Below are 57,437 nucleotides of genomic sequence, written 5' to 3'. Positions count from 1 at the left end.
ATCGAGGACGGCACCCCACCGGCATAAAAAGCCATCGCATTGCCGGCGAAACTCCGCTGATCCAGGTCATCCCGTTCCATGAACTGCATAATTCCTTCTCATCGGGCATATTATCCATGGAGCAGGAGCCGGAGAATCCGTCACGCTTTCACCGTAGCCATCGCGGATCACATTAAACACCCTAAATCAAATCTGCCGCCCATGCGGGCGAAGTTTCGGTGACCGGGGCCCCATCTGACGATACGGACGGCGTTTCGTGATGTCGGCGCACCGCAGCATTCTCTGCCGCCGAGATCAAATTTATATGCAAGATCGGACAACCCCTTCGGGCGATGGCCGCGCTGATGGCGTGGGTTCACGCACAACTTTTCATTACTTCCGCTGGGCCTATATCGTCACCGCTCTGGGTCTTGTGCTTGGAGCGCTGCTGGGTTGGCAGACCACCGGCATGGTGAGTGGGGTGCTGACCATCTTCTTCATATGTGCGGTACTCGCCGTACTGGAAATCTCGCCTTCCTTCGACAACGCTATCGTCAATGCCAACAAGCTCAAAGATATGCGCCCCGAATGGCAGCGACGCTTCCTGACCTGGGGTATTCTGATCGCAGCGTTTGGGATGCGGATCGTGTTTCCTCTGCTGATCGTGGTCATCGCGGCAAATATCGGCCCGGTGCAGGCCATCGTGCTTGCTGCCGCGAACCCTGGCGAATACGCGCGCATCATGCATGACGCGCATCTGCCCATCGCGGCATTCGGCGGCACCTTCCTGATGATGGTCGGGCTGAGCTTCTTCTTCGACAGCGAAAAGGATGTCCACTGGTTTCACGGGCTCGAACGCCCCATGCAACGCTATGCCGGCATCCGGGGGATCGAGGTCACCATCACCCTTCTGGCGGTGCTGGGTTTCGCGCATCTGCAGGACGGCCCGGACCGGCAGATATTCTTTACCGCCGCGATCTGGGGGCTGCTGACCTTCCTACTGGTCGAGGTCTTGGCGGGGTGCTGGACAGCACGCAGGAAACCCTGAAAACCGCGGCCCGCGGTGGATTGGGGGCGTTCCTGTATCTGGAAGTTCTGGATGCCTCCTTCAGTTTCGACGGGGTCATCGGTGCCTTCGCGCTTACGCAGAGCCTGTTCGTCATCGCCGTCGGCTTGGGGATCGGCGCAATGTATGTGCGCTCGATGACTATCATGCTGGTCGAAAAGGGACGCAGTTGCACTATCGCTATCTCGAACACGGCGCCTTCTATGCGATTATCACGCTTTCCGCGGTGATGTTCGCCCAGTCGCTGATCCATATCCCCGAGGTCATTACCGGGCTGTCCGGAGCGGGTCTGATCGGGTTGTCGCTATGGGCTTCGATTCAGGCGAACAGAGCCGAGGCCTTGCATCAGTCCTGATGCCTCAACGGGTCTCGCTGTATCAGGCCGGATCTTTGAAACCATACGAAAGGGCGGCTATCCACGCCGCCCTTGATGCCTCCTATCCGGGCCCAAACCCAGCGGTCAATCGTCGCATCACCCCATCCGCTCGCTCGAGAAGGATCCGGGCGAGGCGGGGAAAACCACCGTCTTGTTGCCGTTCAGAAACACCCGGTGGTTCGCATGCGCATGGATCGCCCGCGCCAGAACCTGGCTTTCCACGTCGCGCCCAAGGCTCACGTAATCTTCGGGCGATTGACCATGCGTCACCCGGATGATGTCCTGCTCGATGATCGGACCCTCGTCCAGATCCGCCGTCACGTAATGCGAGGTCGCCCCGATCAGTTTCACACCGCGCTCATAGGCCTGTTTATACGGGTTCGCGCCCTTGAAACTCGGCAGGAAGGAATGGTGGATATTGATGATCCGCCCCGACATTTTCGTGCACATCTCGTCCGACAGAACCTGCATGTAGCGCGCCAGAACGATCAGTTCCGCCCCGCTTTCCTCGACAACGCGCATCTGCGCCGCCTCGGCCTCTGGCTTGTTCTCTTTCGTCACCTTGATGTAATGAAACGGAATATCGTGGTTAACCACCACCTTCTGATAGTCCAGATGGTTCGAGATCACCGCCACGATATCGATCGGAAGCGCCCCGATCCGCCAGCGATACAAGAGATCGTTCAGGCAATGCCCGAAGCGCGAGACCATCACCACCACCTTCATCTTGGCCGACTCGTCATGGAACTGATAGCTCATGCCGCCCGATTTCGCCGTCTCGGCAAAGCCCTTGCCCAGCTTGTCCAGCGTGGTCCCCTTTTCCGAGGCGAAGCTGACCCGCATGAAGAACTTCCCGGTCTGCGGGTCGTCATATTGCGAGCTGGCGGTGATATTGCAGCCCTGATCGGCAAGATAGCCGGAAATGGCCGCAACGATCCCCCGGGTGGATTCGCAGGCAACGGTAAGGCAGAATTTCGTCATGAATGTATCCTCTCATGAGCGGGGAGTGAATCATGCCCCGCCAGATCGTCTGTTTTCTCTAGCGCACAGAGGCGCCGCCTTAGGCAGTCAGCCCGTCGGGTTCGGGCAGCCCTGCCGCGCGGCAGCAGGCTGTCAGCGTATTGGCCAGAAGGCAGGCAATGGTCATCGGGCCGACACCGCCCGGTACCGGGGTGATCGCGCCCGCGACCGCTTGGGCCGTGTCGAAATCGACATCCCCGACAAGCCGCGTCTTCCCAGCTTCTTCGATCCGGTTGATGCCCACGTCGATCACCGTCGCACCCGGTTTGATCCAGTCACCCGGGATCATCTTTGGCCTGCCCACCGCAGCGACAAGAATATCCGCGCGGCGGCAGACCTCGCCCAGATCGCGGGTCCGGCTATGGGCAATGGTGACGGTGCAACTGTCGCGCAGCAGCAATTGCGCCATCGGCTTGCCGACGATATTGCTGCGCCCGACGATCACCGCGTTCAACCCGGACAGATCCCCCAGACGGTCGCGCAGCATCATCAGGCAGCCCAGCGGCGTACAGGCCACCATGGCCTTCTGCCCGGTCGCCAGCAAGCCGACATTGAGGATATGGAAACCATCGACATCCTTGGCCGGATCGATCGCATTCAGCACCGCCTCGGAATCCAGATGATCCGGCAGTGGCAACTGCACCAGAATCCCATGCACCGCATCATCGGCATTGAGCTGCTCGACCAATGCCATCAACGCGTCCTGTGTGGTGTCGGCCGGCAGCTTGTGCTCGTAAGAATTCATCCCCGCCTCGCGGGTCTGGATCCCCTTGTTGCGAACATAAACCTCGCTGGCCGGATCCTCGCCGACCAGCACCACGGCAAGCCCCGGCGTGATCCCCTGCGCCTTCAACTGCGCCACATGCGCAGCGACACGCTGCCGGACATTCGCAGAGAATGCCTTTCCGTCGATCAGAGCCTCTTGGTTGACGGGTATATCGCTCATGCCGGTTCTCCCTTCAGACGTCTGGCGGTTTCCTGCAGCACATGCCAAAGATCGCGCGCCATACTGCGCATCGTCATCACTGCAAGCCGGTCCTCGGCGCGGCGGACAAGGAAAACGCTGAGGTGATGCAACCCGGTGCGGGTCGCGCTTCCGGGGCCAAAGCTTCCGGTATCAATATTGACCAGTTTTTCCATCATGGCCCGTATCGGCGCATCGCCGCGATCCGATGTGATCTCGAAAACGGTCCATGCGTCGGTCTGTTCGGTGATCGAGCAACCCGGCGCATGAGAGGCCAGTTCCGCGGCGAAATCCTCGGTGGCGCGGGTTTCGGCCTCGATCATCCATTGATCGGGACCGGTCCAGAAGGCGGCCACCCCTTGCCCCTGGGACCATTTCCCCGGCGCGGGCAGCTCCAGCCCCATCGGCGCTGGCATGTCGGCAGCCCGGCGCAGCGCCAGCGATGCCAGCGCCATATCGGCGTTCTCGGAAATCCGCAGCGGGCCGAAATGCTGATCGGCAGGCGCGGATGCCCCCAAGGCGGTGATCGGTGTCAGGTCAGTCACGCAGGCGTCCTCCGTCCGGGTCCACAAAATGGGGTGAGACGACGCGCAACGCGACCTGCTGTTGGTCCAGCGGGTTCGCTCCGGTTATCACCTCACCCATACGCTCGTCGCCACGGGCCAGAAAGCCCAGCCCGATGGCGGAACCGACATGCGGGGAATAACAGGCCGAGGTGATCCAGCCCTGATCCGTCTCGGTATTCTGCGCGGCGCCCTCGGTGAATAAATGCATCCCGGCCAGTACCGGCTGAGCGGAATCGACCGGCTGCAGCCCGACCAGCCGCCTTGTATCGGCGGCCAGCCCCTCGCGCCGTGACATCACCGCGCCGATACTGTCCTTCTTGGTCGAGACCATCCGGTCCATGCCCAGCATCTGCGGGCTGGTCTGGCCGTTCAGCTCGTTGCCTGCCGCATGGCCCTTTTCGATCCGGAGTGCGCCAAGCGCCTCGGTCCCGTAAGGAGTCGCGCCCAGATCCGCGCCGGTCTCGATCAACCGTTGCATCAACGCATTGCCGTAACGCGTCGGTACCGCGACCTCATAGGCCAGCTCGCCCGAGAATGAGATACGGAACAACCGCGCCCTGAGCCCGCCGCAGATGGTCAGGCTTTTGCAGGCCATGAAGGGGAATGCCTCGTTCGAGATATCGACACCCTCATCCATGATCCGTTCCAGCAGCCGGCGCGCATTCGGACCGGCAACCGAGACCTGCGCCCAGGCATCGGTGGTCGAAATCAACTGCACATCCATTTCGGGCCACAGACATTGCCGGGCGAATTCCATATGCCGATAGACCGGCCCTGCCTGTGCCGTGGTAGTGGTGACGACGTAATGATCCTCGGCCAGACGCGCGCAGGTGCCGTCGTCCCATGCGATACCATCCTCGCGCAGCATCAACCCATAACGGACCATGCCGGTTTTCAGGGTCTTCATGCCATTGCAGTAAAGCCGGTTCAGGAATTCCCCCGCATCGGCGCCCTGCACGTCAACCTTGCCAAGCGTGGTCACGTCGCAGATGCCGACGCCCTCGCGGGTGGCCAGAACCTCGCGGTCGACGGTCTGACGCCAATGGGTTTCGCCCGGACGAGGGAAATATTGCGCGCGCATCCACGGCCCGACCTCGACGAAAACCGCGCCCTGAGCCTCGGCCCAGTGATGGGTCGGCGTCAGGCGGCGGGGGCGGAAATGCTCGGCCGTGTTTCCGCCGCCCAGCACCGACAGCGATACACCGGAATAAGGAGGGCGGAAGATCGTCGTCCCGGTCTCGGGGATCGGTTTGCCGGTCAGTTCCGACATGATCGCAAGGGCGGTGACATTCGCCGTCTTGCCCTGATCGGTCGCCATGCCAAGCGTGGTCCAGCGTTTCAGATGCTCGACCGGGCGCATGTTTTCCTGATGGGCCAGTTTGATATCTTTGACCGTGACATCGTTCTGGAAATCCACCCATGCCCGGCCCCTGCCCGGCACATGCCAAAGCGCATGCGGCTTCGATACCACATCCTCGGCCTGCGGCAGATCGGGCAACGTGGCCGTGATATCCAATTCTCCCAATGCCTGCACGGCGGCCTCTGCACCCGAGCGTAGCGCGGCAGCAGTGCTGCCCTGCCCGTTCGCGGCACCGGCGACGATCAGGCCCGGAGGACCGTCCTTGGCGGGAACGAAGCTTTGCAGCGCCTCGTCCCAGACCGGACGGCCCCGGTGATGCGAGGCCAGATGCAGATTCGGATTCCAGCCGCCCGAAACCCCAAGCGCGCCGCAATCGATCCACTGGCTCCGTCCGTTCTGCGTCACCTCGACCTGCGTCAGGCCAAGCCGGCCCTTGGCATCGCTGACCACGCCGCCGGCGAAGACCGGATAACTTCCCATCGCCGTCACGTTGTCGCGGCTGTCGATGACACCGGCGATATCGACTCCCTTGGCGGCAAGATCGATCGCGGTGCGATGCCCATCGTCATTATTGGTGAAGATGGCCACCCGGGCGGCAGGGCTGACAGCCCAGCGATTGGCGAATGCCCGCATTGCCCCCGCAAGCATAATGCCCGGACGGTCGTTATTGGCGAAGGGAATATGACGCTCGACCGCACCTGCCGCCAATACCGCACGTTTCGCGGTGATCCGCCACAGGGTCTGGCGAGGCTTGTCCCCCGGCTCGGGAAGATGATCCGCGACCCGCTCGACCGCGCCATAGATGCCGTGATCGAAGGCGCCGAAAACCGTGGTGCGGCGCATGATGCGCAGATTGGGCAGGCTTGCCAGTTCCTCTTCCACGCCCGAAACCCAGCCGGTGGCGGGCGCATCATCCAGCAGATGCGTCTCGGCCATCAAGCGGCCGCCCAGACGGAAATCCTCGTCGGCAAGGATCACCCGCGCGCCGGAACGCGCCGCCGCCTGCGCCGCGGCAAGCCCCGCCGCGCCGCCGCCGATCACCAACAGGTCGCAATGCAGGAAACCTTTGTCGTAAGCGTCGGGATCGGCCTGCATCGACAGGCTGCCCAGCCCCGCCGCCCTGCGGATCGCAGGTTCGTAGAGCTTTTCCCAGAACGCCTTCGGCCACATAAAGGTCTTGTAATAGAATCCCGCTGCGAAGAAGGGTGAGAAAAGATCATTCACTGCCAGCAGATCGAACCTCAGCGAACCGATACGGTTCTGGCTGCGGGCGTCCAGCCCGTCGAACAGTTCCGCTACCGTGGCGCGGGTATTCGGCTCTTGCCGTGCCCCACCGCGCAGTTCGACCAGCGCATTCGGTTCCTCCGATCCCGCCGCGATCAGCCCCCGTGGGCGGTGATATTTGAAACTGCGCCCCATCAGCCGCACATCATTGGCCAGCAGCGCCGAGGCCAGCGTGTCGCCCGGATGCCCGGTAAGCTTTCGGCCATCAAAGGTGAAATTCAGGCTGCGGGAACGGTCGATCAGCCCTCCGGAAAGCCGGGTCATGCCTCACCTCCATTTGCCGCAAGGGCCACATTGCGGGCCAGTTCGGCCCCAAGGATCTCATGTGTGACGGTATCGCGGGTCACGATCAGCCACGAGCGGTCGCCCTGTTCGTGAAACCACAGCTCGCGATGCACACCCGCCGGGTTGTCGCGCAGATAAACATATTCGGCGAAAGCCGCCTCGGCGCCCTCGGCCATGCCGTCCGGGCGATCGATCAGCCTTGCATCGCCCAGATATGTGAACTCCTGTGCGTCACGAAGACCAAGCAGGGGATGGGGGATCAGCATGACAAGACCTCAATGCAGGTTCGGCGCAGCGCCCACGCCTTTTTCATCAATGACATAACCGCGTGCGAAACGGTCCAGACGATAGCCTTTGGCGGTATCATGTGGCGTATCCCTGGCCAGCAGATGCGCAAAGGCATATCCGCTGGCGGGCGTCGCCTTGAAGCCGCCATAGCACCAGCCCGCATTCAGATAGAGTCCCTCGACATCGGTGTGATCGATAATCGGGGAGCCATCCATGGACATGTCCATGATCCCGCCCCAGACCCGCAGCAGCCGCGCTCTGCCGATCATCGGCATCAGCGCCATACCACCCTCGGTCACATCCTCGATCACCGGCAGGTTGCCGCGCTGGGCATAAGAGTTGTACCCGTCGATATCTCCGCCGAAGACCAGCCCGCCCTTGTCGGATTGACTGACATAGAAATGCCCCGCGCCAAAGGTGATCACGCCCGGGATCACCGGTTTCAGCCCCTCGGTCACGAAGGCCTGCAGCACATGGCTTTCGATCGGCAGGCGCATCCCCGCCATCGCCATCACGCGCCCCGTGGACCCGGCAACGGCGACGCCCACCTTTTTCGCGCCGATATAGCCACGCGACGTCTCGACCCCCTGAACGCGGCCACCCTCGATCCGGAAACCGGTAACCTCGCAATTCTGGATCAGGTCGACCCCGCGCATATCTGCGCCCCGGGCGTAGCCCCAGGCGACGCCGTCATGCCGTGCCGTGCCGCCCCGGCGCTGCAACAGCCCGCCCTTGATCGGGAAACGGGCATTGTCGAAATTCAGGAAAGGCGCCATCGCGCGCACGCCGGCCGCATCCAGCAATTCCGCATCCGCGCCCGCCAGCAGCATCGCGTTGCCCCTGCGCCGGAAGGCGTCGCGCTGCGCATCCGTATGGCACAGGTTCAGCACGCCGCGCTGGCTGATCATCGCGTTGAAATTGAATTCCTGCTCCAGCCCTTCCCACAATTGCATCGAGAATTCATAGAAGGGCTCGTTCCCCGGCAGCATGTAATTCGAGCGGATGATCGTCGTGTTCCGCCCGATATTGCCCTGCCCCAACCAGCCTTTTTCCAGCACCGCGATACGCGCCTGACCAAAGGTTCGGGCCAGATAATAAGCCGTCGCCAGCCCATGCCCGCCGCCGCCGACGATGATATAATCATAGGATGATTGCGGTTCGGGATTGCGCCAAAGCGGCTTCCATCCCTTATGGCCTGTCAGGGCCTCCTTGATGACGCGAAAGCCGGAAAAATGCATCGCTCAGACTCCTTGTTCCAGCCCAATCTGGCACAGCATGCCGCAAAAAACATGCCTGAAACAGACATTACCTTGCCCATACAGGACATTCATGCGAAACTGACCGCGTTAATCCGATAGATGTCATGCCAGCCGTCACCGATTCCCATCTTCCGACCCGTTATGGCTTCCTGCTCTTGCCGGATTACGCGCTGATGTCGACCGCTTCGGCCATCGAGCCGTTGCGGGCGGCGAATCTTCTCAGCGGTCGGATATTGTATGATCTGCAATTCCTTTCGATCCCGGGAGGCTGGATGCAAAGCTCGGGTGCCGGGGCATTCCACACGATCCCGATCTCTGATGCCGGTGAAGGATTCGACATCCTGTTTGTCGTCGCCGGCGGCGACCCGCTGGCACAGCGGGACGAGCGGGTACTTGCCTTTCTGCGGCGATTGACGCGGCACGGCATATCGCTTGGCGGCATCTCGGGCGGGGCGGCCATTCTCGCGGCGGCGGGGATCATGACCGCGCGCCGCTTCACGATCCACTGGCAGCATATCGACGCGATGCGGGAAACTTATCCCGACGCGCTGATAGAACGGCGACTGTTCGTTATCGACCGCGACCGTTTCACCTGCGCCGGAGGGATGGCGCCCCTGGATATGATGCATGCGCTGATCGCTGCGGATCACGGCTCGGCTCTGGCCCGCGCGGTCAGCGACTGGTTCATCCATACCGGCATCCGCGAGGCCGAGGCGCCGCAGCAACTGGATCCGGCGCGCAAATACGATCTGCACCATCCGGCGCTGGTAGCAATGATCGAACTGATGACCAGCCATCTTGCCGATCCCCTGCGACTGGAGGATCTGGGCCATCTTTGCGGTATCGGCCCCCGCCAGCTTGAGCGGTTGACACAGGCACAGATGGGCCAAAGCGTGATGCAGCTTTACCGCCGGCTGCGGCTGGACAAGGCCGACGAGTTGCTGACCCAGTCCAGTCTGCCTCTGGCTGAAATCGCTCTGGCGACCGGCTTTACCTCCCGCAGCCATTTCTCGCGCAGATTCCGGGAGCAATTCGGCGATACGCCCTCGACCCGGCGCAGCCGATCCCATCCCGAACGAAGGTGAACTTCGCGACAGGCAGCGTGGACCGTGCCCCCCGCACATATCAAATGCCCCCGAATACCCCTGCTTCTTCACGCAAATATCCCGGGATCCGTAGGCAGCGCCCCCGGTCATGGCGAAACCCGTTCCCTAAAACGCTCAAACCCGCCGACAGGCGAAGAACCGTCGGCGGGTCAGAGAGACGACCGGAAAGGAGAAGAGGGGAAAACCCCGGATCGTCGCTCAGATATTGAGGGTGTTGTCACGCTCCCATTGCGACAGATGCGAGCAATAGCTGTTCCATTCGTTGGTTTTCAGCTTCATATAGGCGGCCGAGAACTCCTCGCCCATCGCCGCTTTCAGCTCTTTATCCGCGTCATAGGTGCGGATCGCGTCCAGCAGGTTCAGCGGCAGTTTCGGCGCATCTTTCACGTCGCAGGCCTCGGCATACATGTCGATATCGGAACGCGGACCGGGATCGGCCTTGGATTTCAGCCCCGACAGACCGGCCGCGATGATGACCGCTTGCAGCAGATAGGGATTCACCGCACCGTCGGGCAGCCGCAATTCGAACCGGCCCGGGCCGGGGACGCGGACCATATGGGTGCGGTTGTTGCCGGTCCAGGTCACGCTGTTCGGCGCCCATGTCGCGCCCGAAGCGGTGCGCGGCGCATTGATCCGCTTATAGCTGTTCACGGTCGGGTTGGTGATAAACGCCAATGCCGAGGCATGCTTCATGATCCCACCCAGGAAATGGCGTCCGCGCTCGGACAGTCCCAGTTCCTTGTCGTCATCGGCAAAGGCGTTATCGCCGGTCTTGGTATCCCAGACCGAGATATGCGCGTGGCAGCCATTGCCGGTCAGACCCATGATCGGCTTGGGCATGAATGTCGCACGCAGCCCGTATTTTTCGGCCATGGTATGAACCATGAACTTGAAAAAGCTGTGCCGGTCGGCGGTCAGCAGCGCATCGTCATATATCCAGTTCATTTCGAACTGGCCGTTCGCGTCCTCGTGGTCGTTCTGATAGGGTTCCCAGCCCAACTCCGCCATATAATCGCAGATCTCGGAAATCATGTCGTAGCGGCGCATGATCGCCAACTGGTCATAGCAGGGTTTGGTCGCGGTGTCGGCAGTGTCAGCGATGGTTGTGCCATCGGGGTTCAGCAGATGGAATTCCGGCTCGATCCCGGTCTTGACGGTCAGGCCCATATCGGCGGCCTCCTTGACCAGCTTCTGCAGCACGTTGCGCGGCGCCTGGGCCAGATCTGTACCTTCCATCATGCAACTGGCGGCAACCCATGCCACCTCTTTCTTCCACGGCAACTGGATCACCGCCGAAGGATCCGGCATAGCCAGCATGTCGGGATGGGCTGGGGTCAGGTCGAACCATGTCGCAAAACCCGCGAACCCCGCACCGTCCTTTTGCATATCCCCGATCGCCGATGTCGGCACCAGCTTGGTTCGCTGGCTGCCAAACAGATCGGTATAGGAAATCATGAAATACTTGATCCCGTTCTCACGGGCGAAGGTGGCAAGATTTGTCATCAATGGTTCCCTTGTTGCGAATATATGAGTCCCCGGGGCGGGGTTCCTGCCCCGCCCTTCTAAGGAAGATCAGAACCCGGATTGCCCGGGGATCCAGTTGCTTCCCGCCAGTGGCACACCGGCCATTGCCGCCGCCTCGATGGTGAGCGCGCAGAGATCCTCGGGTTCGAGGTTATGGACATGGCTTTTGCCGCAGGCACGGGCAAGCGTCTGGCATTCCAGCGTCATCACGGCAAGATAGTTGCGAAGACGGCGCCCGGCAGCAACCGGGTCCAGCCGCTTCATCAGTTCCGGATCCTGCGTGGTGATCCCTGCCGGATCGCGCCCTTCATGCCAGTCGTCATAGGCGCCAGTGGTGGTGCCCAGCTTCTGGTACTCCTCTTCCCAGCGCGGATCGTTGTCGCCAAGCGCGATCAGTGCGGCCGTTCCGATCGCCACCGCATCGGCGCCAAGCGCCAGTGCCTTGGCGACATCGGCCCCACCACGGATGCCGCCTGAGACGACAAGCTGCACCTTGCGATGCATCCCCAGATCCTGCAGCGCTTTCACCGCAGGACGGATACAGGCCAGCGTCGGCTGGCCGACATGTTCGATGAACACATCCTGCGTCGCCGCCGTTCCGCCCTGCATGCCGTCAAGAACGACCACATCGGCCCCCGCCTTCACCGCCAGCGCGGTGTCGTAATAGGGACGCGCGCCACCGATCTTGATATAGATCGGCTTTTCCCAGTTGGTGATCTCGCGGATCTCGAGGATCTTGATCTCCAGATCGTCGGGGCCGGTCCAGTCCGGATGACGGCAGGCCGAACGCTGGTCGATCCCGATCGGCAGATTGCGCATCTTCGCGACCCGCTCGGTGATCTTCTGGCCCAGCAACATGCCGCCACCGCCGGGTTTCGCGCCCTGCCCGACCACCACCTCGATGGCGTCCGCGCGGCGAAGATCGTCCGGGTTCATGCCATAGCGCGAAGGAAGATACTGATAAACCAGCTTTTCCGAATGACCGCGTTCTTCATCGGTCATGCCGCCATCGCCGGTCGTGGTTGAGGTTCCGGCAGCGGTCGCGCCACGCCCCAATGCCTCTTTGGCATGGGCCGACAGCGCGCCAAAGGACATGCCGGCAATGGTGATCGGGATTTTCAGCTCGATCGGTTTCTTGGCGAAACGGGTGCCAAGCGTGACGGAAGTTTCACATTTTTCGCGATAACCTTCCAGCGGATAGCGGCTGATCGACGCGCCGAGAAACAGCAGATCGTCGAAATTCGGCACCCGGCGTTTGGCTCCTCCTCCGCGGATATCATAGATACCAGTGGCGGCAGCACGGCGGATTTCCGAATTGATCTCATTCGAGAAGGTCCAGTTCTGCCGCGGCAGGGTTTGCGGTGTCTTGTCCATCGGCCTTCTCCTCAGTATTCGTCTGCGTGGTCGACGTTGAAATTGTAAAGCTTGCGAGCAGAGCCATAGCGCTTGAACTCTTCGGGTTTCGCATCGGCTCCGGCGCGTTTCAGGATATCGGCCAGGAATTCCAGATGTTCGGGCCGCATCTCTTTCTCGATACAATCCGCCCCAAGCGATTTTACCTTGCCGCGCACGAACAGGCGCGCCTCATACAGGCTGTCGCCCAAGGCATCGCCGGCATCGCCCAGGATGACCAAATTGCCCGATTGCGCCATGAAGGCCGACATATGGCCGACATTGCCATGCACCACGATATCGATCCCCTTCATCGAGATCCCGCAGCGTGAACTGGCATTGCCCTTGATCACCAGCAACCCGCCATGCCCGGTCGCCCCGGCATATTGACTGGCGTCGCCTTCGACGATCACCGAGCCGGAAATCATGTTCTCGGCCACGCCCGGCCCAACCGAGCCGGTCACATGCACATCGGCCTGCTTGTTCATCCCGGCGCAGTAATAGCCGGTCGAGCCCTTGACGGTCACCTTGATCGGCGCGTCCAGTCCGACGGCCAGCGCATGCGCGCCGCGGGTGTTTTCGATCACCCATTCGGCGTCATCGGTTTTCTTGGACTGAGCCTGCAATGTAGAGTTCAGCTCGCGCAGTTCGGTCGAGGCCATGTCGATGGTCTGCATATCAGCGCTCCCAGAAGTAAACGGTGGCGGGTTCGGGTTCCCAGACGCGGGCCGTTTCGATGCCGGGCAGGCCGGCGAATGCACGGTATTCCGAACCGAAAGCGACATAATCCTCGGTTTCGGCCATCACCGCCGGTTTGCAGGCGATCGGATCACGCACCACACCGAAGCCGTTCTTGGTGCCGACGACAAAGGTGAAGAAGCCGTCCAGATCCTGCAGCGTACCGTCCAGCGCCTCGCCCAGATTGGCGCCTTCGGCCAGACGGGACGAGATATAGCAGGCCGCCACCTCGGTATCGTTTTCGGTCTGCGGCGCAAAACCCTTGCGCGCCAGTTCCCGGCGCATCCGGTTGTGATTCGACAGCGACCCGTTATGGACAAGGCACTGATTCTCGTCGGTCGAGAAAGGATGCGCGCCAAGCGTGGTCACCGCGCTTTCCGTCGCCATGCGGGTATGGCCGATGCCGTGACTGCCTGCCATCTGGCGGATGCCAAAGCGTGCGGCCACGTCCTTGGGCAGGCCGACTTCCTTGAAAATCTCCATCGAATCGCCCACGCCCATGACGCGGATACCCTTTTCCGCCATGAAGGCGCGCACTTCGGCCTCGCTGCCCTCGGGCAGGGTCAGGACAGCATGGGTATCGATCACCCGCATCCGGACAGGCGCACGCAAAAGCGCTGTCAGGGTCTCTTCCAACCCGTCGAAATGCTCATCCGGCGTTGCGGATTGAATGGTCATCTTCAGACCATCGGCTGCATCCCCATAGATCGCGATTCCGGCACTGTCCGGGCCACGATCGGTCATGGTGATCAGCATATCCGTCAGAAGATCCCCTAGACGCGGACGCAAATCGTCCTTCTTCAGAAACAGGCCAACAATGCCACACATAGTCACCTCCGTTCAGATTGGATAAATCCCTCCCGGATTAACTAATAGGAAAATTTATTGCCTGACAAGATATTTTTTACGATACGCGCTTTTCGCCGGTTTTTGCTGCGTCTGACCGCTTGCAAAGTTTCGGCGAGCCGATCGTTTTCGCCGCTTACCTGGCTTGCGGATAGGTGATGATCGACAGGTAGCGAATCGGCAATTGATGCATCACTTCCGGCCCATGCGGCGCGTCAGCGTCAAACAGCAGGCTGTCGCCCGGCTCCATGTCGTAGATCCGGTCGCCATGCCGGTAACCCAGATGCCCTTCCAGCATGTAGATCAGTTCGATCCCCTCATGCTGGAATGTCGGGAAACGGTCGCTCGTCGTACTCAGAACGATCATGTAGGGCTCGACCACAACACCCGAATCATTCGACCCGATATGCCCCAGCAGGTGATATTGATGCCCCGCCCGGGTCCCTGCCCGTTCCACCTCGACAGCGGCGCCGGATTTCACATGCATTGCCCCGCGTGGCTCGTCATACCCCGAGAACAGCTGCACCAGCGGCACCCGCAAGGCATTGGCAAGCGTCTGCAAAGTGGTCAGCGACGGTGAGATTACGCCGTTTTCTATCTTCGACAGCATCCCTACGGACAGTCCGGCCTGATTGGCCAGTTCGGACCCAGTCATGCGTTGACGCTTGCGCAATTCCCGGACCTGCCGGCCGATGGCAACCTCAAGGTTCTTTTCACGGGTTTCACGCAGGGCGTGGGGATCCTGGGTAAGCTTGATCTCGGCGGGCGCAATCTTGGTCATAATTTATTTCCCTGCAGGTGCTTTGATCTCAAAATGCCAGATCGGCGAAAAATAGCCAAATCTCGCCCTATACCCTTATAGGACTGTTTCCCGGCATTTAGAAACCTGTGATGCGATTTTCGCCCGTCTAAAAGTTGCCGTGCAGGAAGTATTTTTTCTTTTTCGTAAATTTTTTCTTGATCACAAAGCATGCAAAAGTGTTTTATATGCAGAATCGAAACCCTGCGCCGGGACTAGAATTCCACGGAACGACAGGGGTCGCCGTTCTGGCGGTTTTCCGTGGAGAATCAACATAGGGAGGAGCGCTATGTCTGATCTCACTGAACGAATCATAGCCATGCATCGACGTGATATCATCGTGGCATGGGCATTCGTCATCGGATTGTGGTTTGCAATCATTTTTGTCGCCATCGCCACGTGGTCATTGGCCCCCAGCAGCACCGCACGCATCGTTCTGCTGATCGGAGGAGCGACCGTATTGCTGTTCAATACGGCAGCCATTCTGGCGATGCTGCGCCATTACCGCGAGGACCGGGATTTCATGTACGGGCTGGACATCAAGTTTCTGGACGCCGCCCGGGCCAAGGGAAGGGGCGTGTGACATGGCACGATATACGCCTCCGCAGCAAAGCAAGCTGGGACAGATATTCGACGTTATCGTCTTGCTGGCCCTGACCGTAGGCGCCCTTTACATTCCGCTATGGCTGGGTCTGGCGGGCAGCGCGCAGTTGCATGACACGGTAGACGCGCCAAGCTGGGAAAGCCTTCAGCAGAACGCCACGATGGTTGAGCAATGGGCAAAGCTGGGCTTTGCCGATGCCGAAGCGGCAGCGCCGCTGATCACCGCCAGATTCGACTATTCCTTCAGCTTTTTCGCCCTGATCGCCGTGATCGTCACGGTTCTTGGCTACTACACCATGATGCTGAAGCTGTCGGAAAAGGAATATCGCGACGTCATCGCCGAGAAATTTGGTGAGGAATAGGGGATAGACATGCAAATCTGGGATTTCGCCGAATATGCCGCCTGGGCACTCTCGGCATTGCTCGGCATCTATATCGTTACCGACTGGCTCAAGACCGACAGCCGCTACAGCGAGGAAGAACTCACCTCGTCGCGTGAGGGGCAGCTTGAGGCGATTACCGAACAGCACGAGCTATAAGGAATGCGCATATGTCGGATATAACAAGAAATACGCCCGGCACCGCCGAAGCAAGCGAAGCCGCGCCAACACAGAACGGGGGGCTTCTCAGGGTCCTGGGGCCGGCCCATATCTGGGCGCTTGGCGTGGGCATCGTGCTTGTCGGCGAATATATGGGATGGAATTTCGCAGTCGGCAAAGGCGGCGCCTATGCGGCCCTGATCGCCTGCTGGTTCGCGGGGATCCTTTATAGCTGCGTCGCCATGATCGACAGCGAGGTCACGTCGACCGTCGCCGCCGCTGGCGGACAATACACGCAGGCCAAACATATCATCGGGCCACTGATGGCATTCAATGTCGGCCTGTATCTGGTCTTCGCCTATACAATGCTGGAAGCCGCGAACGCCATCACCGTGGGCTTTCTGGTCGAAACCGTGGCAGGCATGACCGGGCACGAGGGTCTCAACCCGCAACCCTTTATCGTGCTGGCGATCATGTTTCTGGCATGGCTGAATTATCGCGGTGTGCTTGCAACGCTGACATTCAACCTTGTCATCACAGCCTTCGCATTCACGGCGATCCTGATCCTGTTTCTGGCCACTTCGCCGCTGTTCGGTGAAAGCCCGCTAAAACATGCCGAACTGATGACCGACCTGCCCTATGGCTGGCTGGGTGTTCTGGCGGCGATGCATTTCGGGCTGTGGTTCTATCTGGGGATCGAAGGCACCTGTCAGGCGGCGGAAGAGGTTCGTTCGCCCAGCCGTTCCCTGCCTTTCGGCACATTGGCGGGCGTCATGACGCTGGCCATCGCGGCAACGCTGACATGGTATCTCTGCGTCGGACTGATGCCGTGGGAATATCTTGGTCAGTCGGGCGCCCCGCTGTTCGACGCGGCAAGAATGTCGGGCTCGACCGCATTGACGGTGCTGCTGGGCATCGGCACGCTGTTCGCCACGCTGGCCTCGGCCAATGGCTGCATCAACGATGCCTCGCGGGCATGGTTCGCAATGGGCCGCGATCACTATCTGCCCTCGTGGTTCGGCGCGGTGCATCCGGTTTACCGGACGCCTTACCGCTCGATCATCTTCCTTGTGCCGATCGCGCTGATCTTCGCGCTTGGCGCACCGCTGGATCAGGTCATCACCTTCTCGATCCTGTCGGGGCTGCTGGAATATACCTTCATGCCGCTGAACGTAATCATGTTCCGCCGCAAATGGCCGCTGGACACGATCAAGCGCGGATATGAGCATCCGTTCCATCCGATTCCGGCCATCGTGCTACTGTGCCTGTGCGGGATCACCTTCTTCGCGGTGTTCCTTGGCTACGGCACCCAGCTTGTCGCGATGATCGCCTTTTATATCGTCGTGTCGCTGTGGTTCCACTTCCGGCGCTATCGCTTCGTGCAGCGGGCCGCGCAATTCACCATGCCCTGGCCCAAGCCGCAGGGATACTGAAACCCGCCTGCCGCCGGTTCTCCCTCTGGCGGCAGGATCAAACCGGAGGCCACCACCATGCAGAATTACGGGCTGACCCTTCTGCTGATCGTGGCGGGTGCGGGCGTCGCGATGCTTGCCCGCCAAAGCATCCGCGCGGCGCATGCGCGACGCCTGTCGCGGCTTGCCTATTTCGATCACTGCCGATCGCTGTTCTCCGCACCTCGCCTGAGCCGATGCGCAACGGGCTTTCCGCGCCTTTCGGGGAAATACGGAAACAGCATGGCCGATCTGCAGGTCGTCCCGGATACGCTGACTTTCCGCAAGCTGCCTGCTCTGTGGGTACTGGTCACCCTGCCCGGCCCGCTGCCGGTGCTTTCCACCTTCAACCTGATGATCCGGCCTACCGGGGTCGAGCCCTTCTCGGGCTTTCACCGCCTGCCGGACCAGATCGCGATCCCCGACGGCTTCCCCCGGGATTGCGCGATCCGCACCGACGATCCCCACCACCTGCTGCCCGAGGAACTGCTTGCCCCGCATCTGTCCCTGTTCGACAATCCCCGGATCAAGGAACTGGTGATTTCACCAATGGGCCTGCGCATCGTATTCCTGGCGGAAGAGGCGGATCGCGCACGCTACCTGCTCTTCCGGGATGCCGAGATGGGCCGGACGCCGGTTTCACCCGACCAGATCGCCCCGGTGCTGGAGCGTCTGCAAGCAATCAAGGCCGATATCGAGCATTACGGCCTGGACGATTCCCGGCGCGCCGCATGAAACCCGTATCCCATCGCCCCCCGAACCCCTATCTGGTCCTTGCCGTGGCCATCATCCTGCCCGGCGTCGGACAGGTGCTGAACCGGCAGCCTTTCCGTGGCCTGCTGTTTCTGTTCTTCATGTTCCTGCTGGGAGGTTATACGCTCAAGACCGCAGCGCCGGATGTATCGCTTCTGGGTAAATTCTCGGGCGGTGTTTTTGTCTATGCGATGGCGATATTCGATGCCTATCGCCACGCCCGCATTCGATATGCGGTCTGGCAACACCGGGGCAGCTGAATGAGCAGGACAGAAGACATGACCAAAGATCCCCTCCATACGCCTCTTTGCGATCTGCTTGGCTGCGAGCTTCCGATCCTGCTGGCGGGTATGGGCGGTGTCGCAAGATGGGAACTCGCCGCCGCTATCGCCGAAGCCGGAGGTTACGCGACGCTTGGAATGGTCCGCGAAGATCCCGCCCTGATCGCATCCGAGATCAAGGCCCTTCGCGCCGCGACCGATCGCCCCTTTGCGGTCAATTTGATCCCCTCGGCAACCGATCCCGAGCTGCTGGACGCCCAGATTCAATGCTGCCTCGATCTGGGCATCGATGCCTTTTCCTTCTTCTGGGATGTCATGCCCGAGATCATCGAACGCGTGAAAGCAGCCGGATGTCTGGTTTTGCATCAGGTCGGCACGCTCGACGCCGCCTCCAAGGCCGAAAAGGCCGGGGTGGATGTTCTGATCGCGCAGGGTGTCGAAGCGGGCGGTCATGTGCATGGCCGCAGCGCCGGGCTGGAACTTGCCCGCTCGGTTCGCGCCGGCAGCAAGCTGCCCGTCGCTCTCGCGGGCGGCATATCGACCGGCCGCGATCTGGCCACCGCGCTTATGGCCGGACTGGACGGCGTGCAATGCGGCACCGCCTTTCTGGCCACAGATGAATCCTTTGCTCATGACTATCACAAAACCCGTGTGACCAGCGCCACTGGCGAGGACACGATCCTGACTGATGCCTTCGTGCTGAACTGGCCCAAGGGTGCCGCCGTGCGGGTGATCGCCAACAGCGTGACCGAGGCACTGCAAGGCCGCTATTTCGGTCATGATCCCGCCACCCTGCCCCGCGAAGCCATCGCCTGGGACGATACCCAGCCCCGCCTGCGCTTCAGCACCGATTCACCTTTGCGAACGACAACCGGCGATCTGGAGGCCATGGCGCTGTTTGCCGGCCAGGGCTCCGGCGCGATCAAGGATATCATGCCTGCGGGGGGGCGTCTTCGCGATATGGCCATGACGGCGCGGCAGGAACTGAAGCCAATGAAATCCTGACAGCAGCCTAGGTTCAGCAAACTTGCAGAGCCGGGCAGCGCCCGACCGCAGGGTGGGCATTACAGCAATGGTAGCCTGCCCTTTATCCTGTACCCCCGCATGACGCTGAATCCACAGGATAACCTCACCCGAACGCCCGCCAAAGGGGCGGTCGGGCACCGCCCGGCGGGTCTCCGGCCCCCGCTCCCGGGCGGAAGAAACGGCAGCGCCGTTCCGCTTTGCTTTACGTTAATGCGGAACGGCGCTGGCAAGTTGTTGCACTGTCACCAGAGGATCAAAGCCCCGGATAGACCGGAAAGCGCTGGCAAAGATCGGCAACCTTGGCCTTGACCTGCGCCTCGACCTCGCCGTTGCTATCTTCGCCATTGGCCACCAGACCGTCCACCACCTCGATGATCCAATCCGCGATCTGGCGGAATTCGGTCTCGCCGAAGCCACGGGTCGTGCCGGCCGGGCTGCCAAGCCGGATGCCGCTGGTCACGGTGGGTTGTTCCGGGTCGAAAGGCACGCCGTTCTTGTTGCAGGTGATATGCGCACGGCCAAGCGCGGCCTCGGTCGCCTTGCCGGTCACACCCTTGGGGCGCAGGTCGACAAGCACCACATGCGTATCGGTGCCATGCGTCACCGTGTCCAGACCGCCCTTGATCAACTGATCGCTCAATGCCTGCGCATTGGTGATCACCTGACGGATATAGGTCTTGAACGACGGCTGAAGCGCCTCGCCGAACGCAACGGCCTTGGCCGAGATCACATGCATCAACGGTCCGCCCTGAAGGCCGGGGAAGATCGCCGAGTTCACCTTTTTCGCGATTGCCTCGTCATTGGTCAGGATCATCCCGCCGCGCGGGCCGCGCAGGGTCTTATGCGTGGTCGTGGTGGCGACATGCGCATGCGGGAAAGGGCTGGGATGTTCGCCCGCGGCCACCAGCCCCGCGAAATGGGCCATATCCACAAGCAGATAAGCGCCGACCTGATCCGCGATCTGCCGCATCCGGGCGAAATCGATCTGCCGGGGAATCGCGCTGCCGCCAGCGATGATGAGCTTTGGCTGATGTTCTTTCGCCAGCGTCTCGACCTGATCGTAATCGATCATGTTGTCCTGTTTGCGCACACCGTATTGCACCGCATTGAACCATTTTCCCGACTGGTTCGGAGCGGCGCCGTGCGTCAGGTGGCCGCCCGCGTCAAGGCTCATCCCCATGATCGTATCGCCCGGCTTGCACAGCGCCAGAAAGACCCCCTGATTGGCCTGACTGCCCGAATTCGGCTGCACATTGGCAAAGCCGCAACCGAAAAGCTGCTTTGCCCGGTCAATCGCAAGATTTTCGGCGATATCCACGAACTGGCAGCCGCCGTAATAGCGCCGGCCCGGATAACCCTCGGCATATTTATTGGTCATCACCGAGCCCTGCGCCTGCATCACGGCACGGCTGACAATATTTTCGGACGCGATCAGTTCGATCTCGTCCCGCTGGCGGCCCAGTTCTTTCTCGATCGCGTCGAAAATCTGCGGGTCCCTTGCGGAAAGATCTTCGGTGAAGAAGCCGGAAATCAATTGCTGTTCGTTCATGTCATTTCTCCTGTTGCTCTCTATCCGGTCCAGCCAAGCGCCGCCGAAATACTGTTCATCGATTGCATCAGCGGCACTGACAGGCCGCGTTCCGAACCGCAACGTATCCCGCGCAGCAAAGTGATCTGAAGTTCGTGGACCCGGCTCAGATCGTGCTGAACCCGGTCGAAACGGGTCGCCATGTTGGGAAAGCGCGCCCCGATCTCGGCACCCTGATTCAGGAACCGAATCGCGGCGCAGCTTTGTTCGTATTCCTGCCGGATGCGGCCGAAAATCTCGTCGCGGATCATCTGATCGGACACCAGAGCGGCGTATTTGCCGGCAATTCGCATATCCACCTGAAACAGCGATTTCTCGACCTCGTCCACGATCAGGCGAAACAGCCGGGATTTGCTGAACATCTTGTGCAGCAACTCGTCCCCCGCTTCCCCGCGATACCGACGAAACGAACTTACGGCCGAGCCGAAACCATACCAGCCGGTGATCAGATGGCGGTTCTGCGACCATGCAAAGACCCATGGGATTGCCCGCAGATCGTCAAGGCTTTGCGCCCCGAACCGACGTGCCGGGCGCGATCCCATCTTCAGCATCGCCAATTCCTCGACAGGGCTGGCCTGCTGGAAATAATCGATGAAACCGGGCGCGTGCAGCAGGGTGCTGTAGGCGGTTTGCGACATGCCCGACAGGGCCTCGAACGTGTCGTTGAACTCCGGGCGGGCCGGGTCGGGTTTCGTTTTCAGCGATTGCCCCAGAACCGAGGAAACCAGCAATTCCAGCTCGTTTTGCGCGGTGCCGCGATTGGCGAATTTCGAAGAAACCACCTCGCCCTGTTCGGTGGTGCGAAGCTGGCCGTTGATGGTGCCGCGTGGCTGGGCCGCGATAGCACGCTCGGTCGGCGCTCCGCCACGGCTGACCGAACCGCCGCGACCATGGAAGAAGACCGGCACAAGATCATGCGCGGCCAAGACACGGGTAATGCTGCGCTGCGCCTTTTCCAGCTCCCAGTTGGAGCAGAAGAAACCGCCATCCTTGTTGCTGTCGGAATAGCCCAGCATGATTTCGATCCGGCTGTTTCCCGCCGTCAGGCTGCGCCGGGCCAGGGGAACGCGCAGCAATTCGTCTAATATCTGCGGCGCGGCACGCAGGTCGTCGATGGTTTCGAACAGCGGCACGACACGCAGATCAAGCCGCTCGGCGCCGAATCCGGCATAACGAGCCAGCAGGAACACCCCCAGCAGATCGTCGCAGGACCGGGTCATCGACAGAATGAATGGTCCCATTGCCTGCGGATCGACGCTGAACCGGGTCTTGTGCATCAGCACAAGCAAATCAAGCAATTCGCGTGCCTGCGGGCTTTGCCGCTCGCGGTCGATCCAGGGCAGCCCGGCTCCTGCCAGCTCGGTTCGCAATCGCGTTGACCATTCCACCGTGCCATAACTGGGAGCGGTGCGGTTCAAATCCCAGATTTCCGCCAGAACCTGCGTCGTGACCGACGAATTCTGCCTGACATCCAGCGTGACGATCCGAAATCCGAAGACTTCGGCCAGCCAGCGGATAGGGCGGATCAGACGGGCAGCCAGACCATCGGCGTCGATCGCCGCCAGAGCGGCCTCGACCGAACGAAGCTCGGCGGTGAATTCCCCTACATGGGCATAGGCGGGACCATCGCCCTCGCGCAGGGCTTTGATGCGCCGCTGCATCGCGCTTATTGCCTGACGGAACAGTTCGCCCGGATTGCGATATTCGTCCCCGCCTTCCGGCGGCGCAGCTTCGATTACCTTGGTCAACCGTTCCTGCGCCGCATCGGGCAGACGTGAAATCGAGCTGCTGATGCTCAGATGCCGTGCCGCCACCGCAAGCACGGCCAGATATTTATCGAGGATCGCCGCCTTGTTGCGCGCCAATGCGGCCCGAGTGGTCTCTATCGTGACATTGGGATTGCCATCACGATCGCCACCGATCCAGGAATGAAAATGCAGGCAGGGCCGGAAATCCTCGGCATGGCCAAAGCAATCGGCTACCGCGTCATTGAATTGCCGGAACAGGTCTGGCATCGCATCGAACAGACTGTCGCGAAAGAATTGCAGCCCCCAGTCGATCTCATCGATCGGAGACGGGCGCTTTAGCCGCAACTCGCCGGTCAGCCAAAGCAGATCGATCTCGCTTTCGATATCGGCCAGAAGCCGAGCCCGTTCCCGGGGTGTCCAGCGTTGCGTTTCAAGTGTCACCAGCGCCCGATAGATGCGCCGGTGGATTTCCAGAACCGTCACCCGCTTGGCCTCGGTCGGATGGGCGGTCAGGGTGACGCCCACGGAAAGTTCGCCGGCGACCTGCCGGAAAAGCTCTGGCGGCATATCGGCGCAACCTTGCAGCACCTTTGCAAAGCTGCCATCGACCGCCGCTGGCCCCTCGCGCGTTTCGGTCATGCGCCGCGCGCGCATGGCCGCGTTCTCTTCGACAATCTTCAGAAGCTGAAACCAGATATTTAGCCCCTGAAGATAAGAGGTGAGATCATCGCCTTCCGGCAAGTCCCCGCAATCGCCCGACAATAGTGGCAGGATGGCGGGCGCGCGGCGGGCGATGACATTCTGCCATAACCGGCGCAATTCCATGCGCAACCCGCCTGCATAGGAACAGTCCGCCTCATCCGGCCGTCCGGAATCGATATAAGCGGGATCCCCTTGCATCAATTCACCCTGTCGCGCGGTTCGCGGCCATCGAAGAAATCACGCAAATTGTCGAGAACGCGAAAGCCCATCGCCTCGCGGGCCTCGCGGGTGGCGCTACCCAGATGTGGCAACATCACCAGCTTCTCGCAATTCCGCAGCGCCGGGTTGATGTTCGGCTCTCCGTCGAACACGTCAAGCGCCGCACCGCCGATGGTCTCGAACCACAGCGATTGCGACAGGGCCATTTCGTCGATGACTTCTCCTCGGGCGGTGTTGATCAGGAAGGCGTCAGGCCGCATCAGGTTCAGCCGGTCGGCATTGATCAGATGCCGGTTTTCCGCCCCGCCGGGACAATGCAGCGAGATGAAATCGCATTGCGGCATCAACTCATCGATGCTGTCGACTTGCGTGGCATCGCATTGCGCAAGGATATCGGGCGCGACCCTGCTGCGGTTATAGGCCAGGATCTTCATGCCGAAACCATGATGCGCCCGCCGGGCCATCTGCCGCCCGATCCGGCCATAGCCGATGATGCCCAACGTCTTGCCCGAGACCTTGGTGCCGACCAGATGCGTCGGCCGCCATCCCGTCCAGTCCCCCGCGCGCAATTCACGCTCGCCCTCTCCGGCGCGGCGGGCCACCATCAGCAGAAGCGTCATCGCCAGATCGGCGGTGCATTCGCTAAGCACATCCGGCGTGTTAGTCACGACCATGCCATGCTGCCCGACCCGATCCAGATCGATATGGCTGTACCCGACCCCGTAATTGGCAAGGATCCGCGTCTGCGGTTTTGCCAGTTCCAGCGCAGGCGCCCCGATCTTGTCGGTCACCGTGGGCAGCACCGCGTCATAATTCTGCAATGCCGCCTTGAAATCTTCCGGCGTCATAGGCTTGTCCGATGTATTGAGATCCGTATCGAACAATTCCGATAGCTGCGCTTCGACAGCCTCGGGCCAGCGCCGGGTGACGAGAATCTTGGGTTTTGCCATCGCCCCCTCCTATTGCATGACGCGGGCGATGGTCTCGCCGATGACAGCCGGGTTTTCGGCAACGGTCACGCCTGCGGCACTGAGGATTTCGACCTTCTCGCTGGCGCTTTCGCCAAAGGCCGAGATGATCGCACCCGCATGCCCCATGGTCCGCCCCTTTGGCGCGGTCAGGCCCGCGACATAGGCCACCACCGGCTTGCTGACGTGACCGCGGATATATTCTGCCGCCTCGGCCTCTTGCGGGCCACCAATCTCGCCGATCATGCAGATCAGATGCGTCTCGTCGTCATTCTCGAATTGCTCCAGAATATCCCTGAACGAGGACCCGTTGATCGGATCGCCGCCGATGCCGACACTGGTCGAGACACCGATGCCGCGCTCTTTCAACTGCGCCGCCGCTTCGTAACCCAATGTGCCCGAGCGCCCGATGATGCCGACATTGCCCTGCAGATAGATATGGCCCGGCATGATGCCCAGCAAAGCTTTGCCCGGGCTGATCGTCCCGGCGCAATTCGGGCCGGTCAGCACCATGCGCCGTTCCTTAGGATAGCGGTACATGTAGCGCTTGACGCGGATCATGTCCTGCGCGGGAATGCCGTCGGTGATGCAGACACAATAGCGGATACCGGCATCCGCCGCCTCCATGATCCCGTCGGCAGCAGCCGGAGGCGGCACGAAGACCAGCGTGGCCTCTGCCCCGGTTTCGGCGACGGCTTCCTTGACGGTATTGAAGACCGGCACGCCCTCTACTGTCTCACCGCCCTTGCCGGGCACGACGCCGCCCACCACGTTCGAGCCGTATTCAACCATCTCGCGCGCATGGAACCGGGCCATCTTGCCGGTGATCCCCTGAACGATGATCTTGGTATCGCGATCCAGAAAAATGCTCATTGGACGGCCCTCAGATTGGAATTGGTCTTCATATCGCTTTGCCAGGCGGCAACTGCCCGCTCGGCTGCTTCGTTCAGCGTTGTCGCGCGGATCAGCGGCAACCCGCTTTGCGCAAGAATCTTCTGGCCTTCCTCGACATTGGTGCCGGCCAGACGCACCACGACAGGCACATCCACCGGATTTTCGCGCAATGCCTGCACGACGCCTTCTGCCACCCAGTCACAGCGGTTGATCCCCGCAAAGATATTGACAAGGATCGCCTGCACATTCTTGTCCGACATCACCAACCGGAACGCCTTGGCCACCCGCTCGGGCGTGGCCCCGCCGCCGATATCCAGAAAATTCGCGGGTTCGCCACCGGCCAGCTTGATCGTGTCCATCGTTGCCATCGCCAAACCTGCACCGTTGACGATACAGCCGATATTGCCGTCCAGTCCGACATAGGACAGCCCCCGATCGGCGGCACGGGATTCGCGCGGATCTTCCTGCGACTTGTCACGCAGTTCCGAGATCTGCGGATGCCGGAACAGTGCGTTGTCATCGAAGGTCATCTTGGCATCAAGCGCCAGAATGCGGCCGTCGCCGGTAATCACCAGCGGGTTGACCTCGACCATGGTGGCATCAAGGTCGCGGAAGGCGCGATAGCAGCCCTGAAGCGTGCGCACCATCTGCTGAACCATACCCGGCGCGATTCCCAGGGCAAAGGCGATCTCGCGGCACTGAAATTCCTGCAACCCGACGGCGGGCTCCACCGTCGCGCGAACGATACTGTCGGGACGCTCGGCCGAGATATCCTCGATCTCCATCCCGCCCTCGCCGCTGGCGACAATCATCACCCGCTGGCTGGCGCGGTCCAGGACGAAACCCAGATAAATCTCGCGTTCGATCGGCACCGCCGCCTCGACATAGACACGGTAGATGCCCTTGCCTTCCGGGCCGGTCTGATGCGTGATCAGCTTCTGCCCAAACATGCCTTCGGTCGCGGACTGAATCTCGGCATCGCTGTCGCAGACCTTGACGCCACCGGCCTTGCCCCGTCCTCCGGCATGCACCTGTGCCTTGACCACCCAGCGGCTGCCGCCCATCTCGCGGGCGCGGTAAGCCGCCTGTTCCGGGCTATAGGCTAACGCGCCCTGCGGGACGGCCACACCGAAATTGCTGAGAATTTCCTTGGCCTGATATTCATGGATATCCATCTTTGCTCCTCCCTTGAGCGCCGTTATTCCGCCGCCATCGCGGTATCGAAATGCCGGTTCACCCCTGCGGTGACCGCAGCCATGTCGATATCCGCGCCCATCTTGTTCAGCGCCGCACCGAAGCGGGTGACGATTTCAGTGATCGCCGGTTGGGTAAGCAGGTTGAGAATTCCGATACGCACCTGAACCGGCTCGGACAGGGTCGGCCAGATGCCGAAACCTGCGGCCCGGCAGGACTGCACCAGCTCCGCCTCGCGTCCGGCAAGTTTTTCCGGCAGGTTCAGCACCACCAGCGAAGTCATGTTCGACGTCACCTTGCAGCCCATCGCCGTGACGGCTTCGCGCAGCGCGGCCTCGTGAAAAGCGTAATCCTTCGCCCGCTGGGCAAGCGTCTCTTGCAACAGGATGCGCAGCGCCTCGTGAAAGGCCGCGACGGCATAGGCGCTGTGGGTGCGGTGATAGGTGCCCTTCTCGACATCCTTGCCGTCGATGATCCCCCAATGCCGCGCCTCGAGAATCGGATGCGCCGCGAATGTCCGGGTGCCGCTGGCGCGGAGCGACTGAATATACTGATCGGTAAAGGATACCGGCGCATAGGTCAGCGGCAGACAGCAGATGCCCTTTTGCGGGCACGAGGCCCAGCCATGCACGCCCGGGAAATCGTCGATCCGGAAATCCTCGACCCCAAGCGATGACACGGCGTCGATCAGCCCCATCACCCCGTGCTTTTCACAGGCATCCGAAAAGCCGCGCAGGTCATTGATCCGGCCCGAGCCGGTTTCCCAATGCGCCATCGCGGCCCATTTCGGTTTGTGCTTGGCCAGCGCCGCCTCGACGATCTCGCCTGTCACGGATTCGCCATGCGGCACATCGACGATCGTCACCGAAGCCGGTTTCGGGTCCAGCGAATTGGCGGCCAGTTCCTCGGCAGTGGCCGCCTTCATGCGAACCGTCAGCCCGTCGATGCCCGAAAAGGTACCGTTGGTGAATACCACCACCTTGTCGCCGGGCATTACGGCGCTAAACATCGTGTCGAGACCGCTCCACCCCGTTCCGGCTACACCGAAAGTATGAATATTGCCGGTTCCCATGATTTCGCGTAACATAATTTTCGATTCGATCATGCCGCGCAGGACATCTGCCTGCATGTGATCCGCAACGCCGGCGCTGGCAAAGCGCTGCAATACTCGCGGATCGGTGTTGCCCGGGCCAGGGCCCGCTGCGATCGTCTCGGGAATCTCAAGCTGCGGAAAGATCGTAATGTCGGCCATCGGCTCATTTCCTCCAGATAAAATTTATTTAACCTAAGGAAACACCTTCTGGATAATTTCCGCAACGTAAGTTAATCCTGCTTTTAGGTATCTATATGGATGGGAAAATGCCTACCTATTTGGGTAGCAATTCGGCTCCATACGAAGATCTCACTACCCATATGGGCGGGTGATTGGTAAAAAGGCGAGGAAATGCAGATAGCTGAAGGTTCCAACCCCAAGATCACGGTCATGCTGGCGGACGGTAATCCGCTTGTCCTGTCGGCCATGTCCGAGGTTTTCGAGCGCGACCCCCGATTCTCTCTTGTGGCCACTTCAGCGACCGCCGAGGGTTTTCTGGGAACGGTGATGCGCGTTCCCTGTCAGGTCGGGATCATCGATTGGAACCTGCCGGTCCTTGGCGGCAACCGGTTGCTTGAAGTTCTGCGCGAACAGGAAAGCGCGCCGCGCATCGTGGTTTACGCCGATCAGGGAAGCGATGCCCATCGCGCGGCGATGGGCGCAGGCGCTGCCGGGTTCGTAGCCCGCAACGGCCCGGTCGAGACCCTGCTGGATACTTGTTCCGCCGTGGCTGCGGGAAAAATGATTTTCCCCTATCTCGATGTTCGCGAGTTGCAGCAGGACCCCATCCATTCATTGTCCCGCCGCGAAGCCGCCATACTGGAAGCCCTGTCCAAAGGTTTGACTAATCGGCAACTTTCACAGGAATTGGGGATCACGACCAACACCGTGAAATTCCACCTGTCGAACCTTTACGACAAGCTCTCGGTCAAGAATCGCGCGCAGGCAATCGCCTTTTACTACTCTAGTCGCATTCCCGGCGAGCGTAATTTCAGAGACAACGAGTAACCATGACCTACCATCCGCCGCGAAATATTCGGGAAATATTTTTTCTTGACAGGAAATATTATTTCTCCTTTGTATAAGCGCCATCGACCTCACTTCACTGCAGGAGCATCCCACCATGAGTTTCTTTCCCATCGAACAAGCCCCCGCACGGCTCAATCGAAGCGAGCTCGCCGTTCCGGGAAGTCAACCGCAAATGTTTGAAAAAGCGGCGAAATCCGACGTAGACGTGATCTTCCTCGATCTCGAGGATGCCGTCGCCCCGGATGAGAAGGCACAGGCCCGCAAGAACATCATCAAGGCCCTGAACGAGATCGACTGGGGCAAGAAATCCATGTCGATTCGAATCAACGGTCTGGACACGCATTACATGTATCGCGATGTCGTCGATATCGTCGAACAGGCCGGCGAACGGCTGGATCTGATCATGATTCCGAAGGTCGGCACCGCAGCCGATGTCTATGCCGTCGACATGATGGTGACCCAGATCGAGGACGCAAAGGGCTACAAGAAACGCATCGGCTTCGAACATATCATCGAAACCGCGCTCGGCATGCAGAATGTCAGTGAAATCGCGGCAGCGTCCAAGCGGAACGAAAGCCTGCATTTCGGCGTGGCCGATTATGCCGCCAGCACCCGCGCCCGCACCACGGTGATCGGCGGCGTGAATGAAAACTATGCCGTGCTGACGGATGCCGATCTGGATGGGAATCGGCAGGTTCATTGGGGCGATATGTGGCATTACGCGCTGTCGCGCATGGTGGTTGCCGCCCGCGCCAACGGGTTGCGCCCGATCGACGGACCTTTCGGCGATTTCTCGGATCCCGATGGCTACAAGGCCGCCGCCTATCGCGCCGCAGTCCTTGGCTGCGAGGGCAAATGGGCCATCCATCCCAGCCAGATCGCGCTTGCCAATGAAGTCATGAGTCCTTCGGCAGAAGAAATCGCCCGCGCGGAGAAAATCCTTGCCGCGATGGCCGAAGCCGAAGCCGCCGGCAAGGGCGCCGTATCTTTGGATGGCCGCCTGATCGACTATGCCTCGATCCGGCAGGCAGAAGTCCTTGTCGAAAAAGCGCGGCAAATCGCCGCATAACGGATAATGTTGGCTGATATGCGCGCATTGGCAAGGCAGCTTTTTGACCGCGCCATCGCGGCGGCGGATCCTGCTGATGCCGTGGATCGGCACTTTACTCAGCACCCGCCGGCCGGTCCTCCGGCTGGCGGGCACAGCTATGTCATCGCGATCGGCAAGGCCGCTCCGGCCATGCTGGATGCAGCGTTGCGCCATATCTCCGGCCCCGTGACAGCGCTGGGCGTTACTCATCATCAGAATCCCCAAACCCTTCCCGGTGCTCGAATCTTCACGGCAGGCCATCCCGAACCCGATGAAGACGGATTACGGGCAGGCCGGGAAATTATCGCCTTGTTACAACAGGCCGGTCCCCGCGATCAGGTCATTGCATTGATCTCTGGCGGGGGCTCGGCGCTTGTGCCGGCCCCAAAACCGCCGCTTACGCTGAAAGACAAGCAAGACGTGAACCGACTCTTGCTGGAAAACGGGTTGGATATCACCGAGATGAACCTGATTCGCCAGCAATTATCCGACCTGAAGGGGGGCGGCTTTCTGCGTTATGCCGCCCCGGCCCCGGTGACCGCGCTGATCCTGTCGGACGTGATCGGCAACGAACTAAGCGCGATCGCCAGCGGTCCGACCACCAAGCCGCTTGGCGATCGCGCCCAGGCACTAACTCTGTTGAAGGATCGCGGTTTGCTGGAGGCGCTGCCCGCCGCTGCCCGCAACCTTCTGAAAATGTCGGAACCTTCCGCCGCACGGCTTACCGCCGATAATCACCTGATCGGCAGCAATGAAAAATCACTGGAGGCGATGCGCACTGCGCTTAGCGATGACTGGGTCGCCCGGATCGTGACCGACCGGCTGACCGGGGATGTAGAGGATGCCGCCACGCGGATCCTGCAAGCCGCGGAAGCAGCGGAATCTAGCGGCCCGACCGCGCTCATATTTGGCGGTGAAACCACCGTCCACCTGCGTGGAACCGGACGGGGAGGCCGCAATCAGGAGCTTGCCCTGCGGGTCGCCATGCAAGGCGACCGGCTGCCGGCGGGCTGGACCTTTCTCAGCGGTGGGACCGACGGCCGGGACGGCCCCACCGATGCGGCGGGCGGGATCGTCGACGGCGGCACCATCAGCCGGATCAGCAGCAGCGGAAAGGACGCCGGGGCGCTGCTTGCCAATAACGACAGCCATGCCGCCCTGAAAGCGGCAGGCGACCTTCTGATCACCGGCGCCACGGGCACCAATGTCGCAGATGTTCAGGTGATGCTGATCCCAGACCTCAGATATTCCGCATAATCTATTAATATAGAATGCTTTTATGAATATCGATGTGCCGTATCCGAATATCATCCATATCGCCGCATTGGCAGGGAAAGCGGCTCGACCGGGTCCTGACACTCCCCGGTTTTGAAGCATATCCAAAGAATGATGGCACAGGCCGGTTCCAACATCACTGATCGGCGGATATCATGCAACGGAAGGAATAATCGGGTCCTCCGCGAAAAGATAAGGCTGTAACCATTCCATGAGCAGATCGACTTTCGCCCAGAGGCTGGCTGTCAGCGGCTCCTTGCCCCGTCTTGGTGCAACCAATCGATCTCCTGTGCGGATCGGGGCCCTGACACCACTGTCCGGAGACGAACAATATTGGGGGCGGCCGGGGCTGGATGGCTGCCAGATATGGGCTGACTGGATCAATGATCGCGGCGGCATGATGGTGTCGGGCAAGCGTCACCGCGTCGAGATCATCGAGTTCGACAGCGCGCAAGGGGCCGAGCAGACGCTGGAAGCTGCCCGCGACATGATCGAGCGCCTGCATGTACGCCTGATCCTGACCCTTGGCGGCGACAGCTTCGCACCCGCCCTGCGCTACCTGATGGAGCGCCGGGCATTGGTCGCCACGCTGCTGCCCTCGGATCTGACCCCGGACACTCCGTTCCTGATCGCACCGGCCGAAGTGCATCCGCTGTTCAACGTCACCGGCGTCGAATATCTCGCCCGCCAATTGCCGCCAGCCCGCCGTGTCGCGCTATGCAGCCAGCGCGACAGTCTGGGACTGCCCTCTCTTGCGGTATACCGGGCGGCTTTCGATGTGGTCGGCTGGTCGCGGATCAAGGAACTGCGCTACGACCCGGGTGAAACCGACGCCGAATCCATCGTGGCCGCGATGATGGAGGACAAGCCGGACGTGCTGTGCTGGTGTTCATCCACGCCGCCAATGATGCTTGCCCTGACCGAGGCCGCTTTCCGTCTGGGCTTCAAGGGGCATATCCTTGCCTGCACGGCGGATGATTACCCGCAGATGATCGCGCGGACGTCTGCGGATTTCATGGAGCGTTTCATCTTCCAGTTCCCGGATTTCGACGACCCGAAACTGGCCGATACCGCCTTCTTCTTCCGTCAGCCCCGCGCCTTCTTCGACGCCTATAACCTGCGCTTCCCGGAAAAATGGAGCGCGGTCAGCTGGGAATATGCCTCGATCCTCGATCTTTGGCACAATGCGGTCGAAATCGCCGATACGGTCGAGCCGATGTCGGTCCTCGCCTCGATGAAACACGCCCAGCAGATGCCCCATGCCTTCGGTCCGGCAACCTGGACCGGGCGCGATCTGTTCGGGATCGACAACGCATTGGTCGGCGATTGGCCAGTCGTGGCGATTCGCGACGGTCGTGCCCGGATCCAGGAATTCGGCTCGGTATCGCGCTGGCTGGAAAAACACGGCGAGAAGCTGGTTCGGCAGCTCGAAGATCTGGGTCAGCTCTGGCATCAGCGGCTTGGCGATCCGCTCAGCCGTCCTGCAGCAAAAGTTTCTGGTCCTCGATCAGGGACAGCTTCATGAATTCACAGGCTTCGTCGATATCGCGCGCGGCGATTGCATTGAACAACGAGTTGTAACCGCGTTGATAGGTGGCGATGCGCCTCGGGGTCAGATGGCGGCGATACATCGGCGCCCGGAACGATTGGCGGCGGGCATCGATCACCAGATTATAGCAGGCGATCAGAAGCGGGTTCCCGGTGCCCGCCGCGATCTGGCGGTGAAATTCCTCCTCCAGCCGCACAAAGGCCATCGCATCGATCTGCACCGCCTCCATCTGCGACAGGGTCTGCCCCAGGGCCTCGATCTGCCGCGGCGGCATGTTGACGATGGCCAGCCGCACCATCTCGGGCTCGATGATTCCGCGCATCACCTGCAATTGCAGCGGCCCGGTTTCCGCCGCGACCGGGGCCAGCGATTCACTTGCCCCGTCAGGATCATAGATGACGAAGGAACCGGCCCCGGCGCGGCGGCGGATCATGCCCCGCACCTCGATCGCGTCCAGCGCCTCGCGCACGGTATTGCGCGCCACCCCCAGGTCCTGCGCCAGTTGCCGCTCGGAGGGCAGACGCTCGTCCAGACCATATTCCTGCGACACGATCCGCATCATCAGCGTATCGATGACATATTGAACGGTCGCGCCAGGAAGAGACTCGCCGCGTCCCGGATGCGTGGTGATATGAGTGGCAGGCGGCACCTTATACTCCTCCGAAACCCCCGATCATGTGGGCGACTGGAGGATAGCTTACCCTTCGCCGGAGAATCCAGCGGTCAATCGTCGCATCATCCCATGCGCTCGCTCGAGAAGGATCCGGGCGAGGCGGGGAAAACCACCGTCTTGTTGCCGTTCAGAAACACCCGGTGGTTCGCATGCGCATGGATCGCCCGCGCCAGAACCTGGCTTTCCACGTCGCGCCCAAGGCTCACGTAATCTTCGGGCGATTGACCATGCGTCACCCGGATGATGTCCTGCTCGATGATCGGACCCTCGTCCAGATCCGCCGTCACGTAATGCGAGGTCGCCCCGATCAGTTTCACACCGCGCTCATAGGCCTGTTTATACGGGTTCGCGCCCTTGAAACTCGGCAGGAAGGAATGGTGGATATTGATGATCCGCCCCGACATTTTCGTGCACATCTCGTCCGACAGAACCTGCATGTAGCGCGCCAGAACGATCAGTTCCGCCCCGCTTTCCTCGACAACGCGCATCTGCGCCGCCTCGGCCTCTGGCTTGTTCTCTTTCGTCACCTTGATGTAATGAAACGGAATATCGTGGTTAACCACCACCTTCTGATAGTCCAGATGGTTCGAGATCACCGCCACGATATCGATCGGAAGCGCCCCGATCCGCCAGCGATACAAGAGATCGTTCAGGCAATGCCCGAAGCGCGAGACCATCACCACCACCTTCATCTTGGCCGACTCGTCATGGAACTGATAGCTCATGCCGCCCGATTTCGCCGTCTCGGCAAAGCCCTTGCCCAGCTTGTCCAGCGTGGTCCCCTTTTCCGAGGCGAAGCTGACCCGCATGAAGAACTTCCCGGTCTGCGGGTCGTCATATTGCGAGCTGGCGGTGATATTGCAGCCCTGATCGGCAAGATAGCCGGAAATGGCCGCAACGATCCCCCGGGTGGATTCGCAGGCAACGGTAAGGCAGAATTTCGTCATGAATGTATCCTCTCATGAGCGGGGAGTGCATCCTGCCCCGCCAGATCGTCTGTTTTCTCTAGCGCACAGAGGCGCCGCATTAGGCGGTCAAAGCTGGAATATCTGGTTGGCGATGACGACCACGGTCACACCCGCCGCAAGCGTCAGATAGGGCAGCATCCCGGCTTTGCGCACGCTCAGGTCGCGGGAGCCGCCAACGGCAAGATCCTCCAGCATCGCTTCGGGGAATTTTCCCTTGTCCGTGATATAATGCCGATAGGCGAATACCGGCAGGATCAACGCGATGGCGATCGCAGCCGAGCGCAGCGTGCCTTCGCCCCAGACATTCGCACCGGCGCCCAGCAGGACCGCGTTGACAAAGGCGAGGGAGCCTCCGATCCATAGCAGGATCGTGGGCGCTTTCCATGGGCGATGCGCGCCACCATTGTCGATGCGATGCAGCCAGCCGGAATGCAGGTTCAGGAAGTTGAACACCAGATAGCAGCAATTCGACACCGCCAGAACAAACAGATAGTCGGACATCATCAGCAGGATCAGGTTGAACCCCAGATCGGTCCACATTGCGCTGGTGGGCGCGCCATGTTGATTGGCATGGGACAGATATTTCGGCAGCCAGCCATCGACCGATCCCTGATACAGGGTCCGCGACGATCCGGCCATTGAGGTCATGATGGCAAGCACCAGCGCCAGGAACAGCATGACGACCATGATCTTGGCGACCACCCCGCCGCCGCCGACCATGCCGGCCATCGCACCGGCGACCGCAGAACCGTCGACGATGCCCGGCTGCAACATGCCATCGACACCCAGAACGCCCTGAAAACTCATCGGGACAAGCGTATAGATCACCACGCAGACCACACCGGCGGCAATGATGGCCCGAACCGTATCCCGCTTGGGATCCTTGAATTCGCTGGTATAGCAGATCGCGGTCTCAAAGGCATAGGCGGACCATGCGGCAATAAACAACCCGCCAAGAAACAGGGTCGTCCCCTCTATATCCCATGCGCCCGAAACCGGAATGAGCGGCGTCAGGTTTTCACTCAGCACCGCACCGGTCAGCAGCGGCACAATGCCGACGATCAGAAGCGGGATCAGAACAGCCAGCCCGACGACAGTCTGGATCTTCGCCGCCCGGGAAATGCCGTGATGCTGCAAGGCGAACACGGCCAGCAGAATCCCGGTTCCGACAACCGAGGTCGTATTGATCCGCAATGTCAGGCCGGAATTGAGGAAGTCGAGATTCAGCAGGGTGATCTGCCAGGCGTTGATCGAGGAATCGGCTCCGAACAGCGCCGTCAGGACATAGCCCGCCGCCAGCCCTCCACCGATGGCCAGAACCGGAGTCCAGGCCAGCCAGTTGCACCACACTGAAAGCGGCGCGATGATCTTGGAGTATCGCACCCAGGCCGCCGCGCCATAAACCGATGCGCCGCCGGATTTGCTGGGAAACAATCCGGCGATCTCGGCATAGACGAAGGCTTGCAAGAAGCCGAATGACACCGACAGCATCCAGATGATCCAGGACGGGTTGCCGATCGTGGCCGCAATCCCGCCGATCGAGAAAAGCACAAGCGCCGGCACGCCGGAGGCCATCCAGAAGGCATCCTTCCAGCCAATCGCCCGATGCAGGGTGCCACTTTCCCCCGCGTCTGTATTCGCTTCGGTTGTTGTTGTCATTTCGCTCTCTCTGCTGGTGATCCCGGCCTTTCACGCAGGTTATTTATCGGGTGATGCCGACCCTGTTCTGGCGGGACTTGTTGCGTTGCCACCTATTCGTCGGGAAAAATCCCCGGCGAGGTGGGTTTTCCGTCATCGAACCGGGACAGGTATTCAACAATGAGCGGGCGGTTGACGGTGAAGCCCTTGTATTCTGCAAGCTCGTCGGGCAGGTCGCGGATCACGCGGTGCAGGCGGCGGCCCCATTTCGGCACCGTGACCAGATCCTGCAGCGAAATCAGGTAGCAGCGGATCGGGAAGGCCAGCCCGTTCGAGCGCGGCAAACGAAAGAAGGTTTGCAGCTCGACCCGCAGATATTGCTTTTCACCGACATTCTCGGGTGTCAGCGTGCGCTTTTCCGGACCCCATTTGTGATAATTCTCGGGGCTGGTATCGAGCCGCGGATTGACCGTCATCGTCCAGTTCAACCGCCGCGACGGCGCGTCCTGCTGAATCGCCAGCAGGAATTTCAGCGCCCGCTGGAAAATTCCCATCTCATGAGCCAGAGGCACCGGCGCGTGCCATTCGAAGAAATTCATCCCGATGTCGAAATCAAGGCTCCAGTCGGCCTGGCTGGTCACCATACCGGCCTCCATCCACAGATTACCGTCGCGCTGGTCCAGCACCGCGAAATCGCCCTGCGCCTGGCGGGTGATATATTCCATCGGCCCGTAAGGCAGCGTGGTCGGGTCGAGGAAGGTGAATTTGTGGTCGATCCCCAGCGGCCGGTTGATCCAGTGCCAGCGGTCTCCATCGCGATGCAGGCTGAACAATTCGGGGTAATCCTCGGATTTCGCCTCCATGATCAGTTCCAGCAGATCCCAGCCCGCCAGTTCCATATGCGGCAGCGACTGACAGCGCAGCGGATCCTCTTTCAGGGTGATTTCGCGATCCCGCATCTCGGCGACGTAATGTTCATCGACGTCGAAGCGGTTCTCGAACGGGCTGCCCGCCCGCCCGCTTCCATGCGGTTCCATATTGACCGCATACATGTAGTCGTCCTTGTCGAAGGGGAAGGGAAAGCGCCGGATCGCGTCGGGTGAGTTGTGATAACTGTAATCGTCGCGGAACGTCTCGTCGTTGAACTGCAAGGTCATGGCAGCCTCCTGGGTTGGGTCGGACGGGATGCGGAGGGGGGGGGGGGGGGGGGGGGGGGGGGGGGCGGGGGCCCCCCCCCCCGGACCCCGAGGTATTGGGACAAAGAAGAAGGGGCGGGCGATTGCGGGACATGGTGCTACCGGTCGATGATCAGTTCGCGACCGCGGAAGCGCGATACGCAGGGCATGATCTTCGTCTGCGAGGAATGCTCGTCCTCGGAAAGCCAATGATCGTTATGTTCGATCCGGCCGTGGCACGAGACGACATCGGTTTCGCAGCGGCCGCAGGCACCGCCCCGGCAGCTCCAGTCAATATCGACCTCGGCTTCTTCCAGAGCTTCCAACAGGCTTTGATGCGGGCCGACCGTGACGGTCCGGCCGGATTTGGCCAACGTCACCTCGAAGGTGCGGCCGGGGGGAGGAGCCAGGAAGACTTCGGAATGCAGCGAGCCGCGCGGCCAGCCCAGCCGGGCGGCGCATTGCGCCACGGCGGTGATCAACCCTTCGGGGCCGCAGGTATAGACATGGGTGCCGATCGGCTGGCGGTCGAGGATCGCCCCCAGATCCATCCGGTCACCTTCATCGGAAATATGGCTGTGGATATGCGGCAGGCGGGGTAACAGCCGCAGGCCGGCGGCCTCGCTGCGCGAGCGGGCGGCATAATGGATCTCGAACCGGTCCTGCATCCGCAGAAGCTGCCGCATCTGGGCAATGATCGGGGTGATCCCGATGCCACCCGCGATCAGCACATGCTTGCGCGCCCGCGCATCAAGCGCGAACAGGTTCAGCGGCGTAGAAATCCGCAGCGTATCGCCCTGGCTGACATTTGCGTGCATGAATCGGGAACCGCCCCGTCCGCCATCCTCGCGGCGCACGGCGATCTCGTAGCCCGAACCATCCTGCGGATCCGAGATCAGCGAATAAGCATTGCGGCGCAGCAGATCGCCATCGGGCATCTCGACCACGACATGCGCGCCGCCGGAAAACAGCGGCAGTTTCTTGCCGCCTGGATGCTCGAAGCGAAAACGCTTGACCAGCGGCGACAGGGCCTCGATCTCGGTGACACGCAACATCTGGGCGCTCATGCCTTGATCTCCTGCTTTGGGGGAACTTCGCCAGGGGTTTCGGCATCGACGCAAACACCCTGAAACGCGGCATAGCGGCGCGAGTAATGGTCGCGCACGAACAGCGACAACCCGCAATGCGAACAGGTGAACGGATCGGTGGTGACATCCTCGGTGATGCCCTTGCAGTGCACGCATTGCATGCGCCGCGCAAGACTGCCGCGATGCTCGGCCTCGATCGCCTCGAGTAGCATCCCCGCCGCCAGAGCCTCGGCGGTGGCCTGACCGATCAGCCCCTCGGTTCCGGCCAGATAAAGCCGGGTATTCATAAGCGCTTCTGCCAGAAGCTTGCGGAACCGCGGCAGGATCGAGGCGTAGCTGGCTGCCTCGACATAGCTGGCCGGACCCTGCGCCTCGAGCCGGGGGCCCAGATCGCTACCCTCCGGGATATAGATCACGGTGGCATGAGGCAGCACCGCCGGATCGGCCGCGATCAGGTCCAGCAGCGCCTCGCCGCCGGGGCCGCTGGCAAGCATCAGTGCGGGCACGGCGCCATGCGGCGTCAGCCCGCCATAGATCGGGCGGCTGATGATCGAGGGGGTGAATTTCGTGGCTGGCATTGGCTACATATTCCCTGTCAAACGGTGGGCGGGGCGGTCTTACGCCGCCCTCTGTCCCGGATTTTGCGTCAGCCCTTCGCGGTGCGGCGCTTTTTGTCCTGATCGTAGAAGGGCATCGGATGGGCGATGGCGGGGATCTGGCCACCCGAGTTGCGGATCGTCAGCTTGGTTCCTTCCACCGCGCAATCGACCGGCATCCGTGCGATGCCGACATTGTGCTTGTTCAGCGGACTGTTGAAGCCGATGGTGACGACGCCGACCTCCTTGCCGTCCTTGAGAATCACGGCGCCTTCCTCGGCCGCCTCGGTCCCTTCAAGCTTGACGCCGTAGATCTTGAAGCGTTCCTTGCCTTGCAGGCGGTAATGCTCTTCCGCGCCGCGGAAGCCGGTCTTGCCCTTGGAGACGGTAAAATCCAGCCCAAGTTCCCACAGCGTATCGCCGCAGGCTTCGTTCTCGAACGGGTATTTCTCGGAATTGTCATAGGGGAAGAACAGCAGATAGCTTTCCGCGCGCAGCAAATCCAGCGTGGTGAAGCGGGTCGGGATGATGCCCATCTCGGCGCCCTCGGCCACGATGGTGTCCCAGATTTCGGGCGCGTCCTGACGGCGACAGAAAATCTCGTAGCCGCGTTCACCGGTATATCCGGTCCGCGAGATGGTCACGGGTTTGCCGAACAGCGTCGTGTGGATATGGCTGAAATAGACCACGTCGCGGATGCCCGGCACATGCTTTTCCAGATAATCCACCGCCAAAGGCCCCTGCAGCGAGATATCGTGCAGATCGTCATCGAACATCACGCTGACATTGCGCCCGGTCGCCGCCATGGTCAGCTGCTCATGCCCCTGACCCGCGCCATGCACGACCATGAAGCTGTGCGGTCCCATCCGGTAGACCACGCAGTCATCCACGAATTTGCCCGCATCGTTCAACATGCAGCAATAGGTCGAACGGCCGGGCTTCAGCTTTTCGATATCGCGCGTCACCGCCCGGTCGATCACATGGCTGGCATGGGGGCCGATCACATGCACCTTTTTCAGACCCGAGACATCCATCACCCCGGCCTTGGTGCGGATTGCCATATATTCTTCCATCTGGTCCTTGTCGTAACTCCAGGCTGTGCCCATTCCGCTCCAGTCCTCGAGCTCCGAGCCCATGGCCCGGTGCCGGTCCGCCAGAGCCGAAAATCTCCACGATGCTGTCATGACGTCTGTCCTTCTCTCGCAATGCGCCTGTTTCGAACCCGGTGCGGAGACGCGCCTGCCAGCCGCCCCACAAGGTGCTGGAAAACTCTCCGGGGCACCGGTTCCCGATATTCCGTGACGGATGTTTCGAATGTCGCGCGGCAAAATCGCGCCGCATGACCTGCCGCCGGGGCGTCAGCGCCCGGATATCGGTCATCACCTGCAATCTCGCGAATAACCACGACCTCGACACCTCCCCTGTCTGGTCCAACCAGTATGATAAACTGGTCCATTCGACTGAACCTATTACAACATGGAAAATTCCTATAGGGCAATATTTTTTCGCTTGAGGAACTTTAGTGATTGTTTTCCTGCAAATTCTTTGGGCAAACGGGAGGCAGGTTCTGTGCCCAAGGACCACATCGGGCTCGAAAATTGGTCAACCGAAACCCTTTTTTCAGACCACAATACCGCGAATCACCCCTTGTTCTGGATCGAAACATCAGTTCCGGGGCTAGAAAATCCGATGACGGTTAGGAACGGACGCTTCCGGAAATAGACACAGCGGACAAGCAAAGCCATTGCCGCGGTCAAAGGGAATTAATCAGCAACAGGTTATTTTCCTATAAGGAATATCAAATTCCTTGAGGGAATATTCATTTCATGCTATCTACAGGATCGGGTTTCCGGGGGAGGGCAAGCCATGTATTACGCCGCTCAGCAGAAGCAGTCCCTATATGACAAGCTTGGAGGAGAAGACGGGATCCGCGCCCTGGTCGAGGAATTCTACGATATCGTCGAACAGGATGAGGCCGCGAAGGAGCTGCATCTTTTGCATCTGCAAGGTGCCGGAGTCGCCCATTCCCGAGAAGAGCAGTTCAACTATCTTTGCGGCTTCTTCGGAGGGCCGCAATATTATGTGATGAAACACCGGCATTCGCGGCTGAAGGACATCCATGAACATGTGCCTGTCGGCCCGGAGATGCGCGATCTCTGGCTGGAATGCATGAAGAAGGCCATTGCGAATCTCGGTATCGACGGCGATCTGGCGAGCCTGCTGATGCGCCATTTTTCTACGGCAGCCGAAACAGCCAGAAACATGGACTGACATATTCCGCCGGTAAAGAAACGGACCGCTGCCGAGTTCCCAGCAAGCGATACCCGCCCATCACGATAGATGCGACAATGCAGGTGTCGCCTGTCGGGATATTTGGCTTTCCGTCAGATTTTCGACCCAGGCGGCGCGCCTGCCGCTGTTAGGCTGCCGCCCGCTTCCAGCCCGCGGCCAACACGCCTGCGCCGATCATCAGAGAACCACCGACGCGATTTACCGTTCGTTGCACGCTTGGCTTGCGGATCGACTTTCGGGCCATCGATGCCATCAGCCCGTAAAATCCGGCGTTCAGAATCGCCAAAACAAGGAATGTCGTCTCGAAGATAATCATCTGTGGCAACAATGGCAGCGCTGTGTTCATGAACTGAGGCAGGAAAGCAACAAAGAAGATGATGCTTTTCGGGTTAAGAGCCGTCACGACATAGGTGTGCAGGAAAATCCGTATCGGTCTTTCTTTCGGCACGGCTTTGGCACCCGTGCTGGCTGCGTCTGCCAAGACCGGCGCGCGCCAGAGCTTCACACCAAGGTAAATCAGATAGGCTGCCCCGACCCATTTCAATATCGCGAACAACATCGCGGAAGCCGCAAGCAGCGCCCCAAGGCCAAGCATGGAAGCTGTCATGGCGGTGAAATCGCCAAGAGCGACGCCGCCGACCGTCGCGCCAGCCGCCTTCTTGCCATGGCCGAGCGCGTAGGAGATCACCAACAATATCGTGGGGCCGGGAATTGCCAGCAAGACCGCAGACGCAGCCGCGAAGGCGAGCCATTGTTCAAAAGCCATTGCATTCCTCCTGTTGGAAGTTCGAGCAAGCCATAGGCCAGAATCTGGTGCAAGGGATTTGTGAAATATCCCCTCTGCCCCGCATAACCAACCGCACCACCACAGGAAACCTCGACAAACCTGACTGACGCTTGGGATGCTAACCTGACGGTTCTGTACCCCGAAAGCCATCGATCCCGCGTTTCACGAGTTGAAGTCTTGTGGCCTCATCCACCCGGGCCTCACGCGAATGTCCGGTAAAGCTGCCCCCAACCCGGATCATGCATATGCGCCCGCAGGCCCGCGCGCTCGACAAACGCGGCGGCCTCGCGCTGCCCCTGTGCAAGGGCGTCGCCGATATCGATCGCCGTGATCTTGCGATTCTCCATCACCAGACGGCCATCGACCATCACGGTATCGACATCCGCGCCGCTCGCCTGATGGATCAGGCGATGCACCGGCATCCAGTCCGGCGTCAGATGCGGCTGAGCCATGTCCAGCACAACCAGATCGGCCTTCTTGCCGGGTTCGAGCGATCCGATCTCATGCCCGATGCCCAATGCATTCGCCGCATCGATGGTAATCATCTCCAGCACCTTGCCCGGGGGAAAGAAAAACCGGTCGTGGTTTCGCAGCACATGCTGGACCGATTGGAACAGCCGCGCGGTCTGAAGCATGTCGAAATGACGGCTGGGCGCGGTGCCGTCGGTCGTGATCGCCAGATTGATGCCCCGCGCCATCATCTCGATCACCGGTGTCGACCGGCCGGGGGGCGCATGGGTCACTTGGGTGCCGGTCTCGGCCAGGATGTCGATTTCGGCGGGCGAGATCCCCCAGCAATGCTGAAGATGGATATCGGGGCCGAGAAGTGCGTTTTCCTTATCCTGAAAGGCAAGCCGTATATGGCCCGCGAAGGCGTCGGAATGCAGACGGATGCCATATTTGCGGGCCAGTTCGCGGGTCACGCGGGCATGCATCCTGTCATCCGGCGTCAGCGTAACCGCCTGATCGGGGGCCGAGATATTCGAGGGATCGAGCGAGGGCACGATAGTGAATGGCGTCAGGTAGACGCGGATCCGGCCGTCGTCGCTGCCGTCCAATGTCTGAATCGCAGCTTCGGCGCCTTCCATCATCTCGGCAAAGCTGATGCTGCGCCGCCTTGGGCTGCCATCTTCCCAACGGGTCACGTCGCGCGGCCATGGCATACCGGCAGGACCGGTGCAGATAATCTCGCGCAGGCCCATCTGCGAATAGGCCCGGGCGTGGTTGACCGCGAATTGCGGATCGTCGCTGCGTGGCATGGATGAGATGATGCTGACCCCGGTCGTCACCCCTGCCCGCAACCGCTCCAGCCCCGAAACCAGCCCGTCCGCATACCAGAATTCACGCGTCGTCGCGTGGTAATAGGCGGGCGTGACGATCTTCATCCATGCGGGACTGATATCCGATGCAAGACTGCGGATCAGGCAATGCCCGGCATGGCCATGCGCATCGATCAGGCCGGGGATGATCAGCTTGCGCCGGCAATCGATCACCCGGTCGCCCGGCTGCCCCGCGACATCGGCATCCGGCCCGACCTGATCGATCCGGTTCCCGATCACCCGCACCGCGCCATCCTCGATGATCCGCCGTTCAGGGTCGACAGGGATGACGGTGGCGTGGCGAAAAACGGTGGAGATCATGGGAAGCCTCGTGGCGAAGAACCGGCGCAACTGGCGCCGCGGGAAGTTGCAGCGCCCGTCACCGGGCACCGCTTGGCGGAACTTGCGAGGGTCGGCCTTACTCGGCCATCTTGGTATACCAGTGACGGGCCTTGTTATCGGCGCGCAGATCGATGCTTTCCACATTATCGCGCGTTGCCCAGGCGATGGGCTGCTGATGCAGCGGGATCAGCAGCACCTCTTCCTTGGCGATCCGCAGCGCCTCTTCTTCAAGTTTCAGCCGCTCTGCCGGATCGGTCGCCTCGGCCGCCTGTTTGACGAAGCCGTCCAGTTCAGGCGAGGACCAGCCGCCATAATTCGACACGCCATAGGCGTCTTCCTTGGTGGCCAGCACCTGTGACAGCAGCGAAAACGCGTCCAATGTTGGTTCATTCGCCCAGCTCAGGTTGAACATCTCGGTATTGCCCTGTGAACGCTTGGGCGACTGGACCGAGCGCGGGCCCATATCGATATCGACCTGCATCCCTGCCCGCTGCAACATATTGGCGATACCCTGGCACCAATCCTCTTCGTTGATGCTTTCGTCATTCATGCAGGTATAGGTAAAGCGCAGCCCGTCGGCCCCGGCCTCCTGCAGCAGGGCTGCCGCCTTCTCGGGATCGGCGGGTTCGAATGTGTCAAGCGATTCCACATAGCCAGCGACCTCGGGCGCGATCAGCGACCCGGACGGGCGCGCCAGCCCGCGCATGACACGCTGGTTGATCAGATCGCGATCGATCAGAGCCTCGACCGCCTGCCGCACGCGAATGTCGTTGAACGGGTTCGGACGTCCGTCAGGCAGGGTTTCGCGCCGGTTCATCGCCAGGAAAACCGTGCGTAATTCGGTCAGCGTCAGCACATCGATCGAAGGGTCCGCCTCCAGCCGCTCCAGATCCTGAACCGGGGCGCTGTCGATCACGTCGACCTCGCCTGACAGAAGCGCGGCAATGCGGGTCGCGGCCGAACTGATCGGGATGAATTCCAGCCGGTCGATATTGTGCTGCGCCTCGTCCCACCAGGTTTCGTTCGCCAGCAGCACGGTCTTGCTGTCGGGGGCGCGGCTTTCCAGTTTGAACGGGCCGGTGCCATTGGTGTTATTGGTCGCATAGCCCTCGACGCCCGCGCCGAAATCGGTCGGGGCCTCGGTATTGTTGTTCTTCAGCCAATCGGCATCAAAGACGAAAATATTGGTGATATCGTTCAGAAACAGCGAGGACGGGGTCGAGACCTCGATCTCGACCGTGTAATCGTCGATCTTCCGGATATCCTCGTAAAGCGGCATGTTGCCCTTGAGCGGCGATGCCGGATCGGCGGCGCGCTTGAACGATGCCACCACGTCATCGGCGGTCAGTTCGGCGCCATCGTGGAATTTGACCCCTTCGCGCAGCGTGAATCGCCAGAAAGAATCGTCGACAAGTTCCCATTCTGTCGCCAGAGCGGGCTCCAGCCCGAACTCCTTGTCATAGCGGACCAGCCCTTCGTAAATGTGGTTCAGGAAGGCAAGGTTCGCGGTCGAGGGAACCGAGTTCGGATCCAGCGAATAGATATCCGCGCGGGATCCCCATTTGACGACTGTCTCGGCATGAACGGCGACGGCACTGACGGACAAAGCCAGTGCTGCCGCGATGGTCTTGACGATATTCATTGAACTCTCCTGTTGGTTTTTCTGATTGGTTGGCCGGTGCGTTATCCCCTGCGCATCACGCGAAATGGCAGGCGACACAGGCGCCATCCGGCATCTGCCGCAATCGCGGCCGTTCAAAGCTGCAGCGGTCCTGCGCCAGCGGGCAACGCGGGTGGAAGCTGCAACCCGAGGGCGGCGCAAGCGGGCTTGGCACCTCGCCCGCGACGATCTCGCGATTGCGGTTCGGGTCGTTCACATCCGGAATCGTTTCCAGAAGCAGCCGCGTATAGGGATGCTTGGGATCTGCGAACAGAACCTCGGTTTCGGCCTGTTCGACGATCCTGCCCAGATACATGACCGCGATCCGGTCGGACATGTGGCGAACGACGGACAGATCGTGGCTGATGAACAGATAGGTCAGCCCAAGCTCATCCTGCAATCGCCGCATCAGGTTCAGGATCTGGGCCTGCACCGAGACATCCAGCGCACTGGTCGGTTCGTCGCAGACCAGGAATTCCGGCTCGGACGCCAATGCCCGCGCGATCGAGATCCGCTGTCTTTGCCCGCCCGAGAATTCATGCGGAAACTTGTCGCCATCCGCCACGTTCAGCCCGACGATGCCCAGCAATTCCCCGACGCGATCCTGAATTTCGGCATCGTTCCGGCGCAGTTTCAATTCGCGCAGCGGTTCAGCGATGATATTCCTGACCCGCCAGCGCGGATTCAGCGAGGCATAGGGATCCTGAAAGATCATCTGCGCGGATAACGGTACTCCGGCTTTGCCGGGCGCAAAACGAACCTCGCCTGCGCTTGGCGGATAAAGCCCGGTCACCAGTTTGGCGACCGTCGACTTGCCGCAGCCGGATTCGCCCACGAGGCTAAGGCAGCCGCCACGGGGAACCTCGAAGCTCACATCGTTGACGGCATGCAGATAGCTGCGGCCCTGACGATACAGAAGCCGGTTCAGGAACGGCGCCGATACGTCGAAGACGCGGTCGAGATTGACGACCTCCAGCGCGGCGGTTCGGGTCGCGGTCATTCGACACCTCCTTCGTAAAGCCAGCAGGCGGCCTCTCTGGCGGTGGTCGGCACAAGATCGGGACGCTCACTGTAGCATCGCCGGCCTGCGGATTTGCAGCGGGGATTGAAGGCGCAGCCTGCCGGAATGGCGTTCAGCCGCGGCATCGAGCCGTCGATCTGATGCAGCTTCTGCACCCGTGCCCCAAGCGCCGGGATCGAGGCCATCAGACCGCGCGTATAGGGATGGGCTGGCGATTTCAGCACCTGATCAACCGGTCCGATCTCGACCATGCGCCCTGCATACAGGACCGCGACGCGATCTGCGGTTTCGGCGATCACGCCCATGTCATGGGTCACCAGCATGACGGCGGTGCCATGCTCCTTGCAAAGCCGCCTGAGAAGCCCGGTGATCTGCGCCTGAATCGACACGTCCAGCGCTGTGGTAGGCTCATCCGCGATGATCAGCCGCGGATTTGCGGCCAGCGCCAGGGCAATCACCACACGCTGACGCATCCCGCCCGAGAATTGGTGCGGATAATGGTCGATCCGCTCGGTCGGGCCGGGAATGCCTACTTCGCGCAGCAATTCGATCGCGCGCGCCCGGGTCTGCGCGCGCGTGATGCCCGGTATGTGCTGACGGATGGTTTCGGACAATTGCGCGCCGACCGTGAACAGCGGATTCAGCGAGGTCAGCGGATCTTGAAAGATCGCCCCAATCTCGCGGCCGCGAACCTGTTCCATCTCGCGGTCGCCAAGGCTGTCGATCCGGCGGCCGGTCAACAGGATCTCTCCGCCCGCGATATGGCCGGGACGCTCAAGCAGTCCCAGAATCGCCGCGCCGGTCATCGATTTTCCGGCACCGCTTTCGCCCACGACGCCCAGAATCTCGCCCGGCTGAATCGTCAGCGAAACATCGTTCAGGGCGGTCAGCGTGCCGTGACGGTTCGGAAACTCGACCACCAGGTTACGGACCTCCAGACAGGGATGTCCTGCATCAAGCATCTTGGCTCTCCTTTACCGGATAGCTGGGGGGAAAGATGTCTTCGACCGGGGGATGCTCCCATGTCCGCGCCGGATATTGCGCGACCAGCCGGTCGTATTGCGCCTGCGCACGGTTGCGGGCCGCCTGCATGTCGATGCCCGCGACGTCGCCCCCCCGCATCGACAACCGCCCGTCCACGAAGACGGCATCGGTCACCTTGCCCGACCCCCCGACAACCAGTGTCGTCACCGGGTCAACCGACGGGGCCATGATCACATCGTCCAGCCGGAAAATCGCAAGATCGGCCTTCGTTCCCGCCGCGATCCGTCCGATATCGTCGCGGCCAAGCGCCATTGCGCCGCCCAATGTCGCCGCATCGAAAAGATCGCGGCAGGCAATCCGCTCTGGCCCGCCGTCATTCATGCGGCAGGCGATCAGCCCGGCCAGCAGGTTCATCAGCATGTCGGGCGGCGATGTATCGGTGCCCATGGCGATATTGATCCCCATGTCACGCAGCCGCGAGAAACTTTTCAGACTGCCGCCGCTGCGGGCCGAGACCAGCGCGCAATGGATGACCGACACCCCGTGCCGCGCATAATGGGCAAGATCCTGATCGGTGGCATGTGTCGCATGGGGTGCGATCAGCCGGTCGTTCAGCAATCCCTCCCGCGCCAGCCAGTCCGGCCCGGTCGTGCCGTAAAGTTTCTGCAGTGTCTCGGTTTCCATCGCGCCCTGCGCCATGTGCAAACGCACCTTCACGTCCAGATCGCGCGCCCGCTCGAATGTCGCCCGCAGCAGATTTGCAGTCGATGTCTCGACCCGGTCCGGCGCCAGCAATCCCTGCACCAGCCCCTGATGACGCCCCGCCTGCCGGGAGATGTAATCTGCGGCCTCGGCCAACCCCCGCAATCCGCGCTCTTCGTCGAAATGAGGGCGCATATCGCCCGGACCATGAAGGACCATCCCGCCCGAGCGATAGGCCGGGCTCAGATAAACACGCAGGCCCAGATCGCCCGCCGCGTCGGCAGCGGCGTCGAATTCCGCCACCGTCTCGCCCCATTCGCGATAGAACAGCGATGCGATAGGCGCGGCTGTGGTAATGCCGTTCAGCAAAAGCTGGCCAAAGGCGAAGCGTTTCTGAAAGGCAAGTTCCTCGGGCTATACATCTCGTAGGGGCCGCGCTCGACATAGGATATCGGCCAGACCCGGCCTTTCTTCCATGACGGAAAGTGATCGATGCCCAGCAGCGTCGTATCCAGATCGGACAGCGCATCCAGATCGATCAGCCCGGGCGAGATCAACGCTGCGCCGAAATCGATACGGCGGGCGACCTCGCCCTGAAAGCCGTGACCGGCGAAGATCACCCGGTCATGCTCGATCACGACCTCGCCGCGCTTCAGCATGACAGGTTGCGTGCCGTCATGGGCAAGCACCCAATCGGCAGTCAGCAGGCTGCGGCCTTCGGGGCGCGCGCCAAGTTCCAGTTCGGAAAGAGGATGGCGGTTCATGATCAGGGCATCTCCACAATGCAGGTACCGCCGCGCGCCACTACGCGCCCGCCCTTGACCACAAGGGGGCGCGGCGCGCGGTTCACGACGGCATGGGCGACGGTCTGCCCGTCCAGCAGGGTGAAATCGGCCTTGCAGCCAAGCCCGACCCCGTATCCCTCCAGCTGCATGGCATCGGCTCCGCCCTGCGAGACGAGCTCCAGCGCCAGCCGCAGATCAGTGTCCGAGCGGAAGCCGTTCCGCATCCCGATCACCGTCGCGCGGTCGATCATGTCGGGTTGCCCCCACGGCCCCCAGGTATCGCGAATACCGTCGCATCCCGCGCCCACCCGGATCCCCGCCTCGCGCAGCCGCTTGACCGAGGGCACCGTAGCCGAGGGCGCACCGGTGGTCAGGATGGCGATATCCAGCTCGGCGATCTCGTCGATCAGCCTGCCGACGCGCAGATGGTCATTCATGCCAAGCGCAAAAGCGTGGCTGATGGCGAATTTGCCCTGCATGCCATTCGCGCGGACGCGTTCAAAGATCAGTTCCATTGTGAAGGCGCCAAGCTCGCCCGGCTCGTGCAGGTGGATATCGATGCCCACGCCGTGTTTCACCGCCAGCGCGAACAATGCGTCAAGCTGCCCCTTCGGGTCACGGTCGATGCCGCATGGATCGATACCGCCCAGAACCTCGCAACCGGAAGCCAGCGCTTTATCCAGCAATTCAAACGTTCCGGGCATGACCATCACGCCGGATTGGGGAAAGGCCACTATCTCGATATCGATAATGCCGCGCAGTTTCTCGCGCGTTTCCTGCACACCTTCGACCAGCCGCAATCCGTGGGTGGGATCGATATCGACATGGCTGCGGATATGACTTGCGCCATGCGCCGCCAGCCCGATCGCATGGCGCATGGATTGCCGGTGCGGATCGATGCCGATGGCGATGCGGTTCTCGCGTTCGAAATCGATCCGGCTTCGCAACACGGCCTCGCGGTCGTTCTCGTGCCAGTCCATGCCCCATGTGGTCTTGTCCAGATGGGTATGGGCGTCGATCAGTCCCGGCCACAGGATCGCGTTACCCCCATCCTCGACGGCAACGCCATCCGCCGCCCCGATCCGTCCGATCTCGGCAATCACGCCGTTACGGATCAGCACGTCCGTGGCATCGGTGCCCAGCGGGCGGATATTCTTCAACAGCAGATCGGACATGCGTGGATTACCTCAGCTTTGGATTAAGGGCGTCGCGCAGCCAGTCGCCCAGCAGGTTCACCGAGATGACCAGCAGCGACAATTGCAGCACCGGGAAGATCACGATCCACCACATGCCCGAGAACAGGTATTGATTGCCGATACGGATCAGCGTTCCCAGAGAGGGCTGCCCCGGAGGCACACCGATGCCCAGAAAGGACAGCGTCGCCTCGGTCAGGATGGCCATACCGAAGCTTAGCGTGGCGGCGACCAGAACCGGGGTCAGCGTATTGGGCAGGATGTGCCGCGCCATGATCCGCCGCGACGAGACGTTCAGCAGCTTGGCCGCCATCACATATTCCTTGCCCTTCTCGACAACGCTTTGGGCGCGGACGGTTCGGGCATATTGCACCCAACCAGAGATGGTGATCGCCAATATCAGTACGGCCGACGCACCGATTTCCCGCAGATCGGGCGGCAGCATCTGGCGCACCACGGCCGAAACCAGGATCGCGATCAGGATTGTCGGGATCGACAGGACCACATCGCCGATCCGCATCAGGATATTGTCCAGGATGCCGCCGAAATATCCCGCGACCAGACCGATCGTCAGCCCGATCATCAGCGACAGCGCGACCGAGACGATGCCGATCATCACCGATGTCCGCGTGCCGTAAAGCATCACCGACAGCATGTCCCGGCCTTGCGTATCGGTACCCAGAAGATAGGGCCATTCGGAACCATCCAGCCAGATTGGCGGCAGCTCTGATTTCCACATGTCCAGCTGCGCCGGATCATAGGGGTTCTGCGGGGCGATCAGCGGCGCCAGAAAAGCCGTGACGATCAGCAGCAGCAGGATCGCCAGCGCGATCCGCGCCGAGACTGAATGGGTGAAGGACCACCACAGGTCACCGGATCTAGCGCGGGCAAACCGCGAGGGGCGTACAGGCATCGTATCGGTGTCGGCCATGGGATGATCCCCTATTTCGCGTTGCGCAGGCGCGGATCGATCATCGCGTAACTGATGTCGACCATGGTGTTCAGAAGCACGAAGATGAAGGCAACGATGCACAGATATGCCGCCATCACCGGGATATCGATGAAGGTGACGGCCTGGATAAACAGCATCCCCATGCCCGGCCACTGAAACACCGTCTCGGTGATCAGGGCGAAGGCGATCAGCGTGCCGATATTCATCGCGGTCAGCGTGACGACCGGCATCAGGCAGTTGCGCAGGGCGTGGCGGAAATAGATCCGGTGGCGCGGGATGCCGCGCGCCCGGGCGAATTTGACATAATCCGAGCGCATTACTTCAAGCATCTCGGCCCGCACCAGCCGCATGATCAGCGTCACCTGATAAAGCGACAGCGAAATCGAGGGCAGGATCAGTGCCGTCAGGCCCGATTGCGTCAGGAACCCGGTCGACCACCATCCCAACTGGACCACGTCCCCGCGACCGAATGCCGGCAGCAGGCCCAGCGTTACCGAGAACACGAGGATCAGCAGGATGCCCACGACGAAGCTGGGCAGCGAAACACCGATGATCGATCCGAATTGCAGCGCCTCGGAATACCAGGTGCCGCGCTTGATCGCCGTCAGAACGCCCATAGGCAACCCGATCAGCAATGACAGAATGGTTGCGACGATGACCAGTTCCATCGTGGCGGGAAAGCGCTCGGCGATCAGGCCAAGGACTTCCTGCCCGTTGCGGTAGGAAATGCCGAAATTACCCTGCGCCGCATTGGCGACGAAGCGCAAATACTGCACGAAGAAATTATCGTTCAGCCCCAGCTTTTCCCGCAGCGCATCACGGTCGGCCTGCGTGGATTGCTCGGTCGACATCATGTCAACCGGATCGCCCGCAAGCTGGAATATCAGAAAGGCCAGGAACGAGACGGCCAGCATCACCAGCGCCGCGTTCAAAAGTTTCTTGATGACAAATACAAGCATCGCCTAGCGTCCCCTCCCGCGGATACAATCGGCGCGGACAATCCATCGGGATGGCGCGCCTGAATCCCACATGGCCCCGATGGACCGGATCGCCCGCATCCTCCTGTGCTGCCCTTCGGCTGTCCGCCCGCTTCGCAAGTCCGCCTCCCTTTCGCTACCCTATGATGTCGGCTTCAATTGTCAATTATATTGTCGACAATATAGCCTACAATAAATTCCTCCGTCATCGCACGCATTCTCGTCAACTGGCCTTTCGGCAGGCAGAACGACGCCCGGATCAGCGTTCAATTGCCAACTTCCCGGGCAGTCTGGACATCATTTGTGACCGGGCCGCCTCTCCGGCCCGATTCGATCTTTTGCCGGGGAAAGTCGTAGGCGTTGATCTTCGACGTCCGCAGGCCCGCTCCAAGCAGCGCCTCGGCGATCTTGACCCCGACGATAACACCGTCGATCACGACGACACCTGTCGCCTCGAACAAGGCAGGGGCCAGTTCGGACATGCCGGCACATCCCAGAACGACGGCCTCGGCTCCGTCCTCATCCCGGGCGCGGCAAATTTCGGACAGAAGCAGATCATACGCATTCCCCATATCCGCTTCCAGTTCCAGCACCGGCAGATTGATGCAGCGCACCTTGCGGCAGTGGCGATGCGCGCCATAGCGCTGCACCAGTTCCTCGATCGCCGGGACCGACCGGGGCAGCGTGGTGATGATCGAGAAACGCTTGGCCAGTATCATCGCCGCCTGGATACCGGCCTGACAGATGCCGATGACCGGCCCCGCCGCCACCTCGCGCGCGGCGTCAAGGCCCGGATCGTCGAAGCAGACGATGACCGTCGCCTGCGCACCCTGTGCTTCGGCCGAGCGAATCTGGGCCAGCATGCCGGGAACCGACATTGCCTCATCCGTGAAGCCTTCGATGCTTTGGGGGGCGCCCTGCCCTGTCGCCACGGCAAGGCGCGTGGTCGGCAGCACGACCTGCAACGCACTGCGGGCCGCCTGTTCGGTCATCGAGACGGTCGCATTCGGATTTATAAGAAGAATATGCATCGGCAACCTGATTACCTGGCGATTTCATCAAGACTGGGTGGCTTCAGTTCGAATTGCCGGTCCGCCACAATGTAATTGTCGGCATGAAGACGGGCGATCGGATGGTAGGTGCCCGCATCGACATATCGGCCCTGCGCGTCCAGGCAGTCGCGCCGGACATGCATATGCACCACCTCGCCCAGAATGATCACGCGGCGTGGATATTCGATCAGGCGGTCGACGCGGCATTCCATCGCGCAGGGGCTGGCGGTCAGCCACGGACACGCCACCTGAGCGCCGGGCGAGATCTGTTCGCGCGCAAGCTGTAGCTCATCCACGTCGCTGTCCACGCCCAACCCGCAGATCAGCATGGTCTGAGACAGCGCCATGTCGACCATGTTCACCGTGAATTCGCCGGTATCCCGGATATTGGCAACCGTGTCCTTTTCACGCCCGTCCGCGCGCGGCTGAATGCCCAGCGCAAGAATGGCCGGATCATGCGAGAAGACGTTGAAGAAACTCATCGGGGCGCCATTGCCGCGGCCCGCAGCCGAACGCGTGGTGACCAGCGCAATCGGGCGCGGCCCCACGAAGTTGGTCAGCAGCCGGTAGCGATCCTGAGGATGCAGTTCAGTCAGATCAAATTCCATGTCACCCCGCCAATCTCATTCTCCTTGTTTCATTATGTATACATAATTGTCAACAATAATGATGGCATTTTGATCTGGACCGCATGAAACCAGATGAGCTATGACGGTTTGACCCTAAATCGAGACCGCGAATGGAAACGCTGACCGTCGAACAGATCGCCGAACGAATCTGGCTCTCTATCGCCGAGCGCCGCCTGCGTCCCGGCATGCGCCTGAAAGAGATCGAACTCGCCGAGGTTTTCGGGGTCAGCCGCGCGCGCGTGCGTCAGGTTCTTGCCATGCTGGAGCGTGACGGGCTGGTTGTCATCGAAAGCAACAAGGGCGCGGTCGTCGCCAAACCGGGCGTAGAGGATGCGAAGGATATCTTCCATATCCGCTCTGCCGTCGAACAGCGCGTCCTCGAACGCCTGACCGGCCAGCTGGACGCAGCCAAGCTCGTCGAGATGTTCGAACATGTGGCCAAGGAGCGGATCGCCAATAACAGCAACAACCAGCGCGAGATCATCAAACTGTCGGGTGGTTTCCACGTCATGCTGGCCGAGATGGCCGAAGCCGAATTCCTCTGTGGTCTGATGCGCGATCTGGTCAGCCGGACATCATTGATCACGGCCGCGTTCCGCGATTCCAACAAGCATAATTGCGGTCCTGACGAACATGAAGAGATTTTGCTGCATCTGAAGAATGGCGATCTCGGGGCTGCCAAGAAAGCCATGGCGGACCATCTGGAACATGTCGAAAGCGAGTTGAAGCTTCTTCAGGATCGCGCTCCTCCCAAAAGCCTTCGCGACGCGCTGGTATAGGATTCGCCGAATCAATCCGCCGCAAGCATTTCCCGCATCGCAGTCAGGAAGCTGTTCAAAGCGGGTGTCCGGTCATGCTGGCGATAGACGGCGAACACGTCCGAAACCGGCGGATCCGGGTGGATGGGCCGAAAGACCAGTGGCCCCGAGGTCAGCCTGGCGATCGCCGCAGGAACCACGCTGACGCCGAAGCCTGCGACAATCAGGCTGGGGATGGATTGCGCATCCATGACCTGCTGGGAAATCCTGGCCCGATAGCCGCTCGAGGAAATATGGGACATGACATAGGCGGCGAAATCCGAACTGTCCGGCCGCAGGATCACATGCGGATCATGGCGCAGATCCCAAAGCGAGACGCTTGCCTGACTGGCGGCAGGATGATTCTCGGGCAGTAATGCGACAAGTTCTTCGCGCCAGGCGAATTCATAGGTAAGTTCATCGTCAGAGGGGATCGAACGGTTGAAACTGACATCGGCGCGGCGGCTGATCACCTCGCTGATCTGTATGGCGGGCGATTGTTCATGGATCCGCACCGTGATTCGCGGATGATCGCGGCAGAAACTGGCCAGCAGATCGGCCAGACCGCCGCGCAGGATGGATCCGGTCGTGCCGATCTCGATCAATCCGTCCTGCCCGGCATTGATTTCGCGGATTTCCAGCAGGCTTCGCTCGTGCTGGGCCAGAATGTTGCGGGCACGCTGAAGAAATGCCTCACCCGCAGGGGTCAGGGTCATTCTGCGACTGGTGCGATTGATCAGAGCAGCGTCAACCTCGCGCTCAAGCGATTGAATCAGCGTGCTTAATGGCGGCTGCGACATATGTAGCCGTCTGGCTGCGCGAGTGAAATTGGCTTCCTCGGCCAGAACCACGAAACATTGCAGCTGACGTATTCTCATATCGAAACCGAATAGATATGTAATAATTCGATATTAGACTCAAATATCGAATTGACCAATATCCCCCCAATTAAAAAGCGGCCTGTCAGGGTATCCGGACGGACGCGACGCATTCGGCAGGGCGGGGCCTGCCGATAGTTCGTGCAATGTCGGTCTTCCGCAACGGGCCGCCCGTTTAGGGAGGACGGAATATGCCAAACTGGTCCAGATCGCTGTTCGGACAGGTCTGCATTGCGCTGGTGCTGGGGGTCATTGTGGGTTTCTTCGCCCCCGCGTTCGCCGCCAGCCTGAAACCTTTGGGAGATGGCTTCATCAAGCTGATCAAGATGCTGATCCCCGCCATCGTGTTCTGTGTCGTGGTTCACGGCATTGCCGGGGCCGGTGATCTGAAAAAGGTCGGCCGCGTCGGCGTTCGGGCGATCATCTATTTCGAGGTCATCACAACGATCGCGCTGGTTCTGGGGATCGTGCTGGCCTATATCTTCCAGCCTGGCGCAGGCATGAATATCGACACCAGCACGCTGGATGCCTCGGAACTGGGGGCCTATGTGGATCGCGCCCACGAGGTCAGTCAGGGCGGCACGGTCGAGTTCCTGATGAAGCTGATCCCCACCACGATTTTCAGCGGTTTCGCGACCGGAGATGTGCTGCAGGTGCTGCTGGTCGCCGTCCTGTTCGGCTGCGCGCTTTCCCTGGTGGGAGAGCGGGGACGCCCGCTTCTGTCGATGATCGAGCTGGCCGGTGACACCACGTTCAAGATCATGGGCTTCATTGTCCGTCTGGCACCGCTTGGGGTTTTTGGCGCGATCGCCTATACCGTGGGCAGCTACGGCATCGGATCGCTGGCGATGCTGGGCTATCTGGTTGCGCTGTTCTATGTGACGGTCGCGATCTTCGTCGTCGCGGTGCTGGGCACCGTGATGAGAATTTCGGGCTTCAGCATCTTCAAGCTGATCCGCTATCTGCGCACCGAAATCGGCATCGTCGCCGGCACCGCAAGCAGCGATGCGGTCCTGCCGCAAACCATGCGCAAGCTGGAACATCTGGGCATCAAGGATTCGACCGTCGGGCTTGTTGTTCCCACGGGCTATTCGTTCAATCTCGATGCCTTCTCGATCTATCTGACCCTTGCCGCGCTGTTCATCGCGCAGGCGACGAATACCGACCTGTCATTCATGGAATTGCTGACGATCCTTGGGGTGGCACTGATCACCTCGAAGGGCGCGCATGGGGTGCCGGGTTCGGCTATCGTGATCCTTGCGGCGACCCTGACCGCCATTCCGGCCATTCCGGCCATCGGTCTGGTTCTGGTTCTGTCGGTGGACTGGTTCATGGGCATCGCCCGCGCGCTTGGGAACTATCTGGGCAATTGCGTCGCCACAATGGCGGTCGCCTCCTGGGTCGGTGATATCGATCGCGACCGCGCTCAGCGCGTCCTCGACGGCGAGGAGCTGAACAGCCCCGACATTCTGGAAGAACCCGCCACGTCGAGCAAAACCGAAGAACAGGTGCAGCATGTATGATTCTATCGAAAAAGAAGCCGGATTGCCCGAGCAGGCGCCGTCCGTGACCGATCTGCCCCTCGAAGGAGCCCCCTCTAGCAACCCGGCGAAACCGCCACAAGAGCAACTGGCGGGCCCCTATGCCGGACCGGTTGCCGGCCTGCCGCCGCAGAGCGGTCTGACCACTGACACGGCAGTTTTCACCGATGCCTATGCAATCGTCCCGCGCTCCGTGATGCGCGATATCGTCACCAGCTATCTGCCCGGCTGGACAGGGATGCGCATGTGGGTGCTGGCCCGCCCGCTTTCGGGGTTCGCCGAGACCTTCAGCCAGTATATCGTGGAACTGGCCGAAGGCGGCGGCAGCGATCAGCCCGATGACGATCCCGAGGTGCAGCACGCGCTGTTCGTCACCGGCGGAGAAATCTGCGTGACGATCGACGGCACCGATCACCTGCTGATGCCCGGCGGCTTCGCCTATATCCCTCCGGGCATGCCATGGCAGGTGCATAACCGCGCGTCCGGCAATGCCGGCTTTCACTGGTGGCGCAAACGCTGGCAGCCCTGCAATGG

The 57,437-nt window shown here is 61.0% G+C and carries 53 protein-coding genes and 1 pseudogene; 17 read left to right on the top strand and 37 right to left on the bottom strand.

Annotated elements, in window-relative coordinates:
• Positions 1–304 precede the first annotated feature (304 nt).
• Positions 305–1,400 (top strand): annotated as a pseudogene (locus tag Q0601_RS04320) (DUF475 domain-containing protein).
• A gap of 117 nt (positions 1,401–1,517) precedes the next feature.
• Here Q0601_RS04320 and purU (Q0601_RS04315) read toward each other — a convergent pair.
• From purU (Q0601_RS04315) to Q0601_RS04290, 6 genes are all read right to left on the bottom strand, one after another.
• Positions 1,518–2,402 carry a formyltetrahydrofolate deformylase gene (gene purU / locus Q0601_RS04315; RefSeq protein WP_305287458.1) on the bottom strand — a complete coding sequence of 295 codons (885 nt, stop codon included), beginning with the start codon at positions 2,400–2,402 and terminating at the stop codon, positions 1,518–1,520.
• 79 nt (positions 2,403–2,481) lie between these two features.
• A complete protein-coding gene (gene folD / locus Q0601_RS04310; protein WP_305287519.1) occupies positions 2,482–3,387 on the bottom strand; it encodes a bifunctional methylenetetrahydrofolate dehydrogenase/methenyltetrahydrofolate cyclohydrolase FolD in 906 nt (301 codons plus the stop codon).
• Complete coding sequence (locus Q0601_RS04305) at positions 3,384–3,950, bottom strand: sarcosine oxidase subunit gamma (protein ID WP_305287517.1); 567 nt, start codon at positions 3,948–3,950, stop codon at positions 3,384–3,386. The genes folD and Q0601_RS04305 overlap by 4 nt, the downstream gene beginning before the upstream one ends.
• Entirely contained in the window at positions 3,943–6,879 is a 2,937-nt protein-coding gene (locus Q0601_RS04300; RefSeq protein WP_305287515.1) for a sarcosine oxidase subunit alpha family protein, read from the bottom strand. Before Q0601_RS04300 ends, Q0601_RS04305 begins: the two co-directional genes overlap by 8 nt.
• Positions 6,876–7,166: a sarcosine oxidase subunit delta gene (locus Q0601_RS04295; protein ID WP_119746958.1), complete on the bottom strand. Its 291-nt coding sequence runs from the start codon at positions 7,164–7,166 to the stop codon at positions 6,876–6,878. Before Q0601_RS04295 ends, Q0601_RS04300 begins: the two co-directional genes overlap by 4 nt.
• 9 nt (positions 7,167–7,175) lie before the next feature.
• Entirely contained in the window at positions 7,176–8,426 is a 1,251-nt protein-coding gene (locus Q0601_RS04290; RefSeq protein ID WP_305287511.1) for a sarcosine oxidase subunit beta family protein, read from the bottom strand.
• Positions 8,427–8,551: 125 nt separating this feature from the next.
• On the opposite strand from Q0601_RS04290, the gene Q0601_RS04285 reads away from it, so the two are divergent.
• Positions 8,552–9,532: a GlxA family transcriptional regulator gene (locus Q0601_RS04285; protein WP_305287509.1), complete on the top strand. Its 981-nt coding sequence runs from the start codon at positions 8,552–8,554 to the stop codon at positions 9,530–9,532.
• Between the two features lie 219 nt (positions 9,533–9,751).
• On the opposite strand, the gene glnT is transcribed toward Q0601_RS04285, so the two are convergent.
• The 5 genes from glnT to Q0601_RS04260 form a co-directional block, all read right to left on the bottom strand.
• Positions 9,752–11,056, bottom strand: a complete 1,305-nt coding sequence (gene glnT / locus Q0601_RS04280) for a type III glutamate--ammonia ligase (RefSeq protein WP_370656090.1) — start codon at positions 11,054–11,056, stop codon at positions 9,752–9,754.
• 69 nt (positions 11,057–11,125) lie between these two features.
• A complete protein-coding gene (locus Q0601_RS04275; protein ID WP_305287506.1) occupies positions 11,126–12,451 on the bottom strand; it encodes an FMN-binding glutamate synthase family protein in 1,326 nt (441 codons plus the stop codon).
• 11 nt (positions 12,452–12,462) lie between these two features.
• The gene (locus tag Q0601_RS04270; protein ID WP_305287504.1) at positions 12,463–13,146 is read right to left on the bottom strand and encodes a GXGXG domain-containing protein; all 684 of its coding nucleotides are present in this window, start codon (positions 13,144–13,146) and stop codon (positions 12,463–12,465) included.
• Position 13,147: 1 nt separating this feature from the next.
• Entirely contained in the window at positions 13,148–14,035 is an 888-nt protein-coding gene (locus tag Q0601_RS04265) for a class II glutamine amidotransferase (RefSeq protein WP_119746946.1), read from the bottom strand.
• A 154-nt stretch (positions 14,036–14,189) separates the two neighbouring features.
• Positions 14,190–14,834, bottom strand: a complete 645-nt coding sequence (locus Q0601_RS04260) for a helix-turn-helix domain-containing protein (RefSeq protein ID WP_305287499.1) — start codon at positions 14,832–14,834, stop codon at positions 14,190–14,192.
• Positions 14,835–15,141: 307 nt separating this feature from the next.
• Here Q0601_RS04260 and Q0601_RS04255 point away from each other — a divergent pair, with 307 nt between their 5' ends.
• From Q0601_RS04255 to Q0601_RS04225, 7 genes are read left to right on the top strand one after another with little or no spacing between them, the layout of a single operon-like run.
• The gene (locus Q0601_RS04255) at positions 15,142–15,435 is read left to right on the top strand and encodes a hypothetical protein (protein ID WP_305287497.1); all 294 of its coding nucleotides are present in this window, start codon (positions 15,142–15,144) and stop codon (positions 15,433–15,435) included.
• A 1-nt stretch (position 15,436) separates the two neighbouring features.
• Positions 15,437–15,817, top strand: a complete 381-nt coding sequence (locus Q0601_RS04250) for a hypothetical protein (RefSeq protein ID WP_305287494.1) — start codon at positions 15,437–15,439, stop codon at positions 15,815–15,817.
• Between the two features lie 9 nt (positions 15,818–15,826).
• The gene (locus tag Q0601_RS04245; protein ID WP_305287492.1) at positions 15,827–15,994 is read left to right on the top strand and encodes a hypothetical protein; all 168 of its coding nucleotides are present in this window, start codon (positions 15,827–15,829) and stop codon (positions 15,992–15,994) included.
• Between the two features lie 11 nt (positions 15,995–16,005).
• On the top strand, positions 16,006–17,427 hold the full coding sequence (locus Q0601_RS04240; RefSeq protein WP_305287490.1) for an APC family permease: 1,422 nt from the start codon (positions 16,006–16,008) through the stop codon (positions 17,425–17,427).
• A gap of 57 nt (positions 17,428–17,484) precedes the next feature.
• The gene (locus Q0601_RS04235; protein WP_305287488.1) at positions 17,485–18,180 is read left to right on the top strand and encodes a hypothetical protein; all 696 of its coding nucleotides are present in this window, start codon (positions 17,485–17,487) and stop codon (positions 18,178–18,180) included.
• Positions 18,177–18,458 carry a hypothetical protein gene (locus Q0601_RS04230; RefSeq protein WP_305287486.1) on the top strand — a complete coding sequence of 94 codons (282 nt, stop codon included), beginning with the start codon at positions 18,177–18,179 and terminating at the stop codon, positions 18,456–18,458. The genes Q0601_RS04235 and Q0601_RS04230 overlap by 4 nt, the downstream gene beginning before the upstream one ends.
• An 18-nt stretch (positions 18,459–18,476) precedes the next feature.
• Positions 18,477–19,484, top strand: a complete 1,008-nt coding sequence (locus Q0601_RS04225) for an NAD(P)H-dependent flavin oxidoreductase (RefSeq protein ID WP_305287483.1) — start codon at positions 18,477–18,479, stop codon at positions 19,482–19,484.
• A 274-nt stretch (positions 19,485–19,758) separates the two neighbouring features.
• Here Q0601_RS04225 and glyA read toward each other — a convergent pair whose 3' ends face one another.
• The 6 genes from glyA to Q0601_RS04195 are packed head-to-tail and all read right to left on the bottom strand — an operon-like array spanning position 19,759 to position 28,070.
• Entirely contained in the window at positions 19,759–21,054 is a 1,296-nt protein-coding gene (glyA, locus tag Q0601_RS04220; RefSeq protein ID WP_305287481.1) for a serine hydroxymethyltransferase, read from the bottom strand.
• 20 nt (positions 21,055–21,074) lie between these two features.
• On the bottom strand, positions 21,075–23,741 hold the full coding sequence (locus tag Q0601_RS04215; RefSeq protein WP_305287479.1) for a phosphoenolpyruvate carboxylase: 2,667 nt from the start codon (positions 23,739–23,741) through the stop codon (positions 21,075–21,077).
• Entirely contained in the window at positions 23,741–24,712 is a 972-nt protein-coding gene (locus Q0601_RS04210; protein ID WP_305287476.1) for a 2-hydroxyacid dehydrogenase, read from the bottom strand. Before Q0601_RS04210 ends, Q0601_RS04215 begins: the two co-directional genes overlap by 1 nt.
• 9 nt (positions 24,713–24,721) lie before the next feature.
• Positions 24,722–25,603 (bottom strand): succinate--CoA ligase subunit alpha, encoded by an 882-nt coding sequence (sucD, locus tag Q0601_RS04205; RefSeq protein ID WP_305287474.1) that lies wholly within the window; start codon positions 25,601–25,603, stop codon positions 24,722–24,724.
• Positions 25,600–26,799, bottom strand: a complete 1,200-nt coding sequence (locus Q0601_RS04200) for a malate--CoA ligase subunit beta (RefSeq protein ID WP_305287472.1) — start codon at positions 26,797–26,799, stop codon at positions 25,600–25,602. The genes sucD and Q0601_RS04200 overlap by 4 nt, the downstream gene beginning before the upstream one ends.
• A 23-nt stretch (positions 26,800–26,822) precedes the next feature.
• Positions 26,823–28,070 (bottom strand): aminotransferase, encoded by a 1,248-nt coding sequence (locus tag Q0601_RS04195; RefSeq protein WP_305287470.1) that lies wholly within the window; start codon positions 28,068–28,070, stop codon positions 26,823–26,825.
• A 192-nt stretch (positions 28,071–28,262) separates the two neighbouring features.
• Between Q0601_RS04195 and Q0601_RS04190 the strand changes: the two genes are divergently transcribed.
• From Q0601_RS04190 to Q0601_RS04175, 4 genes are all read left to right on the top strand, one after another.
• On the top strand, positions 28,263–28,919 hold the full coding sequence (locus Q0601_RS04190; protein WP_305287469.1) for a response regulator transcription factor: 657 nt from the start codon (positions 28,263–28,265) through the stop codon (positions 28,917–28,919).
• 115 nt (positions 28,920–29,034) lie between these two features.
• Positions 29,035–30,009: an HpcH/HpaI aldolase/citrate lyase family protein gene (locus Q0601_RS04185; protein ID WP_305287467.1), complete on the top strand. Its 975-nt coding sequence runs from the start codon at positions 29,035–29,037 to the stop codon at positions 30,007–30,009.
• A 6-nt stretch (positions 30,010–30,015) separates the two neighbouring features.
• Positions 30,016–31,287 (top strand): glycerate kinase type-2 family protein, encoded by a 1,272-nt coding sequence (locus Q0601_RS04180; RefSeq protein ID WP_305287465.1) that lies wholly within the window; start codon positions 30,016–30,018, stop codon positions 31,285–31,287.
• A 229-nt stretch (positions 31,288–31,516) separates the two neighbouring features.
• A complete protein-coding gene (locus Q0601_RS04175) occupies positions 31,517–32,830 on the top strand; it encodes an ABC transporter substrate-binding protein (protein WP_305287463.1) in 1,314 nt (437 codons plus the stop codon).
• Here the strand turns inward: Q0601_RS04175 and Q0601_RS04170 are convergent.
• From Q0601_RS04170 to Q0601_RS04140, 7 genes are all read right to left on the bottom strand, one after another.
• Positions 32,778–33,503 (bottom strand): FadR/GntR family transcriptional regulator, encoded by a 726-nt coding sequence (locus Q0601_RS04170; RefSeq protein WP_305287460.1) that lies wholly within the window; start codon positions 33,501–33,503, stop codon positions 32,778–32,780. The two genes, Q0601_RS04175 and Q0601_RS04170, sit on opposite strands and share 53 nt — an antisense overlap.
• Before the next feature lie 86 nt (positions 33,504–33,589).
• Entirely contained in the window at positions 33,590–34,474 is an 885-nt protein-coding gene (gene purU, locus Q0601_RS04165; RefSeq protein ID WP_305287458.1) for a formyltetrahydrofolate deformylase, read from the bottom strand.
• 87 nt (positions 34,475–34,561) lie between these two features.
• Entirely contained in the window at positions 34,562–36,154 is a 1,593-nt protein-coding gene (locus Q0601_RS04160; protein WP_305287456.1) for an APC family permease, read from the bottom strand.
• 92 nt (positions 36,155–36,246) lie between these two features.
• Positions 36,247–37,290 carry a heme-dependent oxidative N-demethylase family protein gene (locus tag Q0601_RS04155; RefSeq protein ID WP_305287454.1) on the bottom strand — a complete coding sequence of 348 codons (1,044 nt, stop codon included), beginning with the start codon at positions 37,288–37,290 and terminating at the stop codon, positions 36,247–36,249.
• 137 nt (positions 37,291–37,427) lie between these two features.
• On the bottom strand, positions 37,428–38,375 hold the full coding sequence (locus Q0601_RS04150; protein WP_305287452.1) for a PDR/VanB family oxidoreductase: 948 nt from the start codon (positions 38,373–38,375) through the stop codon (positions 37,428–37,430).
• The gene (locus tag Q0601_RS04145) at positions 38,372–38,974 is read right to left on the bottom strand and encodes a dimethylamine monooxygenase subunit DmmA family protein (RefSeq protein WP_305287450.1); all 603 of its coding nucleotides are present in this window, start codon (positions 38,972–38,974) and stop codon (positions 38,372–38,374) included. The genes Q0601_RS04150 and Q0601_RS04145 overlap by 4 nt, the downstream gene beginning before the upstream one ends.
• A 68-nt stretch (positions 38,975–39,042) precedes the next feature.
• Positions 39,043–40,176 carry an aminomethyltransferase family protein gene (locus Q0601_RS04140; protein ID WP_305287448.1) on the bottom strand — a complete coding sequence of 378 codons (1,134 nt, stop codon included), beginning with the start codon at positions 40,174–40,176 and terminating at the stop codon, positions 39,043–39,045.
• A 682-nt stretch (positions 40,177–40,858) separates the two neighbouring features.
• Here Q0601_RS04140 and Q0601_RS04135 point away from each other — a divergent pair.
• Complete coding sequence (locus Q0601_RS04135) at positions 40,859–41,263, top strand: group II truncated hemoglobin (RefSeq protein WP_305287446.1); 405 nt, start codon at positions 40,859–40,861, stop codon at positions 41,261–41,263.
• A gap of 148 nt (positions 41,264–41,411) precedes the next feature.
• Here Q0601_RS04135 and Q0601_RS04130 read toward each other — a convergent pair whose 3' ends face one another.
• The 12 genes from Q0601_RS04130 to Q0601_RS04075 form a co-directional block, all read right to left on the bottom strand.
• Positions 41,412–42,221, bottom strand: a complete 810-nt coding sequence (locus tag Q0601_RS04130) for a LysE family translocator (RefSeq protein ID WP_370656089.1) — start codon at positions 42,219–42,221, stop codon at positions 41,412–41,414.
• A 50-nt stretch (positions 42,222–42,271) separates the two neighbouring features.
• The gene (locus Q0601_RS04125) at positions 42,272–43,711 is read right to left on the bottom strand and encodes an amidohydrolase family protein (RefSeq protein ID WP_305287444.1); all 1,440 of its coding nucleotides are present in this window, start codon (positions 43,709–43,711) and stop codon (positions 42,272–42,274) included.
• A 97-nt stretch (positions 43,712–43,808) separates the two neighbouring features.
• Entirely contained in the window at positions 43,809–45,374 is a 1,566-nt protein-coding gene (locus Q0601_RS04120) for an ABC transporter substrate-binding protein (RefSeq protein WP_305287442.1), read from the bottom strand.
• Positions 45,375–45,429: 55 nt separating this feature from the next.
• Entirely contained in the window at positions 45,430–46,392 is a 963-nt protein-coding gene (locus tag Q0601_RS04115) for an ABC transporter ATP-binding protein (RefSeq protein WP_305287440.1), read from the bottom strand.
• On the bottom strand, positions 46,389–47,375 hold the full coding sequence (locus tag Q0601_RS04110; RefSeq protein ID WP_305287438.1) for an ABC transporter ATP-binding protein: 987 nt from the start codon (positions 47,373–47,375) through the stop codon (positions 46,389–46,391). The genes Q0601_RS04115 and Q0601_RS04110 overlap by 4 nt, the downstream gene beginning before the upstream one ends.
• Complete coding sequence (locus tag Q0601_RS04105; protein ID WP_305287437.1) at positions 47,368–48,468, bottom strand: chlorohydrolase family protein; 1,101 nt, start codon at positions 48,466–48,468, stop codon at positions 47,368–47,370. Before Q0601_RS04105 ends, Q0601_RS04110 begins: the two co-directional genes overlap by 8 nt.
• Complete coding sequence (locus Q0601_RS04100; RefSeq protein ID WP_305287434.1) at positions 48,462–48,863, bottom strand: amidohydrolase family protein; 402 nt, start codon at positions 48,861–48,863, stop codon at positions 48,462–48,464. The genes Q0601_RS04105 and Q0601_RS04100 overlap by 7 nt, the downstream gene beginning before the upstream one ends.
• A 2-nt stretch (positions 48,864–48,865) precedes the next feature.
• Entirely contained in the window at positions 48,866–50,059 is a 1,194-nt protein-coding gene (locus Q0601_RS04095) for an amidohydrolase family protein (protein ID WP_305287432.1), read from the bottom strand.
• A 7-nt stretch (positions 50,060–50,066) separates the two neighbouring features.
• A complete protein-coding gene (locus Q0601_RS04090) occupies positions 50,067–51,008 on the bottom strand; it encodes an ABC transporter permease (RefSeq protein ID WP_305287430.1) in 942 nt (313 codons plus the stop codon).
• Positions 51,009–51,019: 11 nt separating this feature from the next.
• Positions 51,020–51,988, bottom strand: coding sequence for an ABC transporter permease (locus Q0601_RS04085; protein WP_305287427.1), 969 nt, complete (start codon positions 51,986–51,988; stop codon positions 51,020–51,022).
• Between the two features lie 284 nt (positions 51,989–52,272).
• Positions 52,273–53,037, bottom strand: a complete 765-nt coding sequence (locus Q0601_RS04080) for an aspartate/glutamate racemase family protein (RefSeq protein WP_305287425.1) — start codon at positions 53,035–53,037, stop codon at positions 52,273–52,275.
• An 11-nt stretch (positions 53,038–53,048) separates the two neighbouring features.
• Positions 53,049–53,666, bottom strand: coding sequence for a flavin reductase family protein (locus Q0601_RS04075; RefSeq protein ID WP_305287423.1), 618 nt, complete (start codon positions 53,664–53,666; stop codon positions 53,049–53,051).
• Between the two features lie 131 nt (positions 53,667–53,797).
• Between Q0601_RS04075 and Q0601_RS04070 the strand changes: the two genes are divergently transcribed.
• Entirely contained in the window at positions 53,798–54,466 is a 669-nt protein-coding gene (locus Q0601_RS04070; protein WP_305287421.1) for a GntR family transcriptional regulator, read from the top strand.
• Positions 54,467–54,477: 11 nt separating this feature from the next.
• Here Q0601_RS04070 and Q0601_RS04065 read toward each other — a convergent pair whose 3' ends face one another.
• Positions 54,478–55,362 carry a LysR family transcriptional regulator gene (locus Q0601_RS04065; protein ID WP_305287419.1) on the bottom strand — a complete coding sequence of 295 codons (885 nt, stop codon included), beginning with the start codon at positions 55,360–55,362 and terminating at the stop codon, positions 54,478–54,480.
• Positions 55,363–55,553: 191 nt separating this feature from the next.
• On the opposite strand from Q0601_RS04065, the gene Q0601_RS04060 reads away from it, so the two are divergent.
• Both Q0601_RS04060 and Q0601_RS04055 read left to right on the top strand, forming a co-directional pair.
• Entirely contained in the window at positions 55,554–56,885 is a 1,332-nt protein-coding gene (locus tag Q0601_RS04060; protein WP_305287417.1) for a C4-dicarboxylate transporter DctA, read from the top strand.
• The coding region (locus Q0601_RS04055; protein ID WP_305287415.1) for a cupin domain-containing protein at positions 56,878–57,437 on the top strand (560 nt) is incomplete at its 3' end. The genes Q0601_RS04060 and Q0601_RS04055, both read left to right, overlap by 8 nt.

It is taken from the genome of Paracoccus wurundjeri, from assembly GCF_030678915.1.
Classification (GTDB): domain Bacteria; phylum Pseudomonadota; class Alphaproteobacteria; order Rhodobacterales; family Rhodobacteraceae; genus Paracoccus; species Paracoccus onubensis_A.
The sequence above is the reverse complement of the archived record's forward strand: the minus strand, read 5'-3'. Positions and strand labels throughout refer to the sequence as shown.

Bases quoted from the DNA above. Each gene is read 5' to 3' on its own strand.
- Q0601_RS04250 (WP_305287494.1), top strand. From the start codon at position 15,437: ATGGCACGATATACGCCTCCGCAGCAAAGCAAGCTGGGACAGATATTC.
- Q0601_RS04125 (WP_305287444.1), bottom strand. From the start codon at position 43,711: ATGATCTCCACCGTTTTTCGCCACGCCACCGTCATCCCTGTCGACCCT.
- Q0601_RS04080 (WP_305287425.1), bottom strand. From the start codon at position 53,037: ATGCATATTCTTCTTATAAATCCGAATGCGACCGTCTCGATGACCGAA.
- glnT (WP_370656090.1), bottom strand. From the start codon at position 11,056: ATGACAAATCTTGCCACCTTCGCCCGTGAGAACGGGATCAAGTATTTC.
- Q0601_RS04155 (WP_305287454.1), bottom strand. From the start codon at position 37,290: ATGACCTTGCAGTTCAACGACGAGACGTTCCGCGACGATTACAGTTAT.
- Q0601_RS04100 (WP_305287434.1), bottom strand. From the start codon at position 48,863: ATGAACCGCCATCCTCTTTCCGAACTGGAACTTGGCGCGCGCCCCGAA.
- Q0601_RS04110 (WP_305287438.1), bottom strand. From the start codon at position 47,375: ATGCTTGATGCAGGACATCCCTGTCTGGAGGTCCGTAACCTGGTGGTC.
- Q0601_RS04270 (WP_305287504.1), bottom strand. From the start codon at position 13,146: ATGCAGACCATCGACATGGCCTCGACCGAACTGCGCGAGCTGAACTCT.
- Q0601_RS04230 (WP_305287486.1), top strand. From the start codon at position 18,177: ATGAAACCCGTATCCCATCGCCCCCCGAACCCCTATCTGGTCCTTGCC.
- Q0601_RS04085 (WP_305287427.1), bottom strand. From the start codon at position 51,988: ATGCTTGTATTTGTCATCAAGAAACTTTTGAACGCGGCGCTGGTGATG.
- Q0601_RS04180 (WP_305287465.1), top strand. From the start codon at position 30,016: ATGTTGGCTGATATGCGCGCATTGGCAAGGCAGCTTTTTGACCGCGCC.
- Q0601_RS04150 (WP_305287452.1), bottom strand. From the start codon at position 38,375: ATGAGCGCCCAGATGTTGCGTGTCACCGAGATCGAGGCCCTGTCGCCG.
- Q0601_RS04115 (WP_305287440.1), bottom strand. From the start codon at position 46,392: ATGACCGCGACCCGAACCGCCGCGCTGGAGGTCGTCAATCTCGACCGC.
- Q0601_RS04240 (WP_305287490.1), top strand. From the start codon at position 16,006: ATGTCGGATATAACAAGAAATACGCCCGGCACCGCCGAAGCAAGCGAA.
- Q0601_RS04260 (WP_305287499.1), bottom strand. From the start codon at position 14,834: ATGACCAAGATTGCGCCCGCCGAGATCAAGCTTACCCAGGATCCCCAC.
- Q0601_RS04275 (WP_305287506.1), bottom strand. From the start codon at position 12,451: ATGGACAAGACACCGCAAACCCTGCCGCGGCAGAACTGGACCTTCTCG.
- Q0601_RS04290 (WP_305287511.1), bottom strand. From the start codon at position 8,426: ATGCATTTTTCCGGCTTTCGCGTCATCAAGGAGGCCCTGACAGGCCAT.
- folD (WP_305287519.1), bottom strand. From the start codon at position 3,387: ATGAGCGATATACCCGTCAACCAAGAGGCTCTGATCGACGGAAAGGCA.
- Q0601_RS04295 (WP_119746958.1), bottom strand. From the start codon at position 7,166: ATGCTGATCCCCCATCCCCTGCTTGGTCTTCGTGACGCACAGGAGTTC.
- sucD (WP_305287474.1), bottom strand. From the start codon at position 25,603: ATGAGCATTTTTCTGGATCGCGATACCAAGATCATCGTTCAGGGGATC.
- Q0601_RS04095 (WP_305287432.1), bottom strand. From the start codon at position 50,059: ATGTCCGATCTGCTGTTGAAGAATATCCGCCCGCTGGGCACCGATGCC.
- Q0601_RS04190 (WP_305287469.1), top strand. From the start codon at position 28,263: ATGCAGATAGCTGAAGGTTCCAACCCCAAGATCACGGTCATGCTGGCG.
- purU (WP_305287458.1), bottom strand. From the start codon at position 2,402: ATGACGAAATTCTGCCTTACCGTTGCCTGCGAATCCACCCGGGGGATC.
- Q0601_RS04060 (WP_305287417.1), top strand. From the start codon at position 55,554: ATGCCAAACTGGTCCAGATCGCTGTTCGGACAGGTCTGCATTGCGCTG.
- Q0601_RS04235 (WP_305287488.1), top strand. From the start codon at position 17,485: ATGCAGAATTACGGGCTGACCCTTCTGCTGATCGTGGCGGGTGCGGGC.
- Q0601_RS04225 (WP_305287483.1), top strand. From the start codon at position 18,477: ATGACCAAAGATCCCCTCCATACGCCTCTTTGCGATCTGCTTGGCTGC.
- Q0601_RS04075 (WP_305287423.1), bottom strand. From the start codon at position 53,666: ATGGAATTTGATCTGACTGAACTGCATCCTCAGGATCGCTACCGGCTG.
- glyA (WP_305287481.1), bottom strand. From the start codon at position 21,054: ATGAACGAACAGCAATTGATTTCCGGCTTCTTCACCGAAGATCTTTCC.
- Q0601_RS04130 (WP_370656089.1), bottom strand. From the start codon at position 42,221: ATGGCTTTCGGGGTACAGAACCGTCAGGTTAGCATCCCAAGCGTCAGT.
- Q0601_RS04255 (WP_305287497.1), top strand. From the start codon at position 15,142: ATGTCTGATCTCACTGAACGAATCATAGCCATGCATCGACGTGATATC.
- Q0601_RS04090 (WP_305287430.1), bottom strand. From the start codon at position 51,008: ATGGCCGACACCGATACGATGCCTGTACGCCCCTCGCGGTTTGCCCGC.
- Q0601_RS04160 (WP_305287456.1), bottom strand. From the start codon at position 36,154: ATGACAACAACAACCGAAGCGAATACAGACGCGGGGGAAAGTGGCACC.
- Q0601_RS04185 (WP_305287467.1), top strand. From the start codon at position 29,035: ATGAGTTTCTTTCCCATCGAACAAGCCCCCGCACGGCTCAATCGAAGC.
- Q0601_RS04285 (WP_305287509.1), top strand. From the start codon at position 8,552: ATGCCAGCCGTCACCGATTCCCATCTTCCGACCCGTTATGGCTTCCTG.
- Q0601_RS04140 (WP_305287448.1), bottom strand. From the start codon at position 40,176: ATGACAGCATCGTGGAGATTTTCGGCTCTGGCGGACCGGCACCGGGCC.
- Q0601_RS04195 (WP_305287470.1), bottom strand. From the start codon at position 28,070: ATGGCCGACATTACGATCTTTCCGCAGCTTGAGATTCCCGAGACGATC.
- Q0601_RS04245 (WP_305287492.1), top strand. From the start codon at position 15,827: ATGCAAATCTGGGATTTCGCCGAATATGCCGCCTGGGCACTCTCGGCA.
- Q0601_RS04200 (WP_305287472.1), bottom strand. From the start codon at position 26,799: ATGGATATCCATGAATATCAGGCCAAGGAAATTCTCAGCAATTTCGGT.
- Q0601_RS04300 (WP_305287515.1), bottom strand. From the start codon at position 6,879: ATGACCCGGCTTTCCGGAGGGCTGATCGACCGTTCCCGCAGCCTGAAT.
- Q0601_RS04120 (WP_305287442.1), bottom strand. From the start codon at position 45,374: ATGAATATCGTCAAGACCATCGCGGCAGCACTGGCTTTGTCCGTCAGT.
- Q0601_RS04210 (WP_305287476.1), bottom strand. From the start codon at position 24,712: ATGGCAAAACCCAAGATTCTCGTCACCCGGCGCTGGCCCGAGGCTGTC.
- Q0601_RS04065 (WP_305287419.1), bottom strand. From the start codon at position 55,362: ATGAGAATACGTCAGCTGCAATGTTTCGTGGTTCTGGCCGAGGAAGCC.
- purU (WP_305287458.1), bottom strand. From the start codon at position 34,474: ATGACGAAATTCTGCCTTACCGTTGCCTGCGAATCCACCCGGGGGATC.
- Q0601_RS04135 (WP_305287446.1), top strand. From the start codon at position 40,859: ATGTATTACGCCGCTCAGCAGAAGCAGTCCCTATATGACAAGCTTGGA.
- Q0601_RS04215 (WP_305287479.1), bottom strand. From the start codon at position 23,741: ATGCAAGGGGATCCCGCTTATATCGATTCCGGACGGCCGGATGAGGCG.
- Q0601_RS04070 (WP_305287421.1), top strand. From the start codon at position 53,798: ATGGAAACGCTGACCGTCGAACAGATCGCCGAACGAATCTGGCTCTCT.
- Q0601_RS04175 (WP_305287463.1), top strand. From the start codon at position 31,517: ATGAGCAGATCGACTTTCGCCCAGAGGCTGGCTGTCAGCGGCTCCTTG.
- Q0601_RS04265 (WP_119746946.1), bottom strand. From the start codon at position 14,035: ATGTGTGGCATTGTTGGCCTGTTTCTGAAGAAGGACGATTTGCGTCCG.
- Q0601_RS04145 (WP_305287450.1), bottom strand. From the start codon at position 38,974: ATGCCAGCCACGAAATTCACCCCCTCGATCATCAGCCGCCCGATCTAT.